At 38.4% G+C, this 57,671-nt stretch carries 50 protein-coding genes, 1 tRNA gene and 1 pseudogene (2 of these 52 cut by a window edge); 21 read left to right on the top strand and 31 right to left on the bottom strand.

What is annotated here, in order from left to right; translation table 11 throughout:
- Together QHG57_RS02585 and QHG57_RS02580 are read right to left on the bottom strand one after the other, a co-directional pair.
- Positions 1-569, bottom strand: the start of a protein-coding gene (locus QHG57_RS02585) for an efflux RND transporter permease subunit (RefSeq protein WP_330169403.1). The gene continues 2,566 nt to the left of window position 1, outside the view; only the first 569 of its 3,135 coding nucleotides appear in the window; it begins with the start codon at positions 567-569; its stop codon lies off the left edge, out of view.
- Complete coding sequence (locus tag QHG57_RS02580) at positions 566-1,705, bottom strand: efflux RND transporter periplasmic adaptor subunit (protein ID WP_330168516.1); 1,140 nt, start codon at positions 1,703-1,705, stop codon at positions 566-568. The genes QHG57_RS02585 and QHG57_RS02580 overlap by 4 nt, the downstream gene beginning before the upstream one ends.
- Positions 1,706-2,066: 361 nt before the next feature.
- Between QHG57_RS02580 and QHG57_RS02575 the strand changes: the two genes are divergently transcribed.
- The 4 genes from QHG57_RS02575 (at position 2,067) to QHG57_RS02560 (ending at position 7,110) form a co-directional block, all read left to right on the top strand.
- Positions 2,067-2,143, top strand: a tRNA-Arg gene (locus QHG57_RS02575).
- A gap of 767 nt (positions 2,144-2,910) precedes the next feature.
- Entirely contained in the window at positions 2,911-4,584 is a 1,674-nt protein-coding gene (locus tag QHG57_RS02570; protein ID WP_330168515.1) for a formate--tetrahydrofolate ligase, read from the top strand.
- Between the two features lie 186 nt (positions 4,585-4,770).
- On the top strand, positions 4,771-5,004 hold the full coding sequence (rpsU, locus tag QHG57_RS02565) for a 30S ribosomal protein S21 (RefSeq protein WP_330168514.1): 234 nt from the start codon (positions 4,771-4,773) through the stop codon (positions 5,002-5,004).
- Between the two features lie 1,545 nt (positions 5,005-6,549).
- Positions 6,550-7,110: an SH3 domain-containing protein gene (locus tag QHG57_RS02560; protein WP_330168513.1), complete on the top strand. Its 561-nt coding sequence runs from the start codon at positions 6,550-6,552 to the stop codon at positions 7,108-7,110.
- Positions 7,111-7,143: 33 nt separating this feature from the next.
- Here the strand turns inward: QHG57_RS02560 and irrA are convergent, their stop codons facing one another.
- Entirely contained in the window at positions 7,144-7,656 is a 513-nt protein-coding gene (irrA, locus tag QHG57_RS02555; RefSeq protein WP_330169402.1) for an iron response transcriptional regulator IrrA, read from the bottom strand.
- 231 nt (positions 7,657-7,887) lie between these two features.
- Here irrA and fabA point away from each other — a divergent pair, with 231 nt between their 5' ends.
- Genes fabA through fabI form a run of 3 tightly spaced genes read left to right on the top strand, consistent with a single transcriptional unit; the run spans position 7,888 to position 10,543 of the window.
- Entirely contained in the window at positions 7,888-8,397 is a 510-nt protein-coding gene (fabA, locus tag QHG57_RS02550; RefSeq protein ID WP_012754549.1) for a 3-hydroxyacyl-[acyl-carrier-protein] dehydratase FabA, read from the top strand.
- 57 nt (positions 8,398-8,454) lie between these two features.
- Entirely contained in the window at positions 8,455-9,675 is a 1,221-nt protein-coding gene (gene fabB / locus QHG57_RS02545) for a beta-ketoacyl-ACP synthase I (protein ID WP_330168511.1), read from the top strand.
- A gap of 49 nt (positions 9,676-9,724) precedes the next feature.
- Positions 9,725-10,543, top strand: a complete 819-nt coding sequence (fabI, locus tag QHG57_RS02540) for an enoyl-ACP reductase FabI (protein ID WP_330168510.1) — start codon at positions 9,725-9,727, stop codon at positions 10,541-10,543.
- A gap of 1,907 nt (positions 10,544-12,450) precedes the next feature.
- Here the strand turns inward: fabI and gpsA are convergent.
- From gpsA to acnA, 11 genes are all read right to left on the bottom strand, one after another.
- Positions 12,451-13,458, bottom strand: coding sequence for an NAD(P)H-dependent glycerol-3-phosphate dehydrogenase (gene gpsA / locus QHG57_RS02535; protein ID WP_330169401.1), 1,008 nt, complete (start codon positions 13,456-13,458; stop codon positions 12,451-12,453).
- 395 nt (positions 13,459-13,853) lie between these two features.
- Positions 13,854-14,402 carry a cytochrome o ubiquinol oxidase subunit IV gene (gene cyoD / locus QHG57_RS02530; protein ID WP_330168508.1) on the bottom strand — a complete coding sequence of 183 codons (549 nt, stop codon included), beginning with the start codon at positions 14,400-14,402 and terminating at the stop codon, positions 13,854-13,856.
- Positions 14,402-15,070 (bottom strand): cytochrome (ubi)quinol oxidase subunit III, encoded by a 669-nt coding sequence (locus QHG57_RS02525; RefSeq protein WP_330169400.1) that lies wholly within the window; start codon positions 15,068-15,070, stop codon positions 14,402-14,404. The genes cyoD and QHG57_RS02525 overlap by 1 nt, the downstream gene beginning before the upstream one ends.
- A complete protein-coding gene (cyoB, locus tag QHG57_RS02520; RefSeq protein ID WP_330169399.1) occupies positions 15,067-17,085 on the bottom strand; it encodes a cytochrome o ubiquinol oxidase subunit I in 2,019 nt (672 codons plus the stop codon). The genes QHG57_RS02525 and cyoB overlap by 4 nt, the downstream gene beginning before the upstream one ends.
- A gap of 75 nt (positions 17,086-17,160) precedes the next feature.
- Positions 17,161-18,132, bottom strand: coding sequence for a ubiquinol oxidase subunit II (gene cyoA, locus QHG57_RS02515; RefSeq protein ID WP_330168505.1), 972 nt, complete (start codon positions 18,130-18,132; stop codon positions 17,161-17,163).
- A gap of 131 nt (positions 18,133-18,263) precedes the next feature.
- Positions 18,264-18,716 (bottom strand): type II 3-dehydroquinate dehydratase, encoded by a 453-nt coding sequence (aroQ, locus tag QHG57_RS02510; RefSeq protein ID WP_330168504.1) that lies wholly within the window; start codon positions 18,714-18,716, stop codon positions 18,264-18,266.
- A 54-nt stretch (positions 18,717-18,770) separates the two neighbouring features.
- Positions 18,771-19,904: a DNA replication/repair protein RecF gene (recF, locus tag QHG57_RS02505; RefSeq protein ID WP_330168503.1), complete on the bottom strand. Its 1,134-nt coding sequence runs from the start codon at positions 19,902-19,904 to the stop codon at positions 18,771-18,773.
- 20 nt (positions 19,905-19,924) lie between these two features.
- Positions 19,925-21,046: a DNA polymerase III subunit beta gene (gene dnaN, locus QHG57_RS02500; RefSeq protein ID WP_330168502.1), complete on the bottom strand. Its 1,122-nt coding sequence runs from the start codon at positions 21,044-21,046 to the stop codon at positions 19,925-19,927.
- A 186-nt stretch (positions 21,047-21,232) separates the two neighbouring features.
- Positions 21,233-22,804, bottom strand: coding sequence for a chromosomal replication initiator protein DnaA (dnaA, locus tag QHG57_RS02495; RefSeq protein ID WP_330168501.1), 1,572 nt, complete (start codon positions 22,802-22,804; stop codon positions 21,233-21,235).
- Between the two features lie 701 nt (positions 22,805-23,505).
- Complete coding sequence (rpsT, locus tag QHG57_RS02490; RefSeq protein WP_330168500.1) at positions 23,506-23,772, bottom strand: 30S ribosomal protein S20; 267 nt, start codon at positions 23,770-23,772, stop codon at positions 23,506-23,508.
- A 238-nt stretch (positions 23,773-24,010) separates the two neighbouring features.
- On the bottom strand, positions 24,011-26,698 hold the full coding sequence (acnA, locus tag QHG57_RS02485; RefSeq protein ID WP_330169398.1) for an aconitate hydratase AcnA: 2,688 nt from the start codon (positions 26,696-26,698) through the stop codon (positions 24,011-24,013).
- A gap of 297 nt (positions 26,699-26,995) precedes the next feature.
- Here acnA and ccmA point away from each other — a divergent pair, with 297 nt between their 5' ends.
- From ccmA to QHG57_RS02460, 5 genes are read left to right on the top strand one after another with little or no spacing between them, the layout of a single operon-like run.
- Positions 26,996-27,607: a heme ABC exporter ATP-binding protein CcmA gene (gene ccmA / locus QHG57_RS02480; protein ID WP_330169397.1), complete on the top strand. Its 612-nt coding sequence runs from the start codon at positions 26,996-26,998 to the stop codon at positions 27,605-27,607.
- An 11-nt stretch (positions 27,608-27,618) separates the two neighbouring features.
- Positions 27,619-28,284: a heme exporter protein CcmB gene (gene ccmB / locus QHG57_RS02475; RefSeq protein WP_330168497.1), complete on the top strand. Its 666-nt coding sequence runs from the start codon at positions 27,619-27,621 to the stop codon at positions 28,282-28,284.
- A gap of 47 nt (positions 28,285-28,331) precedes the next feature.
- Positions 28,332-29,111 (top strand): heme ABC transporter permease, encoded by a 780-nt coding sequence (locus tag QHG57_RS02470; RefSeq protein ID WP_330168496.1) that lies wholly within the window; start codon positions 28,332-28,334, stop codon positions 29,109-29,111.
- Positions 29,099-29,350 (top strand): hypothetical protein, encoded by a 252-nt coding sequence (locus QHG57_RS02465; RefSeq protein ID WP_330168495.1) that lies wholly within the window; start codon positions 29,099-29,101, stop codon positions 29,348-29,350. Before QHG57_RS02470 ends, QHG57_RS02465 begins: the two co-directional genes overlap by 13 nt.
- Positions 29,325-29,918 carry a DsbE family thiol:disulfide interchange protein gene (locus QHG57_RS02460; RefSeq protein ID WP_330168494.1) on the top strand — a complete coding sequence of 198 codons (594 nt, stop codon included), beginning with the start codon at positions 29,325-29,327 and terminating at the stop codon, positions 29,916-29,918. Before QHG57_RS02465 ends, QHG57_RS02460 begins: the two co-directional genes overlap by 26 nt.
- Before the next feature lie 1,091 nt (positions 29,919-31,009).
- Here QHG57_RS02460 and QHG57_RS02455 read toward each other — a convergent pair.
- The 3 genes from QHG57_RS02455 to QHG57_RS02445 are packed head-to-tail and all read right to left on the bottom strand — an operon-like array spanning position 31,010 to position 34,194.
- Positions 31,010-32,011 carry an Hsp33 family molecular chaperone gene (locus QHG57_RS02455; RefSeq protein ID WP_330169396.1) on the bottom strand — a complete coding sequence of 334 codons (1,002 nt, stop codon included), beginning with the start codon at positions 32,009-32,011 and terminating at the stop codon, positions 31,010-31,012.
- 36 nt (positions 32,012-32,047) lie between these two features.
- Positions 32,048-32,983 carry an ornithine carbamoyltransferase gene (gene argF, locus QHG57_RS02450; protein ID WP_419196337.1) on the bottom strand — a complete coding sequence of 312 codons (936 nt, stop codon included), beginning with the start codon at positions 32,981-32,983 and terminating at the stop codon, positions 32,048-32,050.
- A complete protein-coding gene (locus QHG57_RS02445) occupies positions 32,980-34,194 on the bottom strand; it encodes an aspartate aminotransferase family protein (RefSeq protein WP_330168784.1) in 1,215 nt (404 codons plus the stop codon). Before QHG57_RS02445 ends, argF begins: the two co-directional genes overlap by 4 nt.
- Positions 34,195-34,680: 486 nt before the next feature.
- On the opposite strand from QHG57_RS02445, the gene QHG57_RS02440 reads away from it, so the two are divergent.
- The gene (locus tag QHG57_RS02440) at positions 34,681-35,214 is read left to right on the top strand and encodes a GcrA family cell cycle regulator (RefSeq protein WP_330168492.1); all 534 of its coding nucleotides are present in this window, start codon (positions 34,681-34,683) and stop codon (positions 35,212-35,214) included.
- Between the two features lie 1,163 nt (positions 35,215-36,377).
- Here QHG57_RS02440 and QHG57_RS02435 read toward each other — a convergent pair.
- From QHG57_RS02435 to QHG57_RS02390, 10 genes and pseudogenes are all read right to left on the bottom strand, one after another.
- A complete protein-coding gene (locus QHG57_RS02435) occupies positions 36,378-36,767 on the bottom strand; it encodes a VOC family protein (RefSeq protein WP_330168491.1) in 390 nt (129 codons plus the stop codon).
- 357 nt (positions 36,768-37,124) lie between these two features.
- A pseudogene (locus QHG57_RS02430) lies at positions 37,125-38,154 on the bottom strand (phage late control D family protein).
- Positions 38,154-38,408 (bottom strand): tail protein X, encoded by a 255-nt coding sequence (locus tag QHG57_RS02425; protein ID WP_330168947.1) that lies wholly within the window; start codon positions 38,406-38,408, stop codon positions 38,154-38,156. Before QHG57_RS02425 ends, QHG57_RS02430 begins: the two are co-directional and overlap by 1 nt.
- Complete coding sequence (locus QHG57_RS02420; protein WP_330169395.1) at positions 38,405-38,911, bottom strand: phage tail protein; 507 nt, start codon at positions 38,909-38,911, stop codon at positions 38,405-38,407. Before QHG57_RS02420 ends, QHG57_RS02425 begins: the two co-directional genes overlap by 4 nt.
- An 81-nt stretch (positions 38,912-38,992) precedes the next feature.
- Positions 38,993-39,292 (bottom strand): hypothetical protein, encoded by a 300-nt coding sequence (locus QHG57_RS02415; RefSeq protein WP_330169394.1) that lies wholly within the window; start codon positions 39,290-39,292, stop codon positions 38,993-38,995.
- A 20-nt stretch (positions 39,293-39,312) separates the two neighbouring features.
- Complete coding sequence (locus QHG57_RS02410; protein ID WP_330169393.1) at positions 39,313-39,438, bottom strand: hypothetical protein; 126 nt, start codon at positions 39,436-39,438, stop codon at positions 39,313-39,315.
- An 18-nt stretch (positions 39,439-39,456) separates the two neighbouring features.
- Positions 39,457-39,582, bottom strand: a complete 126-nt coding sequence (locus QHG57_RS02405) for a hypothetical protein (protein WP_330169392.1) — start codon at positions 39,580-39,582, stop codon at positions 39,457-39,459.
- 20 nt (positions 39,583-39,602) lie between these two features.
- The gene (locus QHG57_RS02400) at positions 39,603-40,205 is read right to left on the bottom strand and encodes a hypothetical protein (RefSeq protein WP_330169391.1); all 603 of its coding nucleotides are present in this window, start codon (positions 40,203-40,205) and stop codon (positions 39,603-39,605) included.
- A 155-nt stretch (positions 40,206-40,360) separates the two neighbouring features.
- The gene (locus QHG57_RS02395) at positions 40,361-40,951 is read right to left on the bottom strand and encodes a Smr/MutS family protein (protein ID WP_330169390.1); all 591 of its coding nucleotides are present in this window, start codon (positions 40,949-40,951) and stop codon (positions 40,361-40,363) included.
- A gap of 50 nt (positions 40,952-41,001) precedes the next feature.
- Complete coding sequence (locus QHG57_RS02390) at positions 41,002-41,694, bottom strand: Tim44/TimA family putative adaptor protein (RefSeq protein WP_330168486.1); 693 nt, start codon at positions 41,692-41,694, stop codon at positions 41,002-41,004.
- Positions 41,695-41,866: 172 nt separating this feature from the next.
- Between QHG57_RS02390 and QHG57_RS02385 the strand changes: the two genes are divergently transcribed.
- Both QHG57_RS02385 and secB read left to right on the top strand, forming a co-directional pair.
- Positions 41,867-42,361 (top strand): FxsA family protein, encoded by a 495-nt coding sequence (locus QHG57_RS02385; RefSeq protein WP_330168485.1) that lies wholly within the window; start codon positions 41,867-41,869, stop codon positions 42,359-42,361.
- Positions 42,362-42,503: 142 nt separating this feature from the next.
- Positions 42,504-42,980: a protein-export chaperone SecB gene (gene secB, locus QHG57_RS02380; protein ID WP_330168484.1), complete on the top strand. Its 477-nt coding sequence runs from the start codon at positions 42,504-42,506 to the stop codon at positions 42,978-42,980.
- 68 nt (positions 42,981-43,048) lie between these two features.
- Here the strand turns inward: secB and QHG57_RS02375 are convergent, their stop codons facing one another.
- A complete protein-coding gene (locus QHG57_RS02375) occupies positions 43,049-45,349 on the bottom strand; it encodes an NADP-dependent malic enzyme (RefSeq protein WP_330168483.1) in 2,301 nt (766 codons plus the stop codon).
- A gap of 194 nt (positions 45,350-45,543) precedes the next feature.
- Here QHG57_RS02375 and mutS point away from each other — a divergent pair, with 194 nt between their 5' ends.
- The gene (mutS, locus tag QHG57_RS02370; protein WP_330169389.1) at positions 45,544-48,288 is read left to right on the top strand and encodes a DNA mismatch repair protein MutS; all 2,745 of its coding nucleotides are present in this window, start codon (positions 45,544-45,546) and stop codon (positions 48,286-48,288) included.
- Between the two features lie 1,053 nt (positions 48,289-49,341).
- Here mutS and ilvD read toward each other — a convergent pair.
- The 3 genes from ilvD to QHG57_RS02355 all read right to left on the bottom strand — a co-directional run bounded on the left by ilvD (position 49,342) and on the right by QHG57_RS02355 (position 52,886).
- Positions 49,342-51,180 (bottom strand): dihydroxy-acid dehydratase, encoded by a 1,839-nt coding sequence (gene ilvD / locus QHG57_RS02365; RefSeq protein ID WP_330169388.1) that lies wholly within the window; start codon positions 51,178-51,180, stop codon positions 49,342-49,344.
- A gap of 996 nt (positions 51,181-52,176) precedes the next feature.
- Entirely contained in the window at positions 52,177-52,428 is a 252-nt protein-coding gene (locus tag QHG57_RS02360) for a BQ00720 family protein (RefSeq protein ID WP_012754519.1), read from the bottom strand.
- A gap of 26 nt (positions 52,429-52,454) precedes the next feature.
- Complete coding sequence (locus QHG57_RS02355) at positions 52,455-52,886, bottom strand: Hsp20 family protein (RefSeq protein WP_330168480.1); 432 nt, start codon at positions 52,884-52,886, stop codon at positions 52,455-52,457.
- Between the two features lie 121 nt (positions 52,887-53,007).
- Between QHG57_RS02355 and nth the strand changes: the two genes are divergently transcribed.
- The 5 genes from nth to pheT all read left to right on the top strand — a co-directional run.
- Positions 53,008-53,721 carry an endonuclease III gene (gene nth / locus QHG57_RS02350; protein ID WP_330169387.1) on the top strand — a complete coding sequence of 238 codons (714 nt, stop codon included), beginning with the start codon at positions 53,008-53,010 and terminating at the stop codon, positions 53,719-53,721.
- A gap of 181 nt (positions 53,722-53,902) precedes the next feature.
- Positions 53,903-54,106, top strand: coding sequence for a 50S ribosomal protein L35 (gene rpmI / locus QHG57_RS02345; protein ID WP_330168478.1), 204 nt, complete (start codon positions 53,903-53,905; stop codon positions 54,104-54,106).
- Positions 54,107-54,139: 33 nt separating this feature from the next.
- The gene (gene rplT, locus QHG57_RS02340; RefSeq protein WP_330168477.1) at positions 54,140-54,541 is read left to right on the top strand and encodes a 50S ribosomal protein L20; all 402 of its coding nucleotides are present in this window, start codon (positions 54,140-54,142) and stop codon (positions 54,539-54,541) included.
- 91 nt (positions 54,542-54,632) lie between these two features.
- Complete coding sequence (gene pheS / locus QHG57_RS02335) at positions 54,633-55,715, top strand: phenylalanine--tRNA ligase subunit alpha (RefSeq protein WP_330169386.1); 1,083 nt, start codon at positions 54,633-54,635, stop codon at positions 55,713-55,715.
- A 32-nt stretch (positions 55,716-55,747) separates the two neighbouring features.
- Positions 55,748-57,671, top strand: the 5' portion of a protein-coding gene (gene pheT, locus QHG57_RS02330) for a phenylalanine--tRNA ligase subunit beta (RefSeq protein WP_330169385.1). It continues 491 nt past the right edge of the window; only the first 1,924 of its 2,415 coding nucleotides appear in the window; it begins with the start codon at positions 55,748-55,750; its stop codon lies beyond the right edge, outside the window.

The raw sequence follows: 57,671 nt of genomic DNA, 5'->3' as shown, positions 1-57,671 counted from the left end.
ACATCACCTACACCATCAACAGCAGAAATTGCATCAACAATCTGATCGTTTACAATCGTTGTTAAATCATCAATACTCATTGTTGGTGATGTCACAACCAAATACATCATGGCAGCAGCATTCGAATCTGCTTTAATGATCAAAGGAGAATCTGCATTTTTTGGTAAAGAATAAGCAATACGAGACAGAGCATCACGAATATCAGATGCCGCTACATTCAAATCAACTCCGACATTAAAATTAATCTGCACACGAGAGCGTCCAAAAGAAGATGTTGAAGAAATCGTCTTAACACCTGAAACACGAGAAACAGCATCTTCTATAACTTTTGTTACTTCACGATCAATGGTTTCTGCTGACGCACCAGAAAACATCGTCACAATCGTTGTTACTGGAGTATCAACATCGGGTAATTCTCTTACATCAACATTCAACCATGCTGCAAATCCTGCAATGATGATCATAGCATTTAAAACAAAAGTAAAAACTGGTCTGCGAATAAATAAGGCAATGAGACCACCTTGCTCCACCTTTGACATAGGCTGTTTTGTGCTTAATTCTTGGCTCATTGTATATCCGTTCCATAAACTGCTGATAATTGCTGTTGATGGAACTTTGGATCATCAATAGTTACTTTACTTCCTGGATAAAGCATTTGCACCCCTTGAATGACAACTTGATCACCATTTTCTAGGGGAGCTTTCACGAAAACCTGATCCGCTTTATGCTGAATAATTGATACGGGAATAGACTCTACTTTTCCTTCTCTCACACGCCAAACGAATGACCCTTTACTATTCCATTGAACCGCAAGAGGATTAACGACAGGAAAAGAACCACCATGAAATTGCAATACAACAGAAAAAGACATACCAGACATGAGCGTATCTTTTTCATTATTGATTTCAACCTGAGTATGAAGCGTACGACTTTCTGGATCAACAATATTATCAACCGCATAAATATGACCAACAAAAGATTTATCTGGCTGCGCGGTTAATGTTGCCGTTACCTCATCTCCTTTATGGATGCGCGACACATACCGTTCAGGGGCCCATATATCGACCAAAATACGTTCTCTATTCTCAATACGGCCTATTACAGTATTAAGAGTCACATTATTCCCCACATCAACGGGCAAAATACCAACAACTCCAGAAATCGGTGCACGAATTGTTCGCCGATCGAGATCTAATTCAGCATTACGCAAAACTAAATTTGCGTTATCCAACTCTAAGCGTGCCGTAATTTCTTGAACTTCCGTTGCTGTATTGCTGTCCCGTAATTTAAGAATGCGCGAAAGCGTTAACGCATTATTATCACGTTGTACTTTTGCTTTTGCAACCGCTACTTCCTCTTTTTTAGAATCAAGCTTTGCAATCACATCATCGACTTGTACTTTTGTACCAGCTGATACAAAAAGCTTATCAATGACACCTGAGGATAAAGGGGTAAGCTCGACTTCTGCAAGAGCTTTTCCACTCCCAAGAACGTTAAGCTGTTCATAAAAATCTTGATTTTTTACAAGATCAACGACAACATTCACCGGTGGTCTTCCCATTTTTTCCTTTGAAGCTTTATACGATACTCTTGTTTTATCCACCATAGAAATGGGATGTTCTACACTCTTTTTTCCAGTCCAATAAGTAACCGTTAAAACGACGATTAAAAACACCAATGGAAAGCTCTTTTTTAATAACACCATACATCCACCCTTGCTGTGTCATGTTCATCTGAAATAGTTTTCAACAGTAATATCGGCGTTTTACACAAAAAACAAACAGTGGGTGCACATATCTCACCCCCCACCGCAAAAAACACATCTCATCTCTGCTTGACTATCTTTCATAGATTAAAACGTCAAGTTAACTATCGTTCATATTGCTTTGTACGATCACAACAAAAAAATGATCATATCAAAACCAACTGAAACCATAATATATTATATCCTTTTTTAAAATATCTTATAAAAAAGAGAGATTTTTTTTATGACACCCCAAGTTTCACTTGCATTTCTTTAATGAAACGATTAGGAACCCTTTGTCTTAGACAATTTAAAAATTTTTGCACCCGTAGCTCAGCTGGATAGAGCACCAGACTACGAATCTGGGGGTCAGGAGTTCGAATCTCTTCGGGTGCGCCATCTATCAATATAATACCTTCCTTATTAAATTCAGGCGCTTTAAATTCTTTATTTTCTGATATTTTTACCCATCTTTGATTTTTTTGTATTTTGTTATTTCGTTCTGTTGTGAGTCGTTTCTTTAACCATTTTGCTAGAATGAGATGTTATAAGTCCTTCAATTCAGCCCCAAGGCGCTTTTATTAGCTAATAATCGTAGCGATTGCATGAGTAGCGTGTGCTCTTGATTTTCTTTTTTCAATCTATGCGCTTGTTTTTGGTCTCTTCCAGATTATACGCTTTAATCAGTTAGATAATTTTTATGTGCTTATTTCTAACTTTTCCACAACTGGATGCTTCTGAATATTTTATTTCTGACAGTTTCATCTTAAGAGGGACTTCAAATGTCCCATCATAAATTCTGGTTTACCACCATGTAAAACTTTTTCAAAGTGTTATTGGAAAATAACAAATAAACTACTTCTCAAACGTACCACCATAACACTTATGATATCCATTAATATCATCAGCATTTTGTTGCAAACCAAAGCTTTTTTCGAAATGTTTTTAATTGAATTAAACATATTTTTACTGCTTAAAAGAAAAGAGATTCTTTTTCCTAAAAAACAATAAAACTCTTCTTGTGCTTCTTTAACATTAGCTCTTGCACAACATATCATCGACTTCTATGATATCTTAATACTTTCTGTTCTCTATGAATTCTTCTAATTAATCCATGGGGTACAGATCCCAAACATTAATAAAAGCTCAGTTTAAAGAATTTTTCTATGCCTAAAACAGATATTGAAATTGCTCGCACTGCTCAAAAAAAACACATCACTGAAATTGCGCAAAAAATTGGTATTGCACATGAAAATCTCATTCCTTATGGAAATGACAAAGCTAAAATTTCTTCTGCATATATAAAATCACTGAATAAAAATCCAGATGGTAAACTTATCCTCGTCACCGCAATCAATCCAACGCCTGCTGGAGAAGGAAAAACAACGACAACTGTTGGACTAAATGATGCACTCAATCTCATTGGAAAAAAAACAATAGCTGCCTTGAGAGAACCATCTTTAGGCCCCTGTTTTGGTATAAAAGGTGGTGCTGCTGGAGGTGGTTATGCCCAAATCGTACCGATGGATGACCTTAACTTACATTTTACTGGCGATTTCCATGCCATTACTGCCGCTCATAATCTTCTTGCTGCAATGATAGATAACCATATTTACTGGGGTAATGCTCTAAATATTGATTCACGCCGCATCGTTTGGAAACGAGTCCTTGACATGAATGACCGTGCATTGCGCGATATCGTCATTTCATTGGGCGGGATAACCAATGGTTTTCCACGTCAAACAGGTTTTGATATTACTGTTGCATCAGAAATTATGGCTATTTTTTGTCTTGCCGAAAATCTAGAAAATCTTACGCAAAGACTCAAAAAAATTATTATTGCCTATCGTTATGATAAAACGCCCGTGACAGCTGCTGATCTCAACGCAGAAGGTGCAATGACAGTTCTTCTTAAAGATGCTATGCAACCTAATCTTGTACAAACAATTGAAAATAACCCTGTTCTTGTCCACGGAGGACCTTTTGCCAACATTGCTCACGGCTGTAATTCAGTTGTAGCAACAAAAACTGCCTTAAAACTCGCCGATTATGTTGTCACAGAAGCAGGATTTGGAGCAGATCTTGGAGCAGAGAAATTCTTCAACATTAAATGTCGACAAGCAGGCATTGCACCAAATGCTACAGTGATTGTCGCAACAATTCGCGCATTAAAAATGAATGGTGGTGTGGATAAAAATAATCTCAAAGAAGAGAATATTACCGCTTTACAAAAGGGAGCTGCCAATCTTTTACGACATATTAAAAACATGGAGCACTACGATATCCCTTGTGTTGTGGCTATCAATCATTTTGACAGCGATAGCGATGCTGAAATAAAAACATTACAAAAAATAGTTGCAACAACTGGGCATAAAGCTATTATCTGTAAACATTGGGAACAAGGTGGAAAAGGCGCCATAGAACTTGCACAAGAACTCGTTACCTTGATTGAAGAAAAACATTCTCATTTTAAAGTTTTATATCAAGATAATATTCCACTCGTTCAAAAAATTAATTGTATTATAACAAAGCTATACGGTGGACGTAGCGCCATCATCTCAGCTCCTATTCTCAAACAACTTGAATCTTGGGAAAAAGAAGGTTTTGGCGCCTACCCTATTTGTATGGCAAAAACACCTTATTCTTTTTCTTCTGATCCCAAGCAATATGGTGCTCCTGTTGATTTTGAAATTCCCGTACGAGAAGTTCGTCTCTGTGCGGGAGCCGGCTTTATTGTTGTCATTTGTGGAGATGTTATGACCATGCCGGGACTACCCCATTATCCCACGGCTGAAAAAATTCAGCTTGATAAAAATGATCAAATACAAGGACTTTCATAAATTTATAACTGTAAACTCTATCATTCATTATAAAAAGCGTTTTATTGCAAAAAGAATAGAATTTTAAAAAGCGATATAGACAAATATCTTATTTATATGATATAAGTGCTTGTCCTTTTGGATATGCCTTTAAAAGGACGTAGGTTTTTCCTATCATTTATGACACTGAAAAGAGCAGGATAGATAGTGCAAGTACTCGTTCGTGATAATAATGTTGACCAAGCGCTCCGTGCGTTGAAAAAAAAGATGCAGCGTGAAGGTATCTTCCGTGAAATGAAAATGCGTACTTATTATGAGAAGCCATCTGAGAGGCGTGCTCGTGAGAAAGCTGAGGCTATTCGGCGTACACGTAAGCTTGCTCGTAAGCGTGCGCAAAGAGAAGGTTTTGTTAGTAACGGACGAGCTGTTGCAGTGAAGTAATATACTTTATTATGTAATTACATAAGCAATAGAAACAAGCTTCCGGAAAATTTCATCCTCATAGGCGATTGCAATAAATTGTTTGTGTATGGTTTTCGTGTGCGATGTTAGTTATCTGAATAATAAGGTTTTTGTCATAGAATGGTTTTGTTTCATTCTTATATTTCAAAAAACAGATAACAAATTACACTTTAAGATATTTAAGCGACTTGTTCCTATGTGAATTGAGTGTAAGGTGTTTTATTATCACCTTTCGCTATAATTTTTCTCTTTCTTGATATCTCTTAAATAACTGTTTCTTATGTACAAATTTCTGATGATTTTCTTTTTTTCATTAAATATTCTACATCTTTCGAACATCCTAGGTCAGATTACAAAACAAAAATAACTATCACAATATGCGATTGTGTGTAAAAATATGATATCAAATGCATAATCCTCTTTCCCTTCAGTTATGTAACAAAATGATATAATTTTATAACTTTTTATATCTTTTGACTCTATCTCTCTAAAGGATGACGAATTTCAACCACTGCACTACAGATTCTTTTTTTTAACAAATTTCTTCTATACTGAGTTAGAGAAAAAAATTGACAATAAACAGAGAAAACACTGTATTTTAATATGGATGAATGTACCTTTTATTACCATTTTTGAGGAAAATATTTTTACAATTTAAATAACGAATTAAAGTTTTTAACGCCTTGATTTATCATCATAAGTAATCGTTTTTCATACTAAGTAATAATTCTGAATAACGTAAAGTTTCTCAACACCTTCTTATATTGAATCAATCAAGATTATTTTCTTGTACATAATAAGTAGGGTTAATATGCAAATAGAATAAAAGCTATTTAAGGAAAAAATAAAAATGCTTCCTATGAACGCCATAGATAATAAGAACTGCATAACATTGAGAGTTGGTAAATAGAATGCTGGAGCCAGCTTATCTACCATATGGATATGGATATGGATATGGATATGCATTATCATGGCATAAGATTATAGTATAGCAAATTTTATAAAATGGATCATTACGAAAAACTGTCCTGTTAAAATTAGCCCTTCATAAATCAATCTACTCTCTAATGTTTCTCATATTTTTGCGTTTAAATGTTTTATTTATCGTATTATTTTGTCCATTCAAAACTTCTTTTCAATCCACACGATAACCCTTTACTGAACAGCTCTTTGTTCATAATATGTATACATGTACTTTTACTTCGAAATACAAACTCAGAAAAGAGGTGCACAATACTTTAACCCTAATTTTCTGTACAAAAACTGCTATGGCCCAGCATACTTTACTGTTTTATCACGCGTACAGCTACACAAAAATCCAATGTTTATTTATATATATCCCCTCATAAACAAGCTAAGCACTAAGAAATACAAAGTTTTGTTTTCCTTATTTTGCTATTCTCGTAACAATTTTTTCATTGTTTAGATCTCTTTAACGAGCGATATGTCATAATTTTTATCTGTTTCTAGTCTTCTCTTTCAGATTTTAAATTTCCAATATATGACGAAATAAAGGAGTTCAGTGTGCAAAATTCTCGTTGGTTTCGCGTTTCAATACGTGCATCATGTATCTTAATAGCAACAGTCATTGTATTGGGTTCACCTCATTTGTTGCACGCACAAACATTTAATAACAATTTAGGGCCCAGTGGTTTACCACTTCCGCGATTTGCTTCGATTAAACCCACCAGCGTTAATGTACGCGTCGGACCAGGAAGCAATTATTCTATCATTTTTATCTACAAAAAGAAGGGCTTGCCTATTGAAATCATCCAAGAATATGATCAATGGCGCAAAATTCGTGATGCAGAAGGTGATGAGGGGTGGGTGTTTCAATCGCTTTTATCGGGAAAGCGAACCGCTATAACTATTCCGTGGCAAAAAGATAAAACAAAAAGGCTGATGCTACGAAAACAGCCCACCGACAACGCAGAACTTGTGGCGGAAGTAGAACCTAATGTCATTGGTAATATCCGCCAATGCGATGGACAATGGTGCGAACTAAACATTAATAATACGCGCGGATGGCTTCAGCAACCCCAGTTATGGGGGGTCTATCCTGATGAAAAAGTAAAAAGCTGGTGAACGCTCAAACTTTTCAAGTTTAATTTTTATTCCTCATTGCCTATCACAAGATTGATTTTTTGGTTTCAATCGCACGATCAAATCAACATGTGAAATTTCCATACCTTCTGGTGGCTTGGGCAAATTTCTAATAATGGGAGCTTCTTCCAAATTGTAAGGAATATCAAGAATACGATTTTCGCCTTCTATATAAAAATGGTAGTGATCAGAGGTATTGGTATCAAACCAAGTTTTTGATCCTTCTACGGCAATAATCCGTAACAATCCTGCTTCCGTAAATTGATGAAGCGTATTATAAACCGTTGCTAAAGATACAGGTACACCTGCCCTCACCGCTTCCTCATAGAGCTCTTCAGCAGTAATATGACGATTTCCTTGAGAAAAAATCATATGTGCAAGTTCCAACCGCTGACGTGTTGGACGCAGACCATTTTGACGCAAACGTTTTTCTAACATAGAAATGGAATAATACTGCTCAATTTTTCCACACTCTTTTGTGAACTGTTGCTCTTCATTCATATCTAAATTGTCTGCACTCACTGACATATTACAAACCCAAATATATTCCCGCTAAATAAGACCAAAATACGAAAAAATGGGAATAGTATGGTGTAATCTTGTATTTGATTTTTAAATAATTACCTATGTAGAATACATAAAAAAGGGCTTTTGTCATTAAAAATGATATAAAATCATTTCCCTCTCTTTAAAATTTGCTCTAAAAGTAGGTTGGGAAAAGCGCAGAAATAAAGATATATGCAAATAAATGGAGTAACAATGGCTGAACAAAAGTCTCGCTACACTTATGAAGAGCTTCTAAGCTGCGCTCGCGGCGAAATGTTTGGTAGAGGTAATGCGCAATTGCCAGCACCACCAATGTTGATGATTCATCGAATCACTCAAATTAGTGAAACTGATGGTAAATACGATAAAGGAATGGTTCGCGCCGAATTTGACATTACACCAGATCTGTGGTTCTTTAATTGTCACTTTATAGGTGATCCCGTCATGCCAGGATGTCTCGGATTGGATGGTATGTGGCAATTAACAGGTTTTTTTCTTGGTTGGCTAGGCGAACCAGGAAAAGGTAGAGCGATATCAACAGGTGAAGTAAAGTTATCAGGGATGGTAACTCCACAAACAAAAATTCTTGAATATGAAATAGATTTTAAGCGTATTCGACGTGGAAATTTAGTCTTAGGAATAGCTGATGGGTGGCTAAAAGCAGATGGAGAGACTATTTATAAGGCAAATGATTTACGCGTTGCTTTATTCAAAGAAGATTGAACGTTATTTCCATCAGAAAGAACTTTTTACTATTCTGTATGGAACGAGGAGGTGTGAATGCGTCGAGTTGTTGTAACCGGAATGGGAATTGTCTCCGCGATCGGAAATAACCCTGGAGCTGTTTTAGCCAGTTTACGTGAAGCAAAATCCGGAATTTCTTACGCACCTCAATATGCCGAATTAGGCTTTCGTAGCAGAGTTTACGGCAAACCCGATATTAATATAGAAGAACTCATAGATCGCCGTGCTCTACGTTTTCATGGGCGTGGAACAGCATGGAATCACATCGCCATGGATCAGGCAATTGCTGATGCGGGTCTAGAGCCGCATGAAGTATCGAATGAACACACGGGTATTATTATGGGCTCTGGAGGTGCTTCAACTCAGTCAATCGTTGAGGCTGCTGATATTACACGCCAAAAAGGTCCAAAACGTGTTGGACCTTTTATTGTCCCTAAAGCGATGAGCTCTACAGCATCTGCAACATTAGCAACTTTCTTTAAAATAAAGGGAATCAATTATTCAATCTCTTCAGCTTGTGCTACCTCCAATCATTGTATTGGTAATGCTTACGAAATGATTCAATATGGTAAACAGAAGCGCGTTTTTGCGGGTGGCTGCGAAGATTTGGATTGGACACTCTCTGTTTTATTCGATGCTATGGGCGCTATGTCCAGCAGATATAATGACATCCCTCACAAAGCTTCACGTGCTTATGATGTTAATCGTGATGGTTTTGTCATTGCTGGAGGAGCTGGCGTTTTAGTCCTTGAAGATTTAGAACTTGCTAAAGCACGTGGTGCAAAAATCTACGGAGAAATTGTTGGATACGGTGCGACATCCGATGGACATGATATGGTTGCCCCATCAGGAGAGGGAGCGGAACGGTGCATGCGCATGGCCCTTGTAACAGTCAATAATAAAATTGATTATATCAATCCCCATGCTACAGCAACTCCTGTTGGTGATCCTCCTGAAATAGAAGCTATCCGTCGTGTCTTTGGAGTAGGTGATCAATGCCCCCCTATTTCTGCTACCAAATCTCTAACAGGACATTCCTTGGGAGCAGCAGGTGTTCACGAAGCAATCTATACATTGTTAATGATGAATCATAATTTTATTTGTGAAAGTGCTCATATTGAAGAACTTGATCCAGCTTTTGCTGATATGCCAATCGTTCGTGAACGACGTGATCATCAACAACTGAATACCGTATTGTCAAATACTTTTGGCTTTGGCGGGACCAATGCAACGCTTGTTTTCCAACGCTATATATAAACAAAAGTTCTTAGTAATTGAAAAAAGTACAGGTCTTACGGAGAATAATATGAAAGGTTTGATGGAGGGCAAACGTGGCCTTATTATGGGAATTGCGAATGACCATTCAATTGCTTGGGGCATTGCCTGTCAGCTCGCACAAGCAGGAGCTGAATTAGCATTGACTTATCAAGGAAATGCTTTTGGAAAACGTGTTCAGCCTCTAGCAGATAAACTTGGCTGCAAATTAGTGCTAGAGTGTGATGTTGAAAAAATTAAAAATATTGACTACGTCTTTGAGCAACTTGAAAAAGAATGGAAAACTATTGATTTTATTGTCCATGCCATTGGTTTTTCAGATAAAACTCAGCTAAAAGGGCGTTACGTTGATGTTACAACACGTGAAAACTTTCAACGTACGATGGTTATTTCAGCGTATTCCTTTACTGAAATTGCCCAGCGCGCGGGTAAGCTTATGCCTAATGGAGGAACACTTTTAACTCTTACCTATGGTGCTTCACAGCAAGTTGTGCCTAATTATAACATCATGGGTGTTGCTAAAGCAGCTTTAGAAGCTATGGTCCGTTATTTAGCAGCGGACTTTGGTCCTCAAAATATCCGTGTTAATGCGATTTCCGCTGGCCCTGTTAGAACTTTAGCAGGTAATGGTATTGCAGCTGCACGTGCAATATTTTCACATCAACGCCGTAATGCCCCTTTACGGCGTACCGTAAAGATTCATGAAATTGGAAAATCTGCTCTTTATCTACTCTCTGACTTATCATCTGGTGTTACAGGTGAAATCCATTATGTTGATTCAGGCTATAACATCATGGCTATGCCAATACTTGAAGAACTGAAAAAAAGTGACGATGCTCAAGAAGGATAAAAACAATCATGTGCATAGTGATTTAGTCGGATATTGAGTATTTTCTCAAATATATAACGGTGTATTGACTTATAATAATATGACGTAAGGCACGTTGTACAAGTGTTTGTAAGAATAAGTGAATACGAAACCAGATGTATGATGCGTTGCTTCGCAAAGTATTTTATAAAAAGCCAGAATATTTCTTCAATCCATGGTTGATAAATTTTGTATTTTATGAGGTTATTTACCTCACTAAAGCATACGCTTTTGCTGTTGCTTATAAAAGCAATATCCACCCCTCATGCCATCGCAATTTGAAACAGAGATTAGAGGGCTATTAAAATCCTTAGCTTCAGCTTTTGTATACCAAATTAGAAAAAATATTACCTAATGTTTGATTTATTCTTGAAACGCAAATACAATCTAATTTAGGAAGAATATCAAAGCATAAAGAAATCAATCATTAATCTACCATTATTCTTTAATGAAAGCATACCATTGATGTATCAGGTAAAATAGAACGCCCAAAAACACTATGGCTGTTGCTCCTTCATAGCATTTTTTAAAAAAGATATCTCTCAATGCACACAATTCTATTTCACAATGTTGCCCTGTAGAACGTATAAAAAATCCCTGTGAAGTACATAAAATCCTTTTTGCGCCACTATGTGAATGCTTAAACAAATGACAAATCAACACCATCATTTTACTTGCCATGTTCTAATGTTGAAACAGGCCTTGATGCTTGAGATGATTCATTAGAAGTATTTTTAATAATTTTTATCCACCTACTAATCCGCTTGTGACAAGTAAACGCACATTTTTAATTAATTCAATACAAAAATAAAATGAATTATTCATATAAATCAATTTTTTATCTTCATAATCACATTATTTTTTAGTTTAAATGACAGTCACAAACAAGTACAATAACATTTTTTAATTTTAGACTTTCAAATTTATAATTCCAAAAATTATTTCTTGCATATAAAAAACAGTATCGACATGTGAGAAAATAAAAAGCGTAAATATCTCTACTGAACAGCCTCAAGCACCAAAAGCTGTCTCAACATTGGGGGCTGGTAAGGATGTATGATGATGCTCGGCTTCTTCTTTTATAAACGTAAAGATGGGGATGTACACAATGGCTTTATCGTTACACTATTTACGATCACCGTTGCGAATTGGGCTTGGGAGTTTATAAGAGCGGTCTTTTTAAAACAAGCAAGTAAATATACAACAGCAGTAGTGTTTTGTTTTAGGTGTTCTATTTTACCTGATACATCAGAGAAATGCTTTCGTTAAAAAATGAGAAAAATAAAGATGTGAGGTAATCTCCATTATTTAAAAGATATTGCTTTAGATGCCTTTAAAAGGCGTAAGGCTGAATTTAAAAATAATGGTAGAGACGGGAACTTGTTTTCATCTTTAAAATTTCATCTTCTTCTCAAATTAGATTGTCTTCTTGTTTTAAAGAATTACACAAACAGAGATATGCAATATCCCTGCCCCTATCTAAATACAAAAGCTGCTACACGCGGCAAATAATATTGGAAATTGGATAATAGCAATGATATTTCTAGCTTATAGTTACATAAATAAGATACTTCTATCTAATGAGTCTTGTATTATTCTGTTTGCAAATATTATTATGAGATGAGTTTAAGAGAAAATCAAACTATCTTGTTCATTACATTACATAAACATGTGTAAATGGAATCGATAATTTACTTTCAAAGAGACAGCTCTTAGACAAAAGCCAAAACTTTCATATTTAGCTATGTTTCATAAAGAATTACATTATGTAAATCTATAATTTGCTGGAATATGACTGTCTTATACAAGCATCAATACAATCTATTTTATATTTCTATCATAGCATGTTTCTATTTTTTACAATTGGAATTATTTAAAAACACAGGATATCATTGTACTTCATCCTTGAGGGTACGGCTTAGTAATGTGTTCGCCGCTTCAGTTATGTTTTTACCACAATAGAGAATTTGATAAACTTGTTCTACGATGGGCATTTCTACTCCAATACGTTGCGCCAACGTATGCACTTCCTTGGTATTTAAGTATCCTTCTACAACCTGACCAATTTGTTTTTCCGCTTCTTTTATATCTATTCCTTTACCAAGAAGTATTCCAAAACGGCGATTACGCGACTGATTATCAGTACATGTCAAAACCAGATCACCTAAGCCTGTCATTCCCATAAATGTGGAAATCTCAGCACCCATAGCCCCCCCTAAACGACTGATTTCAGCCAGTCCTCGTGTTATGAGAGCTATTCGTGCATTTGCCCCAAACCCCATGCCATCTGATATTCCTGCACCAATAGCAATAACATTTTTAACGGCTCCCCCTAATTGAACACCAATCATATCTGAACTTTTATAAACTCTAAAACTTTTGTCACAATGAAAAAGTTGCTGCAATTCTTTACCAAACTCAACATCAGAAGCTGCTATCGTCATTGCAGTAGGCCAACCAATAGCTAGTTCTTGAGCAAAAGTTGGTCCAGAAAAAACAGCTAAAGGAATTTTTTCACCTAAAATCTCACGTGCAACCTCTTGTAAAAAACGTCCGGTACCATGTTCTAAACCTTTTGTTGCCCAAATAACGCGTGAATGCTGATCTAAATAAGGCTGAATATTATACAAAACTTGATGAAATACATGGCTTGGAACAGCGATTAATATATTGTGACTTGCTGCTATTGCAGTTTCAAGCGAAGCTTCAAGTAATAAATTTTCAGGGAATTGAATATCGGGTAAATATACTTGATTACAACGTTGTTCCTGTAATTCTTTGATATGTTGAGGATTATATCCCCAAAGTAAAACATTATGACCATTACGAGCAAGAGCAATGGCTAATGCAGTACCAAAAGAACCAGCACCAATAATTGTCATTGCAACGGTTTTCATTAAGTTTTCTGATTATTCTTTAAGTTTTTGATTTCAAATGCATATTATTATTTATAAATAACTTTAATGCTATCTTTAATATAAATCCTGTAAATCATAAAAACATTACTGCTTCGTAGCTTTTATCTCACACAACATAAAAACTTGTTTTTCACATTCTCTTTCTTGTAGTAAATTGTATAAATATCACTTTTTGTATATTCTACAAAGAGCTATTTGTCTCAAAAATTAAAGCTTGACTTAATACCCCTGGATTTCTCTTTTAAAATAAAAGTACATTCAAAATCATGATACTCATTTCACTGATGTCTTGTACTTACCCCCTCTTTAATATCCTACGAATTCCTTGTAAGAGCTGATACATGCCGCATCAGCTCCACAGATATTTCTAATAACTACTCCATAGGAGACTGCGCATTTTGGTCTTGCCCCATGGGCATTTCCGAACCAGGAACTTGATCTACAGAAGTTTGCGTACTTAGCCCCTGCCCCATGGGCATTTCTGAGCTCTGTATCTTTTCTGACTGTTTTCTTACGGATATATCTTTGTTTGATAACTGCTCAGATATTGAAGAATTATCTCTACTTGATACTTCCGGTTCAATAACACGTCCTGAGCCACCCATCATATTATAATTCAAATGAGAAATAGCCCACCAAGTTCCCCCAATAATAACAAAAACGCAAATAGCAGCAAACCACAACGCGCTTAAATTCCACTTGGCATCTGGACCAGAATTCAAGTGCAAAAAGAAAACAATTTGTACTATAATTTGAATAATCGCCATCCCAATAAGATACGCAACCTTTGTACTAACTGCCCAACTCTCCATCATCCCATACATCACAGGAATAAAAGAACCCAAAGTGAAAAATACAGCCAGAATAAAGCCAACCAAATAGGAACCAGTACTGGGACCATGTGTTTCATTTTGCACGCTCATCACAACGCTCCTAATAGATAAACCATGGTGAAAACACCAACCCATACAATATCAAGTAAATGCCAAAAAATGGAAAGGCATGCTAAACGTGTTTTATTGTTCTGATCCAAGCCATTACGACGAAGATGAAAAAACATCACAACCATCCAAAGAAGACCAACACTTACGTGAAGTCCATGGGTGCCAACCAAAGCAAAAAATGCTGACCAATAAGCAGAGAGAATCTCCCGTCCAAAAAGCTGTAAACCTGTTGCAGGATCAATACCAGCATAAGCATTTGGATCGTAATAAAAGACCTCACCCAAAAGTTCATGAAATTCGTAAAGTTCCATCCCAATGAAGCAACACCCAAATACAAAGGTAATAGCCATCCATAAACGCACACCACTGATGTTATTTTTATGTGCTTGCACCATTGTAAAACCATAAGTGACGGATGAAAACAACAAGAAAGCGGTCTCAACCAAAACAAATTTTAAATCAATAAACTCATTGCCCGCCTTACCACCACCATAAGAAGCAGAAAAAACAGCAAAACTTGAAAAAAGTGTCGAAAACAGGATCAAATCTGAAAGAATATAGATCCAAAAACCAAACGTCATTACCGAACTATTATCATGGTGATGTTCATCCACAGCACTCACATTATTCATTGTTACTGCACTCATACTGTCACTCCTTGTTCTTTAAGAACAGCTGTAAAGGCATCTTCAGTTTTTTGTACTTCTTCAACTGGAATATAATAACCATGATGGTCACCTGTTAATGAATGACACACAAGCGTTGCAATAAAACCAATCAAGCCGACCGCAACAAGCCACCAAATATGCCAGACAAGCGCAAAACCAACAACTAATGAGAAGAATCCCGCAATAATTCCAGCCGATGTATTCGATGGCATATGAATTTTTGTAAATCCACTGGTAGGACGTTGATAATCACTTTTCTTCATATTCCAATAAGCGTCATCAGACTGTATTTTCGGAACTATTGCAAAGTTGTAAGAAGGAGGCGGTGAAGAGATAGACCATTCAAGGGTCCGTGCATCACCCCAAGAATCATTTAATGTTACAGGTAAACGTCCCTTATGTTTGATACCGTACCAAATCGCCAAAACAACTTGCAGTACAAAACAAAGGATACCAAGCAAAATAATAAAAGCACCCAATGCAGCAATCATAAACATCGGTTGCCAACTAGGTTCCATGTAATGCTGGAGACGACGCGTCCCACCCATTAAACCAAGTGCATACACTGGGAAAAAGGCAAGGTAAAAACCAATGAACCAACACCAAAAAGATGCAATACCCAATGCCCGATTTGGTTTATAACCAAAAACTTTTGGAAACCAAAATGCAATCCCTGCTAAGTACGCAAAAACGACACCCCCAATAATTGTATGATGGAAATGCGCCACCAAAAACAACGAATTATGAAACTGCCAATCAGCAGGCACAATAGATAATAAAACCCCGGTTAACCCACCACCAACAAATGTAAAAATCATTCCCATGCACCAAAGCATTGGAGGCTCAAAGCGAATCCGCCCCTTATACATAGTTAGCAGCCAATTAAAGACTTTTACACCTGTTGGAACGGCAATAATCATTGTCGCAATACCAAAGAAAGTATTCACAGCTTCACCGCCACCCATTGTGAAGAAATGATGTCCCCAAACAAGAAGCGAAAGAATCAAAATAACCAACATGGCCCATATCATCGAAGTGTAACCAAAGAGGCGTTTTGAAGAAAAAGTTGATACAACCTCAGAAACAATTCCAAAAGCAGGAACAACCAAAACATAAACCTCAGGATGACCAAAAACCCAAACATAGTTAATCCATACCATTGGATTTCCGCCACCAACATTAGAAAAGAAATTCATGCCCAAATAACGATCGCATGCCAAGAGTGCAAATGCTACAGTTAAGACAGGGTAAATAACTAAAATAAGAACATTGCTAACAAAAGCGCTCCAACAAAAAACAGGCATTCTCATCATCGTCATCCCAGGAGCACGCATTTTAATCAAAGTCGCAACGAAATTGACCGCCCCCATTGTTGTCGCTATACCAGAAAGTTGAAGCGACCATAAATAATAGTCTACCCCTGTATCTGGACTCGTTTGCAATTCTGTAAAAGGTGGATACATCAACCAACCACCACGACCAAAATTCCCAACACCTAGGGATATGTTAATCAATATTGCCCCTGCAGCCGTAATCCAAAAACCTAGATTATTTGCAAAGGGAAAAGCAACATCACGCGCACCAATTTGAAGCGGTATAAGATAATTAAAAAGACCAAATAAAATAGGCGTCGCCATGAAAAAAATCATGATAGTGCCATGCGCCGAAAAAATTTGATCAAAATGGTCAGGGGGCAAATAACCTGCAGTTTCACTCCCAAGAGCTAACGCTTGATGTGTTCGCATCATAAGTGCGTCCGCAAAACCGCGAACAAGCATAATAATTCCAAGAACGATGTACATAATGCCTATGCGTTTATGGTCAACAGTTGTAATCCAATTTCGCCATAAAATCCCCCACCACCCAAGTGCTGTTAGAGCAACAACAGCAATTAAACCAACCAAAACAATCGCAATACACGTATATAAAACGATCGGCTCATGTGCAAGTGCGTGAAAAGCACCTGCCGTAGGATCTGTAAGTCTTCCAAACATTTCTCAACCCATTTCAAATGAAATTCAAGTTTAAAAGAAACCTTATATTAAAAGGGCTCTTTCTTTACTGACCCTTTAAATAACATCAGGATCAAATACTGAACATAATGCACCCCATAGTGTCTGAGCAGCAGCACGCTTCATTAAATCCTCATTACATACCGTATTTTCATCGACACATCGATTAACAACACGATAGTAAAGCCGCTTCTCAACAGGTGCAAAATAACGAACTTCAGCATCTTTTTCCTTCGCAGCAATATCACCCATACGAGGCGCAATAGAAAGTTGACGATAAGATGCACGATCAAGTACTCGACCATTAGCCCGAGCTTTTACAATCCAATCCTCAAAGTCCTGCAAAGACACAGAATGCCACTTAAACCGCATACTCGAAAAACCATCACCGCTGTAATTTGCTGAGGTTCCTTTGAATACTCCTTGCTCTTCAGCGACCAAATGCAACTTAGCATTCATCTGCGGCATAGCGTAAAGAACTGTACCCAATTTGGGGACCCAAAAAGCGTTGACAGAATTCTCTGACGTCAATTGCAATAAAACTTGACGTCCTTCAGGCGCATAAATCTCATTAATCGATGCAACACCATATTCAGGATAAATAAAAAGCCATTTCCAATCAAGAGAAACAGCATCAATCTGTAATGGTTTTCCTTCACCTACAACTTCCACTGGAAGAGGATTTGTAGGCTCCAGCTTATAAGTATAATAAGCTGTTAATGAACCTAAAACCATTACAATTACAACCGGAATACCCCACATCAATGCTTCAATTTTATTTGAATGCGCCCAATCAGGAGAATAGTCCGCTTTCATATTCGATGCACGATATTTTATGGCTAAAAATACCACACTCACCATAACTGGGATGACAACACAAAGCATCACCACTACACAAATAACTATCAAAATGAGCTGTTGACGTGCAACATAACCTGATGGCTGTATAACATCAATTTTACAGCCAGACAAAAGCAGTGCTCCCCCTAAAATCACAAGCATTTCTAATTGTCTAACAAAGCTTTTCATCTTTATTTACCCCCGTCATATGCACTAAAAATTGTCATAAATATATACCTTACATTGTACAGATTTGAAAATAATTATCAAGTGAATTCAATGCCTATATTACTCTTATCAAACGCTTACTCTTTAACCTATCATAATTTAATTGTTTTGCTGAATTGTTTTGCAATATATTCAAGTGCAAACCAATATCCATCACCTCCACACCCAATTATGATAGCGTCTACACCTGCAGATGTATAAGAATGGTGGCGAAAAGCTTCACGCTGATAAATATGAGATAAATGAACTTCTACTTTCGGCCCTGCAAACATTTTTAGGGCATCAAGAAGTGCAACAGATGTATGACTGTAAGCCGCTGGGTTAATGATCAATCCAGAACTTACCTCTATTGCTTCTTGTATCCATGCTACTAATTGCCCTTCACAGTTACTTTGATAAAAATTTATTATAATATCATTTTTTTTTGCCCATTCTCTGCATCTTTTTTCAATATCTTCTAGAGTTTCAGTTCCATAAATTTCTGGCTCACGTTGACCTAGAAAATTTAAATTAGGACCATTTAAAATCGTTATCATCTCAGACATAGCAAGCCTTTTCTTTCAGACCTATCACTTATTAAAAAAATATTTAGCATGTTTTTACGGCAATAAAGCTCCATCCTTAATCTCAAAGAATTCTGCGCGTCCTTTTAAGTCATCAAATAAAAGACGATCTGTTCCTGTCATAAATGTTTGTACAGCTAAATCATCAAGAATATCAAATAAAGCAGCACGCCGATGCGAATCAAGATGAGCAGCCATTTCATCAAGAAGAAGAATGGGGGCTTTTTCCGACATCATACCTGTTAGACGTGCATGACACAAAACTAAACCTGTCAACAGCGCTTTTTGTTCACCTGTTGAACAAGATGTTGCTTCTATATTTTTATCAGCATAAAAAACCTGCAAATCTGCACGATGTGGTCCTTCTAACGTCCGACCAGCAGCACGGTCCATTGCGCGATTACGCCGTAAGCGATCACAAAATTGCTCTTCAACTTCAGTTGCTGATATTTCACTAAGAGCTGTTTCCAAAAAACCATCAATTTGCAAAAAAGCTCGTGGAAAAGGTATTTGTGATGGCATTTGTGTAAACATGTCATTTAAAAGACGAATAACATCAACACGCGCCGCAGAAATAGCTGTCGCCAATTCTGCCATCTGCTTTTCTAAAGCATCAAACCAAGCGCAATCTTCATTTCCATCTAAAAACAAACGATTACGTGCGCGCATAGCTCTATCATAATCGGCTATGCGACGCCTATGCAAGGGATCAATCGCCAAAACCATACGATCCAAAAAACTACGGCGCTCAAGCGAAGGACCTGTAAAAAGACCATCCATAGACGGTGTTAGGACACTAATATGACAATAATCTGTTAGGCAATCACCAGACTCATTCACACCATTAATATGGACCTTTCGGCTGTTATCGCTAACCTCCAAAGCTGTACCAATCTTTACTTCACCATAAAGAGCGCATTCAAGATGCGCAAATACAACAAATCCTCCACCGCCACCATCTACAAAGCTAACGTCAGAATAAGCAGCACGTCGCAAACCACGACCAGGAGAAAGAAAAGATAACGCCTCTAAAAGATTCGTCTTACCAGCACCGTTATGGCCAGTAAAAACCACATGCTGACCAGAAAAATGAATATTGAAAAAAGAATAATTGCGATAACGTAAAAGCTTCAGCTGCCTCACTGCCACTTTGTGTACATGACTGGCCATGCATTGCAAAACAATTGCCCCTAAACGCGAATAGGCATCAGTACATAGAGTACATCCGCATCATCATTATCACGAATCAGAGCTGGTGCTCCAGCCTCAGCCAACATAAAAACCATCTCATCGCTTGAAAGCTGCCCAGCAATATCCAAAAGATAACGTGAATTAAACCCTATCTCAAGCGGTTCAGATGTATAAGTTACTGATAATTTATCTTCTGCACTTCCCGAATCTGGGCTATTAACAACAAGCCTTAACTGTCCATGCTCAATCGTTAATTTAACTGCACGCCCCCGATCACTTGAAATTGTTGAAACACGATCAACTGCAGAAGAAAAGTCCTGCCTATTAACAATTAATTCTTTATCATTTCCGAGAGGGATAACACGTTGATAATCTGGAAATGTTCCATCAATTAATTTTGATGTAAAAATCACAGAACCTACAGAAAAACGAATCTTTGTCTCTGAAAGCTCTACACATACATCGCTATCATTTTCTTCTGAAAGAAGTTTTTGCAATTCTCCTACAGCTTTACGGGGAACAATAACACCGGGCATTCCCTCAACTCCTGAAGGAGCTTCCATCTCAACTTGTGCCAAACGATGACCATCAGTTGCAACCAAACGCAATTTCAAAACACCATCATTAATAACATGTAAATAAATACCATTAAGGTAATAACGGGTTTCTTCAGTAGAAATAGCAAATTGCGTACAATCAAGTAAACGTTTTAAGCTTGATGCCGATAGAGAAAAACGATAACCAAACTGCCCAGGAAGCGACTCTGGAAAATCTGCCTTCGGAAGACATTGAAGCTGAAAATGTGCACAACCCGAAACAACGGACATTCTGCCTTCTTGATTCTCATCGACGGATAATACAACTTCATTGCTATCAGGAAGTTTTCGAATGATATCATAGAGCAAATGTGCCGGAACAGTTGTTGCTCCAGCTTGTTTAACATTAACTGCAAAAGATTCCGTAACCTCTAAATCAAGATCTGTTGCTTTTAACTGCACACGATCATTTTCTGCATCAATCAGTACATTCGATAAAATAGGAACTGTATTGCGGCGCTCTACCACACGATGAACCCGACCAAGAGACTTGAGAAATTGACTGCGATCAACTGTAATACGCATAAAAGCCCCATATGATTTACTAAAAACTATAAGAATTCCTTAGAATTAAAAACAGATCCTCTTTAAAGAATCGCCTGCTAGAGTTTATTAAACCTCTCTTAAAATGGCAAGTCACTCCTGCATAAGAAAAAACCAATCTTCTCATTAAATTCTTTAAAGTTTCTCCAAAGAAAGAAACGATAAACACTATACAGCCTGTTCTCCAATCAATCGCTTAAGCAATTCAAGTTCCTTAGCTAAGGTCTGATCGCCACAAACCAAATCTTCAATTTTACGCACAGCGTGTAAAACTGTTGTATGATCACGCCCACCAAAACGGCGCCCAATTTCTGGCAATGAGCGAGGAGTTAATACTTTTGCTAAATACATCGCAACTTGCCGTGGCTTCACAACCGTACGCGTTCGACGATTAGATAACAGGTCCTGTTTAGAAACATTATAATGGCGTGCTACCGTACGCTGAATTTCTTCAATCCGGATGCGCTTAGGTTCACCAGGACGTGTCAAATGACCTAATAACTCATCAATCCGCTCTAAAGATAAATCAGACTCAAAAGATTGACGAAACAAGAGCTGATTAAATGCACCTTCAATATCACGCCCCGACCCTAAAACCGTTTTCGCAATATATTCCAAGATATCATCAGAAATTGATACCATGCCATCATCTTGTTGCGCCACCTTCAATCGCTGGCGCAACATTTGCAAACGCATTTCATAGTCTGGTGCCTCAATTTCAAGGGCTACCCCTCCCTGAAGACGAGAGCGAACGCGAAGATCAAGCGATTCTAATTCTGCTGGTGGACGATCTGCAGCGACAACAACTTGTTTTGCACTATCAAGTAACATATTAAGCAAATGGCAAAATTCATGTTGTATCGACTTACCCTGCAAAAACTGCATATCATCAATAATCAAAAGGTCGATATCACGAAGCTGTTCTTTAAAAGAAAGAGCATCATTATCACGAATAGCTGTTGCAAAACGCCACATAAAATATTCAGCAGTTAAATAAATAACGCGCGCAGACGTTAAACGCTTCAATGCAGAAGCAGCAATCGCTTGAAGCAAATGTGTTTTTCCTAAACCAACAGATGCGTGAATAAAAAGAGGATTAAAACGCAAAGCACTTTTATGCCTCTCCGCAATTGAACGCGCAGCTGCTAAAGCAACACGATTAGAAGCCCCCTCAACAAAACTTTCAAAAGTATAGCGAGAATCAAGTGGAGATCCAAAAACTCCTGTTTGAGAACTCTTAACTGAATGCTCTACACAACTTTCAACAAAAGATGAAGTCGCCTGCTCCTCTAGCACAGCAGAAGAAACACTTCTTTTACAAACGACATCTCTTGAAACGCGTTCCATACCACGAACAATAACTTCAACACGAAGAATTGCTGAATTCTCTTGTTTCCATAAATGAGTCAAAAGAGAACCATAGTGATTATTAATCCATGAACGTAAAAAAGCTGTAGGAACAGAAAGCTTTACAAGAGTATGACTATATTCAGCAAGCTTCACACGTCCAAACCAACTGGTATAAGCCTCAACACCAACCTGTACCTTTAATTGCGCCATAACACGTATAAAAGCCGCCGCACTCTCCTCCTCTGAAACAATAGAATGCCCTACAGAAGCATTTCTACAAACGTCCTCATCACTCTTCGTCATCCTATTCTTTATTATGTTCTCTGCTGACAGGATATTCACCGAAACCCTTTTAAAGGAACTAGCTTTAGAGTTCAATTTATCCACCATCTTCCATCCTGATAAAAATAAAATTTTGCCCTGCCGAACAGCTAAAATAAATCTAGCGAAGGCAAAACGCCCTACCCCAAATAAGATTACTCACCCTCCCCTAGGATAGCCTCATAACAACCCCACTAACAAAGATGACCAATAAGATTTACTTGCACTCATGATATGGCCCACTCTTCTAAAATGGTAAACATATCCATTAAGAAAACTAAAAAACCCTCAGAAAACCTCTCCAACCCAAAAGCTTCGAAAAGCCCAAATCAAAACATCTTGTATTCAACAAAATATAGAATAATACGCCGATGTGACCCCTTCATGCTTTTTAGTCTTCATAAGAACCATACAAAACAGCAGAGGTAAAATGCAAGAGGTCAAAATAAAATCAAAAAAAACCGAAAAAAATGCTTATATCAATGAGAACTGACAACAATATTGATTCAATTCATTTTTTTTCTCTAAATTTACCAATAATTAAAGAATCTCTTCAGATTAAAAAAAAAAAATAAAATGCTTGACAAAAAAGACTCTGTAAAAATCCACAAAGCTTGTGGATAACCATACTCCCCCTATAAACTTTCTCTCCTTTTTCAAGAGGAGAATCATTATCGATTCTTATTTTCAATAGAAACTTTTTGAAATAATAAACAAAAAGCCAGCATCCTCATGGATACTGGCTTTATTCTCAATAAAGGAGAAAAATCTTAAACGCTGAGAGCCTTCAAACGTTTAGCTAAACGCGATACTTTCCTCGCAGCAGCATTTTTATGAAAAACCCCTTTAGATACCGCACGCATAATTTCAGGCTCAAAATTCTTAAATGCAACCTCCGCAGATGCCTTATCGCCACCCGCTAAAGCATCATCAAACTTACGTATAAAGGTACGAACGCGTGAACGGCGGGCCCTATTAACCTGTGTGCGCGCCGCAACCTTGCGCACTGCTTTTCGAGCAGAAGGTGTATTCGCCATAAATATAATCTCTCTTTCAACACCTTGGTAAAATGAGTCTAAAAAACAATTCTACCAATATAAATAAACCCAACCCAAGCAAAACTATAAAGCTGCCTATAACTCATGTAGCTTATAGCGCAATCCCAAAGCTAACGTCAATTAGATTTTCAAAGATAGTCATAAAAAAACGAAGCCAAACTCTTTGATCCGCAACTTTATAGCTTAATAATAGATATTCCTCAACAAACAAAAGAATTTAAACGGCTAACTTACGCAAGACATATTGCAAAATTCCCCCATGATGCAAATAATCTAGCTCATCTTCAGTATCAATACGGCATAATAACGGAACGGTTTTTATCGTACCATCAGAAAAAGTAATTATCGCTACTGTCTTTTGACGAGGCTTCAAGTTATGAATTCCTTCAATTGTCACCTTTTCATCTCCCTTTAAGCCTAAAGATTTCCAACTTACACCCTCCTCAAAGACAAAGGGAACAATGCCCATACCAACAAGATTAGAGCGATGAATCCTTTCAAAAGACTGCACAATCACTGCTTTTATACCAAGAAGATTGGTACCTTTGGCTGCCCAATCGCGAGATGATCCATTGCCATATTCAATACCAGCAAAAACAACGAGTGGAATACCTTCTTGTTTATACGCCATTGCTGCATCGTAAATGGCTTGTTCTACCGCTGACGGATAATGAACCGTATAACCTCCTTCTCGACCATTTTCCCCTAACATGAAATTACGAATGCGAATATTGGCGAAGGTCCCACGGACCATAACTTCATGATTCCCACGACGCGTTCCATACTGATTAAAATCGGTCACTTTAACACCATGATCCATTAAATATTTTCCGGCAGGAGAAGCTGCTTTAATAGAACCAGCAGGAGAAATATGATCCGTCGTGATTTTATCACCAAATAAACCTAAAATCCGTGCATCTTTAATATCTGGTAAGATATCAGGTGTTTTTTGCATATCATCGAAATAAGGTGGATTGCGGACATAGGTGGATTGCTCATCCCAAGAATAGGTAGAACCCGTAGGAATCTGAACTTTTTGCCAATTTTCATCTCCCTTAAAAACATCTGCATACTTTTCGGCAAAAACCTTACGCGTGACATTTTTTTCGATAACCTCCTGTATCTCTTGAGAAGTTGGCCAAATATCTCTCAAATAAATAGGTTGACCATTTAAATCTTCACCAAGAGGCTCCTTGGTTAAATCTTTACACACCGTCCCCATGAGCGCATGTGCAACAACTAACGGTGGTGAAGCTAAATAATTCGCTTGCACATCAGGGGAAACACGTCCTTCAAAATTACGATTTCCTGAAAGAACTGCAGATGCAATTATACCATTGTCATTAATCGTTTTGGAAATAGCTGGATGCAAAGGACCAGAATTCCCAATACATGTTGTGCACCCAAATCCTACTAAATTAAATCCTAATGCATCTAAATCTTTTTGCAGACCCGAATTTTGAAGATAAGCTTCAACGACTTGTGAACCAGGTGCAAGAGAAGTTTTTACCCATGGTTTGCTCTTGAGACCTTTTGCCACAGCATTTCGTGCCAAAAGACCCGCCGCAATAAGAACACTTGGATTCGATGTATTCGTACACGACGTAATCGCAGCGATCACTACATCACCGTGACCAAGCGTATATTCTTCACCCTCGACCTGATAACGCTTATCTTGTCCAGAAGTCTTCTTATAGTCTTCGACCAATGCCTTCTCAAAACCCTGCCCAACATTTTCCAATGCAATACGTCCTTCAGGACGTTTAGGACCAGCCATAGAAGGGACAATAGTTCCCATATCTAATTCAATTGTATCACTGAAAATGGGATGAGCCACCATCTCGTCATGCCACATCCCTTGTGCTTTGGTGTAAGCCTCTACTAAGGCAATCCGATTTTCATCACGTCCTGTCATATTGAGATAACGCACTGTCTCCTTATCAATTGGGAAAAAACCACACGTTGCTCCATATTCAGGTGCCATATTTCCAATCGTTGCCCGGTCAGCAAGCGTCATCTGCTCCAAACCAGGACCAAAAAACTCAACAAATTTACCGACAACACCCTTCTGGCGTAGCATTTGAGTCACCGTCAATACGAGATCAGTAGCTGTTACACCTTCTTTAAGTTTACCTGTTAGACGAAAACCAATCACTTCAGGTAACAACATAGAAACAGGTTGGCCTAACATTGCTGCTTCTGCTTCAATACCACCAACACCCCAACCTAAAACCCCTAAACCATTTACCATAGTCGTATGCGAATCAGTTCCTACACAGGTGTCAGGATAAACCGTCTCACACCCCTCTTCATTCTTCATCCATACACATTGTGCTAAATATTCTAGGTTAACCTGATGACAAATCCCTGTTCCTGGAGGAACAACGCGAAAATTTTGAAAGGCTTGCTGGCCCCATTTAAGGAAACGATAGCGTTCACCATTGCGTTCATATTCATGCTCAACGTTTTCCTTAAAAGCCATGGAATTACCAAAAGCATCAACAATAACTGAGTGATCAATGATGAGATCAACAGGAATGAGAGGATTTATTTTTTCTGCGTTACCGCCAAGTTTAACCATAGCATCACGCATTGCAGAAAGATCAACAACTGCTGGAACACCTGTAAAATCCTGCATAAGAACACGCGCAGGACGGTAAGCAATTTCTGCCCCGGCGCTCCCTTTGTCGTTTAACCACTTAGCAACATTGAAGATATCTTCTTTTTTAACTGTGCGGCCATCTTCAAATCGCAATAAATTTTCGAGAATAACTTTCATCGAAAACGGTAAACGAGAAACACCTTCAAGTCCTTTCTTCTCCGCTTCGATCAAGCTATAATAAATATATTCTTTGCCACCAACATTTAATACTCTGCGACAATTAAAGCTATCAATTTGAGTCATGACTGTCCACCCTCATACTATAACCGCCCAATTTCCAGGAATGAACAACACAAACTACGAATCAAGATCGCAGCTTGAGCGCAAACGGAATTACCTCCACTATCCATTTCCCCCTCCACCCTCTCATAGGCAAATGCGGAAATCAGCGCCAGAAACCATTCTACACCAGATATTGATGTAAGGTGTCCCTTATAGAACTATTTCTAGAACTATTCTAGGTACAATTGCATAAAAAATGTGTTTTTTATTCTATAATGCAATAAAGAGTATGAAAATAAAAACAAAATAGGCAATCACATGATGTTATCAGGCAAAGGTTTAGCCGCTTACAGAAACGAGGAAATTCTGTTTAAAGGTCTTTCTTTTTGTTTATTTTCACAGCAACTGATGACAATAACCGGCCCTAATGGTATCGGAAAGTCTACATTACTCCGAATCATTGTCGGTCTTCTTGAAGCTGCTGAAGGTCATATAATACTTAAAGACCATGATCAAATATACCCTGTTGCAACTGCGTGTCATTATCTTGGTCCTCAAAATGCTATGAAACCTCTCTTATCTGTCATGGACAATTTGCAATTTTGGGCAAAATTTTACGGTCAACATTTACGCTTTGTGCATGAAGCTCTTGCCGATATTGGTCTTTCTAACCTTGAACATTTACCCTTTAACGCTCTGTCAACTGGGCAACAAAAACGCGTAGCTATTGCTCGCCTTTTGCTCTCCTATCGTCCTCTTTGGATTTTAGATGAACCAATATCTGGGCTTGATAACCATGCTCAGAAACTCCTGGCTCGTATTTTCCAGCGTCATCTCAATCAAGGTGGTATGATTATCGCTGCAACTCATAATTCCCTAGGTATTCCAGAAAACTATAAAATCGCTCTGGAAAAATTTTTACCTCTCTAGGAGAGAATCAAATGAAAGCACTGTTCTGGCGTGATCTTAAACTATTATTAGCGCCACAAGCCTCTTCACTAACAGGACTATTGTTTTTTATCGCTGTTGTTGTCATAACCCCCTTTGTCATTGGGCCAGATCCTAAAATTCTTGCACAAATAGGGCCAGGTATATTGTGGTTTGGAGCCCTTCTTGCAGGAATCCTCAATCTGAACAAACTTTTCCAAATCGATCGCGATGATGGTAATCTCGACCAATTTATCCTTTCAGGAAAAAGACAAAGTTTTACACTAATTGTCTTTACCAAATGTCTTGCCCACTGGGTAGGAACAATGCTTCCTCTTATTTTTGCTACACCTATTTTAGCTCTCATGCTCCATTTAGATGTAACAATAACTTTTACAACAATGCTTACCCTTTTATGCGGAACACCAGCCATTATTTTTATTGGTGCCATAGGCGCTGCACTCGCAACCTCATTGTTGCACAGTGCTCTGCTTATTTTTATCATTATCTTGCCATGGATCATTCCAATTATGATTTTTGGTGTTTCGGCTGCTACAGCCCCAATAAATCCAAATATTTCTTTTCTCACGTCCTTGGCTCTTCTCAGCGCTTTTTCACTTCTTTTGAGTCTCTTTAGCTCTTTTGTTGCTGCGATAACGCTTAAACTTTTATCAGAATAATAAAAAGATGATTGCCGCATAGCAAAACTCTGCCTATTATGAATTTCATGAATGAACTATCTCGTATATATAAAATGAGCCCACTCCCTGCAAGTTTCACTATTTTCATGAAAATAAGCAGTATCGTTTTACCTTGGTTGGCCGGCATAACATTGTGTTTCCTTATCTTAGGGCTTATTCTAGTGATGCATTCCCCTGATGACTATCAACAAGGCATTACTGTTAAGATTATGTACCTTCATGTACCCTTTGCGTGGTTGTCTACATTCTGTTATGTAACGATGAGTGCAGCGGCATTAGGAAATCTGATTTGGAAATATCATCTTGCTGATGTAGCACTCAAATGTGGGGCGCCTATTGGGGCAATTTTTACCGCTTTGGCTCTCATGACAGGAGCACTTTGGGGGCAACCTACATGGGGAACATGGTGGGTCTGGGATGCGCGGTTAACATCAGTTTTAATTCTGCTTTTTATCTATCTTTCTATTATCCTGCTTGGACGTGCTTTTGACAACCAAGTAAAAGCCGCTCGCGCTACTGCAATTCTTACACTTGTTGGATTTGTTAATATCCCTGTTATTAAATTTTCCGTTAATTGGTGGAATACATTGCATCAACCAGCATCATTGTTACGTGCTGGCGGATCAACAATCGACAATGCTATGTTATGGCCCCTTATAACAATGCTATTTTGTTTCATCTTTATGTTTATTGCGCTCTATTTGATGGCTATGCGAAATGCAATCAATAGTTATTACATCCGAATACTACAGATTAAAAAATCCCGTCGTGCACAACAACAGGACTCTTCATCATGCTCGACCTAAATGGCATCCAGGGCGGACTTTTAGGAAATCTATCTCAGAAAATTGATTTTTTCCTTAGCATCCTTAAACACCAGCAAATTGTTGTTTTAAGCTATGTGCTTTCTGCAATATCCCTCTTATGTCTTATTGGATATATTCTTTGTAAAGCCCTATACCAAAAGAAAATTCTCCAACAGCTAAACAAAAAAGAGCTATCACAAAAAGAAAAGTGTAATGAAAAATACCCCTCCCAAACTTAAAAAAAATATATCTTTGCCTGTTCTGCTTGTTCTTTTTGGACCATTGGTACTTTTTCTTCTTCTCATGCTGCTTTTTTTCAGCTTTATGGATAAAAAACACCTTCAAGATTCTCCTCTTCTCCCAAATGCATTAGCTGAAAAATCTGCTCCCAATATTCATCTTCCTCTTCTTGATAAAGAAAATTATCTCAATTCAAAACAGTTTAAAGGACGTGTCACATTGGTCAATTTTTGGGGCTCTTGGTGTTTGCCCTGTCGCGAAGAGCATCCTATTCTTATGAAAATTGCACAAGATAAACGTTTTGATCTGATTGGCATTAATTATAAAGATAACAAAACAAACGCCCTGCGCTTTTTAAACAGTTTTGGTAATCCTTTTAAATTTATTGGCTTTGACGTTTCAGGATATACAGCCATTAATTGGGGAATATATGGACCCCCAGAAACCTTTCTTTTGAATAAAGAGAGCATCATTATTGCCAAACATGTTGGTCCCTTAACATGGCAAATTTATCAAAAAAAAATTCTACCAAAAATTGAACAAGCGATCATGACAGAAGAAAAATAAAATATCAACATATTGGTTTATAAATAATAACTTTATTAAATGAAAATACCGTACACTATGAGATTTTTTAAAATTTCTATATGTTGAATCAAAAAAACATTTAAGATAAAGACTAAAAATACCTTTTATGAATTGTCTAAACGTGAAAATAATTGGCAATATTTTAAGTTGAAAAATATAATAATGCAGATTTGTAAAAACATAACGTTTTATCATGCTATATATGCTATTTTATTTATACGGACCCTCATTCTTCTTAGCAAAATCTGACAAGAACATTACCATTGTTGATTCAAAAACATGTGTAAAGAAATACCTGTAAAGCAAACCTCCCAAATATGACAAAAATTTAAGTAGTTTTCGTTTTTCTTTAACAATTAATATCTGTTTAGCAGCTTTATTTTTGATTATTTGGACAAAACAATATTGCTATAGAAACATCGTTAGATTAGTGAAAGTAACCAACTATTATTTTCAAAATAATATAGTGTTCTGTCTCCACTTTTTTATCTAAAATGCACATTGCTATGAGGGGATTTCACCACTATTTTCATCTTTATAAAATAACACATCCATTCCTTCGCAGCTTCATTGTTATATTTATTCCCATTACACTATCTGTTCGTAATAGACTCCATAAAGTCCATATTGAGTCTATACATTCTTATTCTCTCGATAATTTCTCTTATGATTATAACTAAATGGGCTTTTTTGACTCTTAATAAGATAAATTCGAGTAAGAAAATATGACTACAATCAAAAAATCTCATTTAACAGAGAATATACGTTATGAGTACATAATCACTCTATCATGAATATCATAAAAGAATTCATTGTAAGAAATAAACTTTTGAGATGTAAAAAGTAAACAAGAAGCTTTTTCGAAAGGAAAAAATATACTTTATAGAGAACTCTTTTTTAAGCACTCTATGACGTAATTACTGATTTCAACAGAAAGATCACTCGTATACATTAAAAAACTCTAAGACAAGAAATATTCTAGAAGTTCATACGAGCTTATACGCAAACTTTTATGACGCAAATAAAATAGGCTTTTGTTGCAATTATCTTTTTTTATGAAAAATATTTGATTATGTTTTTTCTTCTAAAAATTCTTGCGGTGTAAAACAGTACGTTTTTGAGCAAAATTCACATGTGACTGAAATATATTTATTTTTAACCATTTTATTGCGTTCATCAATAGAAAAGCCTTCTAGGATTCCTTTAATTTTTTCGTGTGAACAAGAACATTGATCGACAAGAGAAAAAGGATTGAAAATTCTAACACCTTGTTCATGAAAAAGACGGAACAAGAGCTGTTTACTACCGACTTGGGGATCTGTTAATTCTGAACTTTCAATCGTTGCCATGAGTATTTTAGCTTCCTGCCATTGGTTATCCAATTGGGTATCGGGTTTCCTTTCTTCTCGCTTTTGATGAGGGGCATCTATTTTATGATGAGACGATTCTTGGGGTAAAAGTTGGATCAAAACACCTCCAGCTCGCCAGCTTTTCTGCGGTTTTCCTTGTTGGTCACGATTAATTAATATAGCAACAGCCAAACGGATATCGGTAGGAATTTGTTCTGATTGATCAAAATAAATACGAGAAGCTTCTTGTAAATTTGATCCTTCTAATGCAACTATCCCTTGATAGGGTTGCATATGGGGACCTTGATCAATTGTGAAGGCTAACGTGCCTTTTCCTAAAAGTGTTTCTGAAGAAATTTGATTATTGTCTATGGCTTGTTTAAGCTGTTCTTTATCAAAACGAGCGTATCCACGTAAACTGGAAGGAGGCGAAAAATCGCACACCAACATATTAACCGGTCCATCGGTATGGGTTTGTAAAATAAATTTTCCCGTAAGTTTTAGAGAAGTTCCAAGCAGAACAGTTAAAAGTAAAGCTTCTGCTAGAAGATAAGAAACCGGTTCAGGGTATTGATGTCTGTTAAGAATAGAATTTAAAGTTTCCCCAAGTTGTACGGCACGTCCACGAATATCAAGTTCTTCGACTTGAAAGGGAATAACAGTATCATCTTCATGCAAGAAGTTATTGTTGAGAGAGGCTTCATCTTTAGCTTGTTCACTCATAGCTTTGCCTTTTTTATATAACTTTTTGTAGAGAGACTATTGTGGAGAGAAAAACGCATCTTGTAAACACCAAGAAAGAATTGCTTTTTGAATATGAAGACGATTTTCAGCCTCATCGAAAACAACGGAGTGCGGTCCATCAATCACAGAATCAACAACTTCTTCACCACGATGAGCAGGAAGACAATGCATAAAAAGAGCATCAGACTTTGCTAATTTCATGAGAACTTCATTGACTTGATAAGGCTGAAAAATAGAATGACTGCGAGCACGAAATTCTTGTCCCATGGAGACCCATGTATCGGTCATAATACAATCAGCATCTTGAGCTGCTTTTTGGGGATTATGGGTTAGTGTAAGGTGTGCTCCTCGTTCACGTGCCCAGTGTATGAATTTTTCTTGTGGTTCACTGCCCTTTGGAGTAGCAATACGCAAATGAAAATCAAAAAGAGCTGCAGCTTCAATTAAGGAATGGAGCACATTATTACCATCCCCCATCCACGCAAATATTTTGCCAGAAATTGGCCCCCGATGCTCTTCATAGGTTAATATATCTGCTAGAATTTGGCAAGGATGTGTATCATCTGTAAGGGCATTAATGACAGGAATTTGTGCATATTGTGCCAATTCGAGCATACGTTGATGTTTTGTTGTTCGTAATATCACGATATCCACAAAACGGGATAAAACACGAGCTGTGTCAGCTATAGTTTCACTATGACCAAGCTGCATCTCTGAACCCGTGAGCATGATTGTATCTCCCCCAAGCTGGCGCATACTGATATCGAATGAAATACGGGTTCGTGTGGATGGTTTTTCAAAAATCATCGCAAGTGTTTTACCCATAAAAGGTTTTGAAACTTTCCCTGCTTTAAAAGATGCTTTAAGGATTTTTGCATAATCGATCAGTGCACGTGCTATTGCTGGCGTTAAAATGGATAAGTCCGTGAAATGACGAAGAGCATTTGTCATGTATATAATATTTGTCTTTCTTTGTTTACTTGTGAAAGATAAGCTATTGCTTTTTCAATACGATGCAAACTTTCATCTATTTCTTCTTCCCTAATGATAAGAGGCGGCAATAAGCGCACAACGTTGTTGTTGGCAGCAACACTTAAGAGATATTCATTTTCTAAGGCATTAACGACAAGATTTGAAGACACAACACACTGAATACCCACCATTAGACCCATCCCCTGAACTGCGCAGATAATATCAGGATAGATATTGAGAATGTGCAAAAGTCCACTTTTTAGTTTATTCCCCATGCGCTGAACATGTTTGAGAAAACTTGGCTCTAACAAAATATCAAGAACACTATTGCCTACAGCCATTCCAAGAAGATTTCCTCCAAAGGTTGAACCATGGGTCCCAAATGTCATGCTTTTTGCAACTTTATCCGTTGCAAGGCAAGCGCCTAATGGAAATCCCCCTCCTAATCCTTTTGCGAGGGTAAGAATATCAGGCGTGACATCACTCCATTCATAAGCAAAAAGCTTTCCTGTTCGTCCTATACCCGTTTGAACTTCATCCAAAATCAATAACAGACCATTATCATCGCATATTTTGCGCAAAAATCTTAAATATTCATGAGAAACCGTTCGTATTCCTCCTTCTCCTTGAATAGGTTCAATAAGAATAGCGGCAGTATTTTTATTAATAGCGTTACGCAAAGCAATTTCATCACAAAAAGGTACTTGCATAAATCCACCAGCTTTAGGTCCAAAACCTTCAAGATATTTTTCATGCCCAGTCGCAGCAAGTGCTGCAAGTGTACGTCCATGAAATGCCCCTTCAAAAGTAATTATTTCAATGCGTTCTGAATGACCAGCCGCATAGTAATAATGGCGTGCCGTTTTGAATGCACATTCTAATGCTTCAGTACCTGAATTGCAGAAAAAAACCTTATCCGCAAAACTATTTGCACAAAGCCGCGTAGCAAAAGCTGCTTGTTCAGGAGATTGAAAAAGATTAGAAACATGCCAAAGTTTTTCAGCTTGTATTTTGAGCGTATCAACTAATTTTGGATGTGAATACCCTAATGCATTAACAGCAATGCCAGATGTGAAATCAAGATAATGTTCTCCCTTATCGGAAATAAGCCATACACCGTGCCCCTGTTCAAAACGCAAATTTCGTCGTGCGAAACATTCATAAAGTGGTTGTATAGAGATGGCATCCATCATAACTTCCTTTATATTTTAACTTTTTCAATATATATACAAAGTAAAACTACAAATAAAACAACACGGTACATTTTGTTACGGTGCTTTCAACATTTCATTACGATTAATGATTACGCCTATGGAATAGATCATTACACCAATTGAAAAAAAGTCAATGAAGATTCTACCAATAAGCATTTTGGGAAAAATGCCTTAAACAAAAGTAACAGTTTAACCTATGATTGATTTGCAAGTTGGGGAAAACATTCTAAATAAACTCTTCAAGACGTAAAGACTCTTGTCATAGAGTGAGTGCATATTGTATTTACAATGCAATAAGCAAAATGATGTGTGTTGATTTGTAAGTCCACAGGTTGGATGATTTTCTTATGCTCGCTTAGAGTGTAAAATTCTTTCATTCAGCGTAATGAAAACATTATTAAAACATTTGAAGGTGCAAAGGGGGAGAGCATCTTGGTGACGTAATCGGAATGGAGTGCTGGTATGGGTTGGACACATGAACGCGTTGAGCTTCTTAAAAAGCTTTGGAGTGAAGGGTTAAGTGCAAGTCAAATTGCTGCTCAATTAGGCGGGGTCAGTAGAAATGCAGTTATCGGCAAAGTACATCGATTAAAGTTGCCAGGGCGTGGTAAGACAACACAAGGAAGCGCGCGTGCACAAAAAACTCCCGTGGGAAACAGCCCATCATCTCCACGTGTGCGTCGCAATACATCTACGGTATCGCCAATGAACACATCATCTATAAATATTGAAGAAACAGCTTTAAAGACAGAATTTGTAGTGGAAGATGTAAAAGAAGTTGATATGTCCACAAAATCTAATGTAGTTGTGCCTATATCACGTCAACTTAATCTTCTACAATTGAGTGAAAATACATGTAGATGGCCAGTTGGCGATCCATTATCAGCAGATTTTCATTTTTGTGGTGCAGACTCTGATGAGAATAGCCCCTATTGTGCCTTTCATGCTAAGCTAGCATTTCAACCAATATCTGAAAGACGTCGGATAAGAGTGTAATATTCCCGATTGAATCTCATATTCTATGCCTTATACGATATGCCTCATTATTAAATTTCAATGCTTGAATTATTATGAGAGAAAAATTGATGAAGCTTTTAATGAATGAAAAGGTTTCTTCATGAAATTATTCAACGAAATTGTATCTTTTGGTGCTATTACGCAGCTATGTGTTGTAAAGTTATATTCCTGTTTATTTTCACCATTCTCTTTAATTTCGTTGTACTGCTTTTAAAACTATCCATAGCGATATCTTTTGAATAATATTGTTTCTACTTTCTTATGTTTTTATTCTTCGTGTATTTATATAGAGTAATGCAGTATTATAAAAATAATTTATCGCTTTACCGCCTGAATGAGATTCAACAATATCTCTTCCATTTTAAACTCTCTTTATTGAATCAATCACAATCTTTCGTTTGGACGTCACGAGCGAGATGAGAGCTGTGGAGAGTAAAAACACTTAAAGAAAAGCATGGCCTCTTATAAATGCTTTCGAGTGCCAAGAGCTTCAAGGGGTTGTCGCAACATTGGGAGTTGGCAAAGTGTGTGATGATGCCAGCTTGCTCTTTTATTAAGTATAAAGATGGAGTGCTTACAACTTGCCAGCGGGTTTTGTATATTTTGACACTAGGTTTTGTATCAATTTATTTTTTTTCAAAGAATTTTAAAGGTGTTCTCAAAGGGTCTTCAAAGGTCTTTCAAAGGTTATTTAAAGACCCTTTAATGTGTGTGGTCAACCCAACCTCTATTCAAAAAGAGAAGTATTTGCCCTTTTCTTCAGCAATACTGTAAACATTACCCAACTGCTTAACTAAAACAATTCGGTCATGTTTACAGTATTACTCGTCATTGATGCAATTGGATCAACTTGTCCCCATTGTTCTCTTCCACCCCAAGTGCAAACATTGCATTTTGATTTCAGGAAGCATCACAACCGATCAAAGGTGCAACAAGTTACCCCTTTGACTTTCTGTTCCTAGCAGCTTCTATTTCTCACTGCTTTCTATAGGAATAGGCAGGTTGTGGGGCTGAAAGTAATTGAACCATGCCGAACGGATAAGCCACGCGTTGTAAATAAGCCTCTAATGTACATAGCTTATAGGTTCAGGAAACAGACAATTATTATAATTCAGGCGATTAAAGATTGGGTTTAAAACTTTTTAATCCAGTGGACAAACACGAATAATATGCCCGTCAGGATCTTTGATCAGAAAGGTACGTCCAAAGATATCAGTATACGGTTCCTTTAAGACATTTATCTCAACGGTGGTTTGCTCTTGCCATTCCGCATATAGCTTATCTACGTCCTCTCCAGTAGGCAACATAATGCCGATTTCTGAAAAACGAGGTACATTTTCCTCAGGTGCATCGCCCCCAGACCAGATAGCAAAGAGTGCATCACCAGAAGAAGAAAATGCAACATAGCGTGGCGAGATGAATACAGGCTCTTTCTTGAAGATGAATTTGTAAAAAGCGGTAGAATGCTCTACATTTGATACGTATACCAACTGTAGGTTTGGGGTAACAGGATAAGTAGGGATATTACTCACGAATTCCTCCTATTTTAATCGTGATTTTCCGATACTCTATACCTATTAGAGAATATGTCAACAAGAGTTTGTGATGCTTCCGTTCACGGCGTGCTCTATCTTTTTATATGTTTTTACTCGCTTATTGCTATATGCTAAAATATCGAAACCGCTACTACATAGTCTTCGCCAACTTGATTTTGCCACCAACATAAGCAGCAGCTGGTTCCGTAGGATCAACAGATTTTAATGTTTCTTTACAAAGTGTATCCATAATTTTTTAACACTCTTTCATCTATATTAGCCATCTTCTCATTGCTTTAAGTGATAAGAAGTGGCTGCGATGTTGTGTTATCTTACATCGGACGGGTTTGGTCGCTAAACTATCCCCGTTGGCTGGGCAACCAGCCCAGCCTCTATTTCTTCGCTGTTTTCTTTTCCTTTGTCTGGTGCCTCTAAGGTAATTTCTGTGGTGTAACCCGCTTTGTTTTTCATAGCGGTGGGTGACGGTTGCGGCTTTCCATGGACCATTGATTTCGCCGCGAAACCCTTGCAAGAGAAGCGGTTGATCCGCCATGATTTCTGGTCGCCCCGCAAGGGTCAAAGAACCACTGCCCACAGCACGGCAAAGTCGGTCTGATTCTGATGCAGCAGCAGCTTGTGCTTCTTCCTTACAGGTGTAACAAGTGCGCAGACGACGCACGGGACCGCTAAACCCTGTCTGATGCTTGACTTGGCATTGCTGCCCTTTTGAGCGATCAAAATAAGCAGCTTCAATGGTGCCATATTGCGTGCGTGGCTCGAGGGTGAATTCCCAGTTGGAACAGTCGTATTTATGAAGTTTGAATACGGGTAAATTATCTCCGCTTAAAAACAAAAACTTATTGTCCTTGATTAAAAAACGTGCCCGCATGCGGTCAGCAAGGCGGGTTAAAAAATCAACAGCCGATTGATCTGTACGCACCACATAAGGCAAAGTTTGTTTGGTGAACTGGGGACTGACCTTTGCTTGATAGCCGTGGCGTTTGGCGAGTGTCTCGACAATCTCGCCAATGGTTTTATGGTCAAAATGTTCACTCACCTGTTCTTTGAGTTCTTTACGCATCGAGGCACTTTTGCCGCAAAGACGCAAGATCTCTCCATCACTGCCCCCTGAGCTTACAACCGATTCGATAACAAAACACCCCATAAAAGCACTGATGCTGTTCTCATAGCCAAAGATCACCTGGAGCGCACTATTGCTTGAGGGAACCTCTAAATCATTGCCACTATCATCAAACTCTGCTTCAAATGTATCGGCTTCATTCCCGGCATGGTCTGTAATGGTTGCGGTTAAAAGACGCTGGTAAAAAACCGCGTGAACAGGTTTGTCTCCCACCTTGACCACAATAAAAGGGTGTGTACGCATTAATCCCATAGCCGTGTCACCGTGCTTTGGGGATTAGACAACACAAATTCAGGTAAAAAGACTTTTAAGCCTCGCGGTAAAAGCATACCATATTTGGCAATCTCTGGATTGGCTTCCAAGGTGGCTTCTAAATAGCCTTTGAGTAAACCTGCTTGCCTCCGGTCCCCTAACACAGCCATGGCATGGTGAAAGCAGATGAGATCGAGACTCATGTCCTCTAGCTCTACAACAACACGCTTTGCTGGTATCTTCATGGAATTTGCCCCTCTTGGGTTTGTCCCTCTTGGTATTGTCCCACCTGGTATTGTCCCACCTGGTATTGTCCCATCTGAATTTGTCCTTGCGGTTTTCCGCCATTTAAAAAGGGCAAGAGCGTAATGGAATAGCGGATGCGCTGTGAGTGACCAGAGCGACTGATATAGTCGTGGTCTTTGTTGATCGTGGTGATCACCACGGGTCCATGGAGAAGGACACTATAGGTGGTATCATTGATCCAACGAAGCATCTGGACCGGCTTTGCTCTTTTGATCGTTGTGGTGATGGCATCAATGGCTACCCGATCACCAAATTCTTCTGGAAACCAAACCCCATGAATGGTTTTGGGATCATTGCCATAGCCGGTAAATTGCAAACTGGGGGACCTGCCAAAACGCTCCATACAAACCCATGAGGCAGAAAACTCTTCTTCAAAGGATTGGAAATTCAGCCAATCCACATAAAATTGATGCGGACCTAACATCATCAAAGGATCTCTCATAGGCTCCCTCCCCTCCCATTATTGTATCCCTTCCAGCCTGTTGTCTCTTTCAAAACTTATCATTGCCTCTCTCCTACACCATTATGCCTCTCCCCTCATTGCCTTCCCCCCCTCATTCTGTTCCCCCATGCAGGGCATTGGCGCGTGCCCGTTGAATGACGTGAGCAACCGTTTGATCAGTGGCAACAGGATCACGCGCGCCATTGACATGCACTGTGACATTTTGAGTGCGATACATAAGTTTGTGTGTCCCCCCTCATTCTGTTCCCCATGCAGAACATTGGCGCGTGCCCGTTGAATGACGTGGGCAACCGTTTGATCAGTGGCAACAGGATCACGCGCACCATTGACATGCACCATGACATTTTGAGTGCGATACATAAGTTTGTGTGTCCCTCCCCTCATTCTGTTCCCCCATGCAAGGCATTGGCGCGTGCGCGTTGAATGACGTGGGCAACCGTTTGATCAGTGGTAACAGGGTCACGCGCACCATTGACATGCACCATGACATTTTGAGTGCGATACATAAGTTTGTGTGTCCCCCCTCATTCTGTTCCCCCGTGCAGAACATTAGCGCGTGCCCGTTGAATGACGTGGGCAACCGTTTGATCAGTGGCAACAGGATCACGCGCACCATTGACATGCACTGTGACATTTTGAGTGCGATACATAAGTTTGTGTGTCCCTCCCCTCATTCTGTTCCCCCATGCAGGGCATTAGCGCGTGCCCGTTGAATGGCGTGGGCAACCGTTTGACCAGTGGCAACAGGATCACGGGCGCCATTGACATGCACTGTGACATTTTGAGTGTGCGTGGTGGGGGAGCGCTCTTTGCCTTTTGCTTCTGTGAAAGGGGAACTTGCATACCCCGCCCCCGCAAATTGTGCAATCGGTTGAATGGCTGTTGTGCCTCCTAAAAAACTTGGCAAAAACTCTCTTAAATTAATGGACCCAAACCACCCCTTAATGCGGCTTGGCAAAGATTTACAAAAATCTGTCAATTGTGAGATGGTGCCCATAAAACCATCGACAATCCAACTCGCTAAATCTTCCCCTGCTTGTTCCATACTTGCCTTGGCACCCTCCGAGAGCTTTTCCCGGACAAAAAAGCTTCCCAACCAGCCCCAAAAGTTGGAAAGGCTTTGCTTAACGCCCTCCCACAAACCTTCAAAGCTTTGAACAACAGCGCCAAGCCCTTGTTTAAACTTTTGCCAAGTTTGAGAGAAATCAAAAGCAGCAGCAATGATATTTTTCCATTTGGTGATGGTGGTGGTATCAGCACCCAAAAAGCGCATGACAGCCTCAAAAGCACGACCAAAAGCGTGTGCTATCCCCCGTGCAAAGAAAATTAAAAATAGGAGAATATTCTATTCAAGGCTTTTACGCAATATACGAAAACAATAAATTATAAGTATACATTAATATTAAATCTAGAACGACTACAATAACATCACTTTCCTTTTCCCGACACAAAACGGCGCAACCAAACATAAAGCGCACCTTCTCCACCATGCTGACGCGCTGCTTGCTCAAACGCATGAACATAATATCGAAAATCTGGTGTTGATAACCAATACGGAACAAATCTATACAAAGCTCCATCGCTCCCAACGGATCGTCCTTTTCCTGTAATCACAAGGACATAACGCAATCCTCTCTGCTGAGAGGATTGTAAAAATTTTTTTAAGAAAAAATAAGCTTCTTCCTGCATATAACCGTGGAGATCAAGACGCGCCTCAAGAGGATAACGACCTTGGGAAATTTTACGACGTACAACATGATCAAAGAAATGAATCTTTTGTGCTTGTGTAACCGCCCTCTTTTCTCTTTTAATAATTATCGAGGGCTGTTGATTTTCCTGAGACAATGAGGAGATTTGAGTTACAGGCTGTTTTTTATCATTAATATTTGCAATAGTTTCTGAAGTAGAAGAGAGCATCTTACCGTGAAGCGGTGTTATCGTACGACAAACCATCTCCCATAAAAGGCGATCTTGTGAAGCCAATAAATCTCTTTTTTGTCTCCATTTACTTGAGGACATTTTAATATCTCATAAATCATTGAACGCTTATGAAAAAAACAAAAAGTATTTTAATTTTCATTTTCTGTAGCAAAAAGCTTCCAGTTTGGATCTGACGATAAGCTATTGCGAACAAAAGTCCAAATATCCCTGATTTCTACAATAGCATCAGGATCACCGTCTATACGCTCGCCCTGTTCATTATAAGTAACAGAAATCATCTCACTGATAATACGTATCGTTAAAAGTTCATCCTTTTCTTGTATTGCCGCAGCAATAAATTCGATCTTATTAATTCCAACAAAAGTAAACTCTATTCTCTCTTTATTTTTTTCTCGTTGCTCAATAGCTGTACAAAAGCTCTCAAAAACATCCTGACAAAGCAAGCTTTTAAGTTGATTGCGATCACCTTTGGCAAAAGCTGTTACAATCATTTCATAAGCAATTTGTGCACCTTTTATAAAAAATTGAGGAGAAAAATGAGGATCAATTCTATGCAATTCCCGCAAATTTTTATTCAAAATACTTCCCTCTGGTGAAATTTTATCAATTTCACTAAAGTCGTCTTTTTGTGAATTTTTCTGATGAGGGAACGAAACAATATTATCAGCCGTTTCTGCTTCGACCTGTTTTTTAGAACGACGTGAATAAGGATCAAAGGGAGGCTTTTCAAACCCAATTCGTTTCCCTAATACATTACGGAGTTGCACAAAAATAACAACCATAACAACAAGAGCTATGACAAGTATAACGTCAAATTCCATAGGCGCTGTCAATCTCCAAAGCTTAAGTCTGTAATAAACATTGCAGTCAATACCATTTATCAATAAATATGTAAAATAAGGAATCTTATCATTCAAATATTTTTATAGATTTTATATTAAACGGAGTGCTCTTAAAAATTTCTCCCCTACTCATCCAGAAGGAAATTTTCATGTGATAAAACTTTATTCTATAAATCCTCGTTTTTTTGTTGTTATCTTTCTTTGCATTCTTTTAATCGAGATTGCTGGTTTTATCTTTGTTGGTCAAGAAATTGGTATTTTGGCAACTTTAAGTTTAGTTATTTTCACAACCATAGTTGGGGTTGTTTTATTGCGAATTCAAGGGATTAGTCTTTTAAAAAACATACAAACCGAACTTATCCAAGGACGCACATTAGAGAGTAATACTATTAATGATGCTTTCATTATGTTTGGTGCAATTTTACTTATTCTTCCTGGCTTTGTAAGTGATCTTTTGGGAATATTACTTCTTATTAAACCAATTCGCTCTGTTGCTTGGTATTTCTTTGTATCATTAAAAAATAAAATGAATCCCAATGCTAAAAGAAAAAATGACTCTGAAAAAATAATTGATCTTAATGCAGACGATTACACAATTCATGATACAACAGAATCTCCATGGCGCAAAAATGATGATAACCATTGAAATGCCTAAAAAATCTGTAACAAACTAAAAAAATATTCAAGATAAAGAGCGCATTTCTTGCAACCTTTTGCAAGGCGTGATAACCAGTTCGGTCTTTAGATCTAAAATAAATATACATATTATAATGAGAGAGGTTCGTCGTATGGCCGAAGGTGAAATGAATAACAGTGGTGGAGAACCGGTTTTTGCTGTATTAACTCAATATTTAAAAGATTTATCATTCGAAAACCCAGGTGCACCTCGCTCATTGCGTGCGCATGAAAAATCACCACAAATTGATATCAATATTAACGTCAATGCTAACCCAATTGGTGATGACAATTATGATGTCGTTTTGTCTCTCTCCGTTAAAGCCAATGATAACACTGAAATCTTATTTCATGTAGAATTGATTTACGGTGGTGTTTTCCACCTTCAAAATATTCCACAAGAACATGTTATGCCATTGGTCTTTATTGAATGTCCCCGTCTTTTATTCCCATTTGCTCGCCAAATTATATCTGATGCTACTCAAAATGGTGGTTTTCCACCTTTATGGATTGATCCTATTGATTTTGCAGCCCTCTTCCAAAAGCGTCTTGCTGAAGAACAAAAAGACAATCAAATACAGCCCTCTTAAAAAATTTGTTCTTTTGCTACCATAAAGCCCCTTGATATATTATTGGTATGTTAGGGGCTTTTTTTCCTTTAGACGACTCTTTCGGCATGATAAGCCGCAAGCATTGCAATATTGACAACATCTGTATCGCTTCCACTGAACGGTACAATTTGGACAGATTTTTCCAATCCAATTAAAATAGGACCAATAATGGTTGCTTCACCAAGTTCTTGTAACATTTTACTTGCAATGGAAGACGCGTGATATCCAGGCATAACCAAAATGTTAGCGGGCTCTGTTAATCCCATAAATGGATATTGCTGCATCAATTTGGAATTGAGTGCCACATCGGCGCTCATTTCTCCATCAAACTCAAAGTCAACCTTGCGTTCATGCAAAATATTAATCGCATCCTGAATTTGCTGTGTGACCTGCCCTTTCATATAGCCAAACGTAGAAAATGCTAAAAATGCTACCCGTGGTTGATACCCAAATCCACGTACAAACGAAGCGGTTTGTTCCGCTATATCCGCAAGTTCTTCAGCATTAGGATTTTCATAAACAGCTGTATCCGTAATAAACACAGTTCGTCCACGGCAAATGGCCATTGAGATACCAATCAATCGTTCTTTTGGTTTTTCATCAATTGCCCGACGTATATCGATCAGCGCTGTTTCATAATTGCGTGTCACCCCTGTAACCATTGCATCAGCATCTCCTAGTGCCACCATACATGCAGCAAAATAATTGCGATCATTATTAATACGACGATGACAATCACGTAACAGCCAGCCTTGACGCTGCATCTTTTTATAAAGATAATTCGCATAAGCATCTGTACGACAGGAAAGCTTAGCATTCATAATAGAAATACCTTCACGCTCCAGATCAATTCCAGCGATAACAGCCGCTTCTCTTACTTGCTCTTCACGACCAACCAAAATCGCTTGTCCTAATTTTTGATGAACATAGGAAACGGCTGCCCGCATAACTTGCTCTTCTTCACCTTCTGCAAAGACAATTTGTTTTGGCGCTTGACGAACATGGTTATAAACCCCACGCATCACCGAGGAAGTAGGATCACGTCTCGCATTCAAATCGCGCTCATAGGCCTCTAAATCATCTATGTTCTTTTGCGCAACACCGCTTTCCATTGCTGCTTTTGCTACCGCTATTGAAACAACCGTCAATAAACGCGGATCAAAAGGAACAGGGATGATATAATTAGGACCAAATTTTAATCGTTTTCCACGATAAGCTTCTGCAACGCTGTCAGGCACTTCTTCATGCGCTAAATTGGCAAGAGCCTTTGCCGCAGCAATCTTCATATCTTCATTAATAACTCTTGCACGCACATCAAGTGCACCACGAAATATATAAGGAAAGCAGAGAACATTATTAATCTGATTTGGATAATCGGAACGCCCAGTTGCGACAATAGCATCATGACGCACTTGCATAACCTCTTCCGGCGTAATTTCTGGATCGGGATTAGCCATAGCAAAAATAATCGGCTGGGGTGCCATGGATCTTACCATTTCAGGAGTAAGAGCACCTTTAGCAGAAACTCCAAAAAATATATCTGCACCTTCCATTGCTTCCATAAGCGTACGTTTATCTGTTTGAATAGCATGCGCAGATTTCCACTGATTCATTCCCTGTTTGCGGCCTTCATAAACCACACCCTTTGTATCACATAATATGATATTTTCGGAACGAAAGCCCATCGCTTTGATCAGTTCAATACAAGCAATCCCTGCAGAACCAGCACCATTACAGACTAACCGCGTATTTTGCATATCGCGCCCTGTTAAAGTCAAAGCATTGAGAACACCAGCAGCTACAATAATTGCTGTACCATGTTGATCGTCGTGAAAAACAGGAATATTCATCACTTCGCGTAGACGACTTTCAATCATAAAGCACTCAGGCGCCTTAATGTCTTCAAGATTAATTCCACCAAAAGAAGGTTCTAAATGGCGCACCAAATTGATAAAACTTTCCGTATCGTTTATATCAATTTCTAAATCAATGGAATCAATATCCGCAAAACGCTTAAACAGCACTGCTTTGCCTTCCATGACCGGCTTAGAGGCAAGGGCCCCTAAATTGCCTAACCCTAAGATAGCGGTTCCATTTGAAATAACAGCAACAAGATTTCCTTTTGCTGTATAATCATAAGCCAGTGCTGGATTTTGAGCAATTGCCTTAACTGGAACGGCAACACCTGGTGAATAAGCAAGTGCTAAATCATGCTGTGTTGCCATAGACTTTGTTGCAACAATCTCAAGCTTTCCTGGTCGACCACGACTATGAAAATCTAGAGCCTCTCTTTCGCTCGTACTGTAAACAGTTTGAGACATTTTCTGATCCTGCTCGCTCTCTTTCATCTCACTTTATTTTCTCCAAAAACAGTGTAAATTTTGCTTGATAATGCGTATAGTCATTAATTTGATTCATATATTAGAAATTGCTATTCTTGCCTTAGCAAGTCTGATGATGCGTTGCAATTTAGAGATAAATAGATATTGAAGTAAACAAAAAAGAGTAAAAACTTCACTTAAAGGAAACAGGCCTCGTACAAATGGATAAAAAAAACAATCATAAAAATAATTTAATTCCACAGTCTGCTTCCTCATCTGCTTCCTCTCAAGAACGTTTGACACCTATGATGGAGCAATACATAGAAATCAAAGCCGTCCATCATGATTCCCTTCTCTTTTACCGAATGGGGGATTTTTATGAATTATTTTTTAATGATGCGATTGAAGCTGCTCAGGCTTTAGGAATCACACTCACAGCACGCGGAAAACATTTAGGACAAGATATTCCTATGTGCGGTGTTCCTGTTCATGCTGCTGATGATTATTTACAAAAACTGATTGCTTGTGGTTACCGAGTTGCTGTTTGTGAACAAATAGAAGATCCTGCTGAAGCAAAAAAACGTGGCTCAAAATCTGTTGTTCGGCGTGATGTTGTTCGCCTTGTAACACCTGGAACGATAACAGAAGAAAAACTCCTTGATCCAACACGCGCAAATTATTTGATGACTCTTTCCCGTATAAAAACTAGCGATGGAGAGGAATTTGCTCTTTCTTGGATTGATATCTCAACAGGCATATTTCGTGTAACAGAAAGCCACCAAGAAAAACTTTTGACAAATATTATGCGTGTGGATCCACAGGAAATTATTGTTGCTGATTCATTTTTTCATGATAAATCTCATAAATCACTTTTTAATGTTCTTGATCGTATTGTTTCACCTCAACCTGCTTGTCTCTTTGAGACACTCACTGCTGAACGTGATATTTGCAATTATTTTAAACTCTCAACTCTTGAAGGCGTTGCCGATTATTCACGTTCCGAACTCTCTGCAATTGTAGCTGCTATTCGTTATATCGAAAAAACACAAATCACGCATCGTCCTCCCCTCATGCGGCCTGAGCGCCAAAATGAAAGTGCGACTCTTTTTATTGATGCTGCAACCAGATTAAACCTTGAACTTATTCGTACGACATCAGGTCAACGGGATGGAAGTTTATTAAAAGCTATTGATCGCACCGTAACAGGAGGAGGATCACGCCTTCTCATCGATCGCCTTATTGCTCCCCTCACCACTCCTTCAGCTATTGATACGCGTTTGGATTCTATCGATTTTTTTCTACGTAATACTTCTCTTGCAAAAGCGATAAAGCTTATTTTAAAAGGGGGACCCGATATGCCCCGCGCCGTTTCACGTTTGGCTCTTGGACGAGGAGGTCCCCGTGATATGGCTACAATCCAGCGCGGCTTTGAAATCATTCGTGAATTGCATCAACTTCTTAATAATGAGCTTTTGCCTCAAGAAATAAGCGATGTACAACAAGTGTTCTCAAACTTACCCACAGCATTATACTTTCATTTAGAACAAGCATTAGCTGATGATCTCCCACTCCTTAAACGTGATGGTGGTTTTATTCGTTCCAATTATCATAAAGAGCTCGATGAAATGCGTGCTTTACGTGATGAATCGCGCCGTGTCATTGCTGAACTTCAAGCGCAATATGCCCAAGAAACAGATATTAAGACGCTTAAAATAAAGCATAATAATATTCTAGGTTATTTCATTGAAGTAACCAGTACACAAGCATCTGCTCTTACAAAGAATCCACAAGCTAAAGCACGTTTTATTCATCGGCAAACAATGGCAAACGCTATGCGTTTTACCACAACAGAGCTTGCTGACCTTGAAAGCCGTATTGCCCATGCTGCCAATCATGCATTGACACTTGAACTAGAGATTTTTGATATTCTCGTTCAGGAAATTACCGAACAAGTTGATTTTATTCGTAAAGCTTCTGAAGCACTTGCTATTTTAGACGTCTCTGTTGCTTTAGCATATCTTGCTGAAGAACAAGGATATTGCCGCCCTAAAATTGATCTTTCACTTACCTTTCATATCACAGCAGGACGCCATCCTGTCGTCGAACAAGCACTCCGCAAACAAGCAGCAGAACCTTTTATTGCCAATAATTGTGATCTCTCTGTGCAAGAAAATCAGCAATATGCAGCAATCTGGCTGTTGACAGGGCCTAATATGGGAGGAAAATCAACTTTTTTGCGACAAAATGCTCTCATTGCTATTATGGCGCAAATGGGGTCCTTCGTTCCAGCAACTTCAGCACATATTGGTGTCGTTGATCGCCTATTTAGTCGTGTCGGAGCTTCCGATGACCTTGCACGGGGACGTTCAACCTTTATGATGGAAATGGTTGAAACAGCAACGATTCTCAATCATGCTAGCCCCCATTCTCTTGTTATTCTTGATGAAATAGGACGTGGGACATCAACCTTTGATGGACTTTCTATTGCTTGGGCTGCTGTTGAATATCTCCATGAAGTTAACCATTGTCGTGCTATTCTGGCTACCCATTTTCATGAAATGACTGCACTTACCGAAAAACTTGACAGACTGCATAATGTCACCATGAAAGTCAAAAATTGGGATGGTGATGTAGTTTTTCTTCATGAGGTCACACCAGGAGCTGCTGATCGTTCCTATGGTGTACAAGTCGCAAAGCTTGCTGGACTTCCCCCAGCCGTTATTACACGAGCAACAGATGTACTCCATCAATTAGAACAAGGTGAAATGGCTGGGAAAGGACTTAAACTCATTGATGATTTACCGCTCTTTTCTCTTAAAGCAACATCTCCCGTCAATGAAACAAGAAACAAACCTTGTGTACTTCACGAAGCTTTAAAAAATATCCATCCTGATGAACTCTCTCCTAAACAAGCTTTAGAAGCAATTTACCACCTCAAACAGCTTGAAAAGAGTAACTCTTTATAGAAAACAGATGTTATTTTTTATTAAAAAGCCTTCTTAATAGGAGAAAGTATCCCTTTTTGATATGCAACAGCACAAACTTTTGTTTACCGTATTCCCATCGCTTTTCTACATAATACATTTTGATAAGTGTAATGCATATAGAGGCAAAATCCTATGCATTATATTTCGTACTTCCTTAGATCAATATTGGCTCTTATACACAAAATTGGTCAATATCGACTATTTTTACAAGATAGTCATTTTTTGTAAAGATTGTCATGAAATCTCCTCCACCTTGTAAATACGCAATATTTAATGAATCATACTTTTTCACGATCAAGTTCATTGTTATCATAGCAACAGTTTTAGTTTAAAGCTGTCGGTGTTGGGATATCACCCCATTTTTCATAGTAAATTCATGGATAATGGGTTTCGCATTTTCATCACATTTTAAGTTATAAAGAGCTCTTTTACCGTTTTTATATGAAACATATAATCAGATATATCACAGCAGCATTTTATTTTCCTAAAAATCCTTTGAACTCCTTCCTGCACCTCAAAGGATAAAGATTTTCATTCGAATCAAGTCTGCAAACAGCCTAGATTCTAACGGATTTACCTTGACTTCCTAGTCATGTGATCCCTTAAACTCAAGGCTTGACAAGCAAATCTAAGAATATTCACCACGCACTAAAAACACTTAATATATTAAGGAGGATGCCGTATATCACAGCCCTGCATGACAGTGTTTTACGATACAACAAGATAATGCCACCAGTACGATAAATATCTTTCATAAATATGAGAACAGGAAATCGTAATTTCGTATAAAATTGGAATATGATATGAAAAGTAATCATACCATATTTATCTTTATCTGTCTTACATAGCTGCTAAAATAAGCAATCCGCAGCAGCTTTTAGTTGTATTAATAGCTTTTTAACCATACTTATTATGACTCGAAATGTTCTGTTAAGTTCATAAACGCATAAAATAATTAGCTTAGAATATCGTGCAAAAGATGCAAAAAATCAGAATACTATCTCTCTTTTATAAAACGCGTCATTCATCTCATCAAATATTACGTACTGCTCCCTTTGCTGCAGATGTACTCATCGCTGCATAAGCTTTGAGAGCCTTTGAAACTTTACGCTGACGCTTCTCAATCGGTTGCCAAGCTTCTTTTCCTTTTGCTTCCATTTTAGCACGGCGCTGCTTCATCTCAACTTCATCCACCAACATATGAATGCTACGATTTGGAATATCAATTTCTATGATATCCCCTTCTTCCACCAACGCAATTTCTCCTCCTTCAGCAGCTTCTGGGGAAACGTGTCCTATCGAAAGCCCTGAACTTCCTCCTGAAAAACGTCCATCCGTAACAAGTGCACAAACCTTGCCCAATCCTTTAGATTTGAGATAACTTGTTGGATAAAGCATTTCTTGCATTCCAGGTCCACCACGTGGACCTTCATAACGGATTAAAACAATTTCACCTGTTTTAATCTTATCAGTTAATATAGCTGAAACCGCTGAATCTTGGCTTTCAAAAATTCTTGCCGGACCTTTAAAAGTTAAAATTGATTGATCAACGCCTGCTGTTTTTACAATGCAGCCATCTTTTGCAAGATTTCCATAAAGAACTGCCAATCCTCCATCTTGTGAATATGCATGTTTCCTATCGCGAATCACACCTTTTTCACGATCAAGATCAAGGGTCTCATAGCGACAAGATTGGCTAAAAGCTGTCTGTGTTGGAATACCACCAGGAGCAGCACGATAAAATGCAAGAACTGTTGGTTCATTAGTTTGTCTCACATTCCAATGGTAAAGAGCTTCTTGCATCGTTTTTGCGTGAACCGTATAAGTTGACGTATCAATGAGGCCCGCCGCATCGAGTTCGCCTAAAAGCCCCATAATACCACCAGCGCGATGAACATCTTCCATATGTACATTCGCAACAGCAGGAGCAACCTTACATAAAACAGGAACACGACGTGAAAGATGATCAATATCCGTCATAGTAAAATCCACCTCACCCTCTTGCGCCGCGGCTAAAAGATGCAGTACTGTATTGGTTGATCCCCCCATGGCAATATCAACTGTCATTGCATTTTCAAAAGCCTTGCGTGAAGCAATAGAGCGCGGCAAAACTGTTTCATCACCTTTTTCATAATAACGTTTAACCAATGAAACAATCTGTTTTCCAGCTTTTTCAAAAAGCATCCGTCGATCTGCATGTGTTGCTAACATTGATCCATTTCCGGGAAGCGAAAGCCCTAATGCTTCCGTTAAGCAATTCATGGAGTTGGCCGTAAACATTCCTGAACAAGAGCCACATGTAGGACAAGCAGCGCGCTCCATTGCAGCAACTTCTTCTTCTGAATTCTGTTCTGAAGCTGCTGCGACCATGGCATCAACTAAATCAACCGTTAGGTCTTGATCCTTCCATTTAATCTTACCTGCTTCCATAGGACCGCCTGAAACAAAGATTGTCGGAATATTCAACCGTAAAGCAGCCATTAACATACCAGGCGTAATTTTGTCACAATTAGAAATACAGACAAGTGCATCCGCACAATGTGCATTAACCATATACTCTACAGAATCAGCAATGATTTCACGTGAGGGCAAAGAATAGAGCATTCCATCGTGCCCCATAGCAATTCCATCATCTACAGCAATGGTATTAAATTCTTTCGCAACACCACCGGCAACTACTATCTGTTGTGCGACTAATTGCCCAAGATCTTTTAAATGGACATGCCCTGGTACAAATTGTGTAAAAGAATTCGCAATCGCAATAATGGGTTTACCAAAATCAGTATCTTTCATTCCTGTTGCACGCCAAAGCCCGCGGGCTCCTGCCATATTACGCCCGTGGGTCGATATTCTTGAACGGTAAGAAGGCATTATTTTTTTCCCCTCAAATAATTCCATTTTGCTTGTTGTGCTGTAACTTCATTATAAAAACAAGAGCTTTAATATTCAAAAGAGAAAAATACCTTATACTGAGGCATTTGAAGCACAAAATTAAAAACTCTGCGTAACCTTTTTCATAAAGCCTTTGTTTTTTATTACCTGTTAATCAACATCTAATCCCTGTGCAATTCCACGTTTGAGATAAATATCAAAACGCTTCAGTGTAGCACGAATTGTTCCAGATTTTTGTATGCCAGATTTTGTTAGTATATTGCATCTAGCTGTTTGCGTAATTTATGGAACAAGAAAACAGCCTAATTTGGAAAGAATATAAAGGCATCATGGTAAAAATCTCTCATCTCCTTACAATTCAGCTTTACACCTTTCAAAAGCATTCATAGCAATATCTTTTAAATAATGATGATGCATTATCTCATACTTTTATTTTTACACTTTTCAATGGAGTTACTCCCCTCAGGAAGAACAAAATACCCCAAACAAAATACGCTTGTATAGCCAATTCATGTACTCATTTTACAGAAACATTTTTCAATGCGCTCGAGCCCATTTTACGATAGCACCCATGAATGGTATAACAGCCCCCGTGAATAATATAAATCTATAGAGGACATCTTCACACTTATGAAGAAGTAAACTGACACCATCGTATATTTTTCTCATCCCCAATAGTGCAAACATCCTTGGTAATTAAGACAATTCACAAGAGATATTTTTATTCCTTTCTTCAAGTGTTTTTTATCCACACGACTCTGCCTGCTTATGACATACAAGCAAGTGACTTTAAATTGTTTCAATATAAGAGGACTTGAAATGAGAGAACCTTATGATATTCGGGTCTCTCATTTCAGTTGTAAAAAATTAATTATGAATATAAACCAACACTTATCTAATTATAACTCACATTATACCTTTTACGAAAAAACAGATAGAATTTATAAATAGTACAGCTTTTTCTCGTAAGGTAATCTAGTGCAGAGTTACAATTTGCAGTTCATGCTCATTGGCTCCAGCAAGGGCGATAGAGCGCTCATCGGATAAAATGATAGGATAACCTGTTTCACCAAAGAGAGCCCATATCGTAATGCCTGGGGTCATTGGTGGAAGATCAGGAAAGTTTTTAGCCAGATCATCTGTACAAACTTTTTTTAAATAGGCAATCTGTCCCGCATCAGAGTAGGATGTATTCTGAAACGACAAATTTTGTTTATGTTCTCCCATTTCACTGTTCCTTTATGCCTTAACTTTTATGACTCACCACTACTGACTTTAATTGGAATCTGTTTTATTTCTTTTTTTAATTTTGGTTGAAACAGATTAATTGATAAAAGACCATTTTTCAACTCGGCATTTGTAACATGCATCCCTTCCGCGAGAACAAAGGTTCGCTGGAATTGTCGCGCAGCTATACCGCGATATAAATATTGATGATTTTGATTGTCTGTTTGTTTACCATGAATAACCAATTGATTATCATCAAGCAAAATATTAAGATGGTTAATCTTAAATCCAGCAACAGCCAAAGTTATCCGGATATGATTTGCATCATCATTTTTATGCAAACGTTCAATGTTATAGGCTGGGTAAGCCTCATCAGCTTTACCGATACGTTGCAATATTTTTTCTACAGTTTCAAACCCTAAAAGAAAGGGATTGGAGAAAGGCGTCACATGTGTCATTCATGAGTATCCTCTTTAAAACGGCTTTACTTGACCAAACTCTATACAAAGTGTTCGCTGCATTCCTCTCATATGGCGAGCATGAATGATAACTTCAAGAGAAAAGATTTAAGAGAGTTCAATGCCTCAAAGTACCATAAAATTGTCAAAAGCGCGAAATTTATCTGGTATATTATATAATGAAAATGAAATTGCAGAAATATTTCGCCGTTTTTCTGTGCAACGTCCAGCGCCTAAGAGTGATCTTATCTATACAAATATTTTTACGCTTTTGGTTGCCGTTGTGCTTTCGGCTCAAGCGACAGATGTAAGCGTTAATAAAGCGACAAAAGAATTATTTCGCCTTGCTAATCAACCGGAAAAAATGGTTGCATTAGGAGAAGAAGGAATAGCACATCATATCCGTTCAATTGGTCTTTGGCGAGCAAAAGCACGCAATGTTTATGCACTTTGCAACTGTTTAATTGATCATTATGGCGGTCAAGTACCTGATACGCGTGAAGCACTTATGAGCCTTCCTGGAGTGGGACGCAAAACGGCTAATGTTGTTTTGAATGTTGCTTTTGGTCAGCCTACATTGGCAGTAGATACACATATTTTTCGCTTAAGCAATCGTCTTGGTTTAGCGCCTGGCAAAACACCAGAGATTGTTGAGAAAAAATTATTAAAGATTATACCAACCCATTATCTTCGTCATGCGCATCATTGGCTGATTTTACATGGACGCTATATTTGTCAAGCGCGTAAAGCACAATGTACGCAATGCATTATTGCCGATTTATGTAAAGCCGCAAGCAAAACAAATGCAATTCCAGCACCTTTGATTGAAGTTTAAGGCAATGGAGCGCCGATTTTTTTGTAATACAGTCTTGCTATTTTGTGTATACTAGCTTATGAAAACGCTTTCGAAGCCGCCCGGCAGGGCATGCCGTGGCTGTTTAAATGCTTGTTCAAGCGTTGGTCCGCTTGAGTGAATAAGATGTTTGATTGAATAAATTAATGTATGGAGTAGCAAAATGCCCAAGATGAAGACCAAATCATCCGCTAAAAAGCGGTTTAAAATCACTGCGTCAGGCAAAATTAAAGCAGCAGCTGCCGGTAAGCGCCACGGCATGATTAAGCGTTCGAATAAATTTATTCGCGATGCACGTGGAACAATGGTTTTGTGTGAACAAGATGCTAAAAAAGTCATTCAGCATTATTTGCCGAATGGTATTTAAACCTTGCGCTTTTGATTTTGAGGAGATTATAACATGGCACGTGTGAAAAGAGGTGTGACAGCACACGCTAAGCACAAAAAAGTTCTTAAACAGGCTGAAGGTTTTTACGGTCGTCGTAAAAATACCATTCGTGCGGCTAAAGCAGCAGTTGATCGTTCAAAGCAATACGCTTATCGTGATCGCAAAAATAGGAAACGTACTTTCCGTGCTTTGTGGATTCAGAGAATTAATGCCGCTGTTCGCGCAGAAGGTTTAACTTATGGACGTTTTATTGATGGCCTATCAAAAGCCGGTATTGAAGTTGATCGTAAGGTTCTTTCAGATATAGCAATCCATGAAGCAGAAGCATTTTCTACTTTAGTAGCTTCGGCAAAAAAGGCTTTGGAATATTTAAAAGATACAACACCTAATGCTTTGGAAAGTGCTGTCAAGTAAGCCAGTCGTGTTCTCTTAAAGCATTTATTTATTCGAGGTCCCGTGCTGGCTGTTGCGAGTACGGGTTTTTTTATTAAAAATAGGCAAAAATATGAACGATATTGAGCGTCTGGAACAAGAGATTTGTTTAGCCTTAGAGGCAGCGGATGATGAACAGGCACTTGAAACAGTGCGTATTGCAGCATTGGGTAAAAAAGGTAGCATCTCTGAAAAATTAAAAGCATTAGGAAAGATGGATGCTAGCGAGCGTCATAAAGTTGGACCAGTTCTTAATGGATTAAAAAGTCGTATTTTAGAATTATGGGCGCAAAAGCGTGATCTTCTGAAAAGACAGGCAATGGATGCCCGTCTTTCTCGTGAAACGGTTGATATTACCTTGCCTGTTCGCTCTTCACCTATAGAACGGGGACGTATTCATCCTATTTCACAAGTGATTGAGGAAATTATTGCCATTTATACGAAGTTGGGTTTTTCTCTTGCAGAAGGGCCTGATATTGAAACAGATTATTATAATTTTACGGCATTGAACTTTCCTGAAGGGCATCCAGCACGCGAAATGCATGATACCTTCTTTTTTGATGTCGATAAAATGGGAGAACGCAAATTATTGCGAACCCATACATCACCTGTGCAAATTCGCACACTGGAAAAACAACAAGCACCGATACGGATCATTATTCCTGGAAAAACTTATCGCATGGATTCGGATGCGACGCATTCACCTATGTTCCATCAGCTAGAAGGTCTTGTCATTGATAAAACCTCCACCATTGCCCATATGATGTGGCTACATGAAACCTTTTGCAAAGAATTTTTTGAAGTTCCCTCTGTAAAAATGCGTTTTCGTCCCTCTTTTTTTCCTTTTACCGAACCATCTATGGAAGTGGATATTCAATGTGATCGTTCTGGTTCAGAAGTAAAGTTCGGAGAAGGAAAGGATTGGTTGGAAATTTTAGGATGCGGAATGGTGCATCCTCATGTGTTGAAAAATGTTGGTTTAGATCCCGATGAATATCAAGGCTTTGCATGGGGAATGGGCATTGATCGTATTGCCATGTTGAAATACGGCATGCCTGATTTACGAGCTTTTTTTGATGCTGATCTGCGTTGGTTAGACCATTACGGCTTTCGTTGCTTTGATATGCCTGCTTTTTTTCCTAATAGAAATGTGTGAGCTTAATCATGGCTTTCATATGAGGTTTTAAAATGAAATTTACATTATCGTGGTTAAAAGATCATTTAGAGACAAATGCATCTTTGGATGAAATTTGTGAGAAACTAACAGCTATAGGTCTTGAAGTTGATCACGTTGATGATCGGTCTTCTTTAAAAGGGTTTGTGATTGCAAAAGTTTTAACAGCAATAAAGCATCCTGATGCAGATAAACTCCAGATTCTGTCAGTCGATACGGGAACTTCTATACCCGTTCAAGTTGTCTGTGGAGCACCAAATGCGCGTGCAGGCCTTGTTGGTGTTCTTGCGTTACCAGGCACTTATATTTCAGGACTCGATGTGACATTATCTGTAGGAAAAATCCGCGGTGTTGAAAGTTTTGGGATGATGTGTTCGCAAGCGGAGCTTGAATTATCAAATGAACATGACGGAATTATCGAGCTTCCAGAAGATGCACCTATTGGAGATTCATTTGCAGCTTATGCTGGTTTAGATGATCCGATCATTGATATTGGTTTGACCCCCAATCGCTCTGATTGTACAGGTGTTCGCGGTATTGCCCGTGATCTTGCTGCCGCTGGAATGGGAAAATTAAAAGAATTATCCTTGTCAAAATTTGAACCTTCCTTTGAAACACCTATCGATGTTTCATTAGATTTTTCGCAAGATTCATCATTATGTTTAGGTTTTGCTTGGCGCGAAGTGCGCAATGTTCAAAATGGTGCATCACCACAGTGGATGCAACAGCGTTTGAATGCAATTGGTTTGAGACCGATTAATGCGCTTGTTGATATGACCAATTACATAAGTTTTGACCTTGGCCGTCCACTCCATGTTTTTGATGCAGATAAAATTAAAGGTAATTTGTGTGTACGTTGTGCTCGTGAGGGAGAACAGCTTCAAGCACTGAACGGAAAAATCTATCATTTGGGCGCTAAGAATTGTGTCATTGCAGATGAAGAGGGGGTTGTTTCGATTGCCGGTATCATGGGCGGTGAAAGAACAAGTTGTGATGAAACAACACATCGCGTTATTATTGAATCGGCGCTTTGGGATGCACAAAGCATTGCACAAACAGGAAGAGCATTAGGTCTTATCAGTGATGCACGTTATCGATTTGAACGAGGTGTTGATCCGGCTTTTATAGAAACAGGGCTTGAAATAGCAACAGAATTGGTCTTACGTTTTTGTGGTGGTGAAGTATCTAAAAAGAGGAGGGTTGGCTATCAGCCGCAAGAAACCAAACAGATCGCTTTTCCTTTTTCTGAAATTAAACGTTTAACAAATTTGGAAATAGAGCCTGAAAAAGTCATCTCTATTTTAACAAAACTTGGATTTTTCGTTGAAGGAAAAAGAGATGTCGTTACGGTAAAAGTACCATCATGGCGCCCTGATATTATGGGTAAAGCCGATTTGGTGGAAGAAGTCATGAGGATTTATGGGTTAGATAAAATTAAACCTATTCCTTTGGAAAACTTCGCAGAAGGAAAAGATCAAATTTTAAAATACGCACAAATCCGTTCACGTGCTACACGTTTGGCTTTAGTTCAACGTGGTATGAAAGAAGCGATAACGTGGTCTTTTATTTCTGAAAATCAAGCTCTTGCTTTTGGAGGAGGTCAAGAAGAGCTTAAATTGGTCAATCCTATTGCTGCTGATATGTCAGTGATGCGTCCTTCTCTTTTACCTGGTTTGATTATGGCGGCACAGAGAAATGCTGATCGTGGTTTTTCCGATCTTGCTTTGTTTGAAGTTTCCAGTATTTATGAAGGTGATACCCCTGATAAACAGCACCGTGTTGTTAGCGGGATCCGTCGCGGAACAGAGCAATTTAAAGGAGCTGGGCGTTTTTGGAATGGAAATGCAACCATTGTTGATGTTTTTGATGCCAAAGCAGATGCTTTAGCTGTTTTAGAATCATGTGATATGGATGTCGGAAAGGTGCAGATTGAAGCTG

The sequence above is a fragment of the Bartonella grahamii subsp. shimonis genome (assembly GCF_036327415.1).
Lineage (GTDB): Bacteria > Pseudomonadota > Alphaproteobacteria > Rhizobiales > Rhizobiaceae > Bartonella > Bartonella shimonis.
This window is presented reverse-complemented; position numbering and strand designations above follow the sequence as displayed.

Bases quoted from the DNA above. Each gene is read 5' to 3' on its own strand.
- nth (WP_330169387.1), top strand. From the start codon at position 53,008: ATGCCTCAAAGTACCATAAAATTGTCAAAAGCGCGAAATTTATCTGGT.
- dnaN (WP_330168502.1), bottom strand. From the start codon at position 21,046: ATGCGTATTACAGTTGATCGCAGTCAATTTCTCAAGTCTCTTGGTCGG.
- fabA (WP_012754549.1), top strand. From the start codon at position 7,888: ATGGCTGAACAAAAGTCTCGCTACACTTATGAAGAGCTTCTAAGCTGC.
- QHG57_RS02400 (WP_330169391.1), bottom strand. From the start codon at position 40,205: ATGCGCTTTTTGGGTGCTGATACCACCACCATCACCAAATGGAAAAAT.
- rplT (WP_330168477.1), top strand. From the start codon at position 54,140: ATGGCACGTGTGAAAAGAGGTGTGACAGCACACGCTAAGCACAAAAAA.
- cyoB (WP_330169399.1), bottom strand. From the start codon at position 17,085: ATGTTTGGAAGACTTACAGATCCTACGGCAGGTGCTTTTCACGCACTT.
- cyoD (WP_330168508.1), bottom strand. From the start codon at position 14,402: ATGAGCGTGCAAAATGAAACACATGGTCCCAGTACTGGTTCCTATTTG.
- QHG57_RS02440 (WP_330168492.1), top strand. From the start codon at position 34,681: ATGGGTTGGACACATGAACGCGTTGAGCTTCTTAAAAAGCTTTGGAGT.
- irrA (WP_330169402.1), bottom strand. From the start codon at position 7,656: ATGTCAGTGAGTGCAGACAATTTAGATATGAATGAAGAGCAACAGTTC.
- QHG57_RS02580 (WP_330168516.1), bottom strand. From the start codon at position 1,705: ATGGTGTTATTAAAAAAGAGCTTTCCATTGGTGTTTTTAATCGTCGTT.
- cyoA (WP_330168505.1), bottom strand. From the start codon at position 18,132: ATGAAAAGCTTTGTTAGACAATTAGAAATGCTTGTGATTTTAGGGGGA.
- rpmI (WP_330168478.1), top strand. From the start codon at position 53,903: ATGCCCAAGATGAAGACCAAATCATCCGCTAAAAAGCGGTTTAAAATC.
- ilvD (WP_330169388.1), bottom strand. From the start codon at position 51,180: ATGCCTTCTTACCGTTCAAGAATATCGACCCACGGGCGTAATATGGCA.
- QHG57_RS02360 (WP_012754519.1), bottom strand. From the start codon at position 52,428: ATGGGAGAACATAAACAAAATTTGTCGTTTCAGAATACATCCTACTCT.
- QHG57_RS02425 (WP_330168947.1), bottom strand. From the start codon at position 38,408: ATGAAGATACCAGCAAAGCGTGTTGTTGTAGAGCTAGAGGACATGAGT.
- aroQ (WP_330168504.1), bottom strand. From the start codon at position 18,716: ATGTCTGAGATGATAACGATTTTAAATGGTCCTAATTTAAATTTTCTA.
- QHG57_RS02460 (WP_330168494.1), top strand. From the start codon at position 29,325: ATGAAAAATACCCCTCCCAAACTTAAAAAAAATATATCTTTGCCTGTT.
- recF (WP_330168503.1), bottom strand. From the start codon at position 19,904: ATGGCCAGTCATGTACACAAAGTGGCAGTGAGGCAGCTGAAGCTTTTA.
- acnA (WP_330169398.1), bottom strand. From the start codon at position 26,698: ATGACTCAAATTGATAGCTTTAATTGTCGCAGAGTATTAAATGTTGGT.
- argF (WP_419196337.1), bottom strand. From the start codon at position 32,983: ATGACAAATGCTCTTCGTCATTTCACGGACTTATCCATTTTAACGCCA.
- QHG57_RS02570 (WP_330168515.1), top strand. From the start codon at position 2,911: ATGCCTAAAACAGATATTGAAATTGCTCGCACTGCTCAAAAAAAACAC.
- rpsT (WP_330168500.1), bottom strand. From the start codon at position 23,772: ATGGCGAATACACCTTCTGCTCGAAAAGCAGTGCGCAAGGTTGCGGCG.
- QHG57_RS02410 (WP_330169393.1), bottom strand. From the start codon at position 39,438: ATGTATCGCACTCAAAATGTCATGGTGCATGTCAATGGTGCGCGTGAC.
- QHG57_RS02355 (WP_330168480.1), bottom strand. From the start codon at position 52,886: ATGACACATGTGACGCCTTTCTCCAATCCCTTTCTTTTAGGGTTTGAA.
- QHG57_RS02445 (WP_330168784.1), bottom strand. From the start codon at position 34,194: ATGGATGCCATCTCTATACAACCACTTTATGAATGTTTCGCACGACGA.
- gpsA (WP_330169401.1), bottom strand. From the start codon at position 13,458: ATGAAAACCGTTGCAATGACAATTATTGGTGCTGGTTCTTTTGGTACT.
- QHG57_RS02390 (WP_330168486.1), bottom strand. From the start codon at position 41,694: ATGGAATTTGACGTTATACTTGTCATAGCTCTTGTTGTTATGGTTGTT.
- secB (WP_330168484.1), top strand. From the start codon at position 42,504: ATGGCCGAAGGTGAAATGAATAACAGTGGTGGAGAACCGGTTTTTGCT.
- dnaA (WP_330168501.1), bottom strand. From the start codon at position 22,804: ATGGTGGATAAATTGAACTCTAAAGCTAGTTCCTTTAAAAGGGTTTCG.
- QHG57_RS02420 (WP_330169395.1), bottom strand. From the start codon at position 38,911: ATGAGAGATCCTTTGATGATGTTAGGTCCGCATCAATTTTATGTGGAT.
- fabB (WP_330168511.1), top strand. From the start codon at position 8,455: ATGCGTCGAGTTGTTGTAACCGGAATGGGAATTGTCTCCGCGATCGGA.
- fabI (WP_330168510.1), top strand. From the start codon at position 9,725: ATGAAAGGTTTGATGGAGGGCAAACGTGGCCTTATTATGGGAATTGCG.
- QHG57_RS02375 (WP_330168483.1), bottom strand. From the start codon at position 45,349: ATGAAAGAGAGCGAGCAGGATCAGAAAATGTCTCAAACTGTTTACAGT.
- QHG57_RS02455 (WP_330169396.1), bottom strand. From the start codon at position 32,011: ATGAGTGAACAAGCTAAAGATGAAGCCTCTCTCAACAATAACTTCTTG.
- QHG57_RS02525 (WP_330169400.1), bottom strand. From the start codon at position 15,070: ATGAGTGCAGTAACAATGAATAATGTGAGTGCTGTGGATGAACATCAC.
- QHG57_RS02465 (WP_330168495.1), top strand. From the start codon at position 29,099: ATGCTCGACCTAAATGGCATCCAGGGCGGACTTTTAGGAAATCTATCT.
- QHG57_RS02405 (WP_330169392.1), bottom strand. From the start codon at position 39,582: ATGTATCGCACTCAAAATGTCACAGTGCATGTCAATGGTGCGCGTGAT.
- QHG57_RS02395 (WP_330169390.1), bottom strand. From the start codon at position 40,951: ATGTCCTCAAGTAAATGGAGACAAAAAAGAGATTTATTGGCTTCACAA.
- ccmB (WP_330168497.1), top strand. From the start codon at position 27,619: ATGAAAGCACTGTTCTGGCGTGATCTTAAACTATTATTAGCGCCACAA.
- mutS (WP_330169389.1), top strand. From the start codon at position 45,544: ATGGATAAAAAAAACAATCATAAAAATAATTTAATTCCACAGTCTGCT.
- QHG57_RS02470 (WP_330168496.1), top strand. From the start codon at position 28,332: ATGAATGAACTATCTCGTATATATAAAATGAGCCCACTCCCTGCAAGT.
- pheS (WP_330169386.1), top strand. From the start codon at position 54,633: ATGAACGATATTGAGCGTCTGGAACAAGAGATTTGTTTAGCCTTAGAG.
- ccmA (WP_330169397.1), top strand. From the start codon at position 26,996: ATGATGTTATCAGGCAAAGGTTTAGCCGCTTACAGAAACGAGGAAATT.
- QHG57_RS02415 (WP_330169394.1), bottom strand. From the start codon at position 39,292: ATGTATCGCACTCAAAATGTCATGGTGCATGTCAATGGTGCGCGTGAT.